This window comes from Pseudomonas sp. RT4P38, assembly GCF_054897765.1.
Genome location: NZ_CM142703.1, coordinates 5,882,857 through 5,940,527, shown reverse-complemented (window position 1 = coordinate 5,940,527; position 57,671 = coordinate 5,882,857). Strand labels below are relative to the sequence as shown.

At 58.0% G+C, this 57,671-nt stretch carries 40 protein-coding genes, 3 tRNA genes, 3 rRNA genes and 8 pseudogenes (2 of these 54 only partly in view); 38 read left to right on the top strand and 16 right to left on the bottom strand.

The features are described from left to right. The 8 genes from ACYZT7_RS27600 to ACYZT7_RS27565 all read left to right on the top strand — a co-directional run. Nucleotides 1–504: ribosomal RNA gene (locus tag ACYZT7_RS27600) — 16S ribosomal RNA — on the top strand; it begins 1,035 nt to the left of the window's first position. Between the two features lie 82 nt (nt 505–586). Continuing rightward, nucleotides 587–663: transfer RNA gene (locus tag ACYZT7_RS27595), tRNA-Ile, on the top strand. A gap of 30 nt (nt 664–693) precedes the next feature. After that, nucleotides 694–769 (top strand) — tRNA-Ala (locus ACYZT7_RS27590). A 249-nt stretch (nt 770–1,018) separates the two neighbouring features. After that, nucleotides 1,019–3,910 (top strand): 23S ribosomal RNA (locus tag ACYZT7_RS27585). A gap of 173 nt (nt 3,911–4,083) precedes the next feature. After that, a 5S ribosomal RNA gene (gene rrf, locus ACYZT7_RS27580) occupies nt 4,084–4,199 on the top strand. Together the 16S, 23S and 5S rRNA genes with 2 tRNA genes alongside form the textbook arrangement of a ribosomal RNA operon. Nucleotides 4,200–4,348: 149 nt before the next feature. After that, a complete protein-coding gene (locus tag ACYZT7_RS27575; RefSeq protein ID WP_462038982.1) occupies nt 4,349–5,008 on the top strand; it encodes a paraquat-inducible protein A in 660 nt (219 codons plus the stop codon). After that, complete coding sequence (locus tag ACYZT7_RS27570) at nt 4,995–5,618, top strand: paraquat-inducible protein A (protein ID WP_462038981.1); 624 nt, start codon at nt 4,995–4,997, stop codon at nt 5,616–5,618. The genes ACYZT7_RS27575 and ACYZT7_RS27570 overlap by 14 nt, the downstream gene beginning before the upstream one ends. After that, nucleotides 5,611–7,914, top strand: a complete 2,304-nt coding sequence (locus ACYZT7_RS27565; protein ID WP_462038980.1) for a PqiB family protein — start codon at nt 5,611–5,613, stop codon at nt 7,912–7,914. Before ACYZT7_RS27570 ends, ACYZT7_RS27565 begins: the two co-directional genes overlap by 8 nt. A 75-nt stretch (nt 7,915–7,989) precedes the next feature. Here the strand turns inward: ACYZT7_RS27565 and mksF are convergent, their stop codons facing one another. The 3 genes from mksF to mksB are packed head-to-tail and all read right to left on the bottom strand — an operon-like array spanning nt 7,990 to nt 12,795. Continuing rightward, on the bottom strand, nt 7,990–10,830 hold the full coding sequence (mksF, locus tag ACYZT7_RS27560) for an Mks condensin complex protein MksF (protein WP_462038979.1): 2,841 nt from the start codon (nt 10,828–10,830) through the stop codon (nt 7,990–7,992). Further along, the gene (gene mksE, locus ACYZT7_RS27555) at nt 10,827–11,528 is read right to left on the bottom strand and encodes an Mks condensin complex protein MksE (RefSeq protein WP_462038978.1); all 702 of its coding nucleotides are present in this window, start codon (nt 11,526–11,528) and stop codon (nt 10,827–10,829) included. Before mksE ends, mksF begins: the two co-directional genes overlap by 4 nt. Continuing rightward, nucleotides 11,518–12,795, bottom strand: coding sequence for an Mks condensin complex protein MksB (gene mksB, locus ACYZT7_RS27550; protein ID WP_462038977.1), 1,278 nt, complete (start codon nt 12,793–12,795; stop codon nt 11,518–11,520). Before mksB ends, mksE begins: the two co-directional genes overlap by 11 nt. A 206-nt stretch (nt 12,796–13,001) precedes the next feature. Between mksB and ACYZT7_RS27545 the strand changes: the two genes are divergently transcribed. After that, the gene (locus ACYZT7_RS27545) at nt 13,002–13,742 is read left to right on the top strand and encodes an energy transducer TonB (protein WP_462041874.1); all 741 of its coding nucleotides are present in this window, start codon (nt 13,002–13,004) and stop codon (nt 13,740–13,742) included. Continuing rightward, nucleotides 13,735–14,187 carry a ribosomal protein S18-alanine N-acetyltransferase gene (rimI, locus tag ACYZT7_RS27540; RefSeq protein ID WP_462038976.1) on the top strand — a complete coding sequence of 151 codons (453 nt, stop codon included), beginning with the start codon at nt 13,735–13,737 and terminating at the stop codon, nt 14,185–14,187. The genes ACYZT7_RS27545 and rimI overlap by 8 nt, the downstream gene beginning before the upstream one ends. 44 nt (nt 14,188–14,231) lie before the next feature. On the opposite strand, the gene ACYZT7_RS27535 is transcribed toward rimI, so the two are convergent. Continuing rightward, nucleotides 14,232–14,636, bottom strand: a complete 405-nt coding sequence (locus tag ACYZT7_RS27535) for a serine kinase/phosphatase (protein ID WP_462038975.1) — start codon at nt 14,634–14,636, stop codon at nt 14,232–14,234. A 154-nt stretch (nt 14,637–14,790) separates the two neighbouring features. On the opposite strand from ACYZT7_RS27535, the gene can reads away from it, so the two are divergent. Further along, nucleotides 14,791–15,435 (top strand): carbonate dehydratase, encoded by a 645-nt coding sequence (gene can, locus ACYZT7_RS27530; RefSeq protein ID WP_449643105.1) that lies wholly within the window; start codon nt 14,791–14,793, stop codon nt 15,433–15,435. A gap of 6 nt (nt 15,436–15,441) precedes the next feature. Here the strand turns inward: can and ACYZT7_RS27525 are convergent, their stop codons facing one another. From ACYZT7_RS27525 to ACYZT7_RS27515, 3 genes and pseudogenes are all read right to left on the bottom strand, one after another. Further along, complete coding sequence (locus ACYZT7_RS27525) at nt 15,442–15,966, bottom strand: SET domain-containing protein-lysine N-methyltransferase (RefSeq protein ID WP_462038974.1); 525 nt, start codon at nt 15,964–15,966, stop codon at nt 15,442–15,444. 145 nt (nt 15,967–16,111) lie between these two features. Further along, nucleotides 16,112–17,284, bottom strand: a complete 1,173-nt coding sequence (locus ACYZT7_RS27520; protein WP_462038973.1) for a hypothetical protein — start codon at nt 17,282–17,284, stop codon at nt 16,112–16,114. Nucleotides 17,285–17,420: 136 nt separating this feature from the next. Beyond that, nucleotides 17,421–17,617: pseudogene (locus ACYZT7_RS27515) on the bottom strand (channel protein TolC); the annotation flags it as partial. 196 nt (nt 17,618–17,813) lie between these two features. Between ACYZT7_RS27515 and ACYZT7_RS27510 the strand changes: the two are divergent. The 5 genes and pseudogenes from ACYZT7_RS27510 to ACYZT7_RS27490 form a co-directional block, all read left to right on the top strand. Next, nucleotides 17,814–19,886, top strand: a complete 2,073-nt coding sequence (locus tag ACYZT7_RS27510; protein ID WP_462038972.1) for a type VI secretion system Vgr family protein — start codon at nt 17,814–17,816, stop codon at nt 19,884–19,886. Beyond that, nucleotides 19,879–20,754 (top strand): DUF4123 domain-containing protein, encoded by an 876-nt coding sequence (locus ACYZT7_RS27505; RefSeq protein ID WP_462038971.1) that lies wholly within the window; start codon nt 19,879–19,881, stop codon nt 20,752–20,754. The genes ACYZT7_RS27510 and ACYZT7_RS27505 overlap by 8 nt, the downstream gene beginning before the upstream one ends. Further along, entirely contained in the window at nt 20,751–24,197 is a 3,447-nt protein-coding gene (locus ACYZT7_RS27500; protein ID WP_462038970.1) for a toxin VasX, read from the top strand. The genes ACYZT7_RS27505 and ACYZT7_RS27500 overlap by 4 nt, the downstream gene beginning before the upstream one ends. A gap of 97 nt (nt 24,198–24,294) precedes the next feature. Beyond that, nucleotides 24,295–25,377, top strand: coding sequence for a DUF6708 domain-containing protein (locus ACYZT7_RS27495; protein WP_462038969.1), 1,083 nt, complete (start codon nt 24,295–24,297; stop codon nt 25,375–25,377). Nucleotides 25,378–25,475: 98 nt separating this feature from the next. Next, nucleotides 25,476–26,201 (top strand): annotated as a pseudogene (locus ACYZT7_RS27490) (DUF6708 domain-containing protein); the annotation flags it as partial. Between the two features lie 229 nt (nt 26,202–26,430). On the opposite strand, the gene ACYZT7_RS27485 reads toward ACYZT7_RS27490, so the two are convergent. Next, nucleotides 26,431–27,983 (bottom strand): IS3 family transposase gene (locus ACYZT7_RS27485; protein ID WP_462038968.1). Its coding sequence is split into 2 segments (ribosomal slippage): nt 26,431–27,521 and nt 27,521–27,983, totalling 1,554 coding nucleotides; the frame shifts between segments, so codons are not numbered across the junction. Between the two features lie 140 nt (nt 27,984–28,123). Between ACYZT7_RS27485 and ACYZT7_RS27480 the strand changes: the two genes are divergently transcribed. The 4 genes and pseudogenes from ACYZT7_RS27480 (at nt 28,124) to ACYZT7_RS27465 (ending at nt 31,209) form a co-directional block, all read left to right on the top strand. Continuing rightward, complete coding sequence (locus tag ACYZT7_RS27480; protein WP_462038967.1) at nt 28,124–28,330, top strand: hypothetical protein; 207 nt, start codon at nt 28,124–28,126, stop codon at nt 28,328–28,330. A 98-nt stretch (nt 28,331–28,428) separates the two neighbouring features. After that, complete coding sequence (locus ACYZT7_RS27475; protein ID WP_462038966.1) at nt 28,429–29,610, top strand: hypothetical protein; 1,182 nt, start codon at nt 28,429–28,431, stop codon at nt 29,608–29,610. 11 nt (nt 29,611–29,621) lie between these two features. Beyond that, on the top strand, nt 29,622–30,578 hold the full coding sequence (locus tag ACYZT7_RS27470) for a transposase (RefSeq protein ID WP_462038965.1): 957 nt from the start codon (nt 29,622–29,624) through the stop codon (nt 30,576–30,578). Between the two features lie 338 nt (nt 30,579–30,916). After that, nucleotides 30,917–31,209: pseudogene (locus tag ACYZT7_RS27465) on the top strand (fructose-bisphosphate aldolase). A gap of 50 nt (nt 31,210–31,259) precedes the next feature. On the opposite strand, the pseudogene ACYZT7_RS27460 reads toward ACYZT7_RS27465, so the two are convergent. Then, nucleotides 31,260–31,862: pseudogene (locus tag ACYZT7_RS27460) on the bottom strand (TIGR00366 family protein); the annotation flags it as partial. 119 nt (nt 31,863–31,981) lie between these two features. Between ACYZT7_RS27460 and ACYZT7_RS27455 the strand changes: the two are divergent. Together ACYZT7_RS27455 and ACYZT7_RS27450 are read left to right on the top strand one after the other, a co-directional pair. Next, entirely contained in the window at nt 31,982–33,298 is a 1,317-nt protein-coding gene (locus tag ACYZT7_RS27455) for an MFS transporter (RefSeq protein ID WP_462038964.1), read from the top strand. 165 nt (nt 33,299–33,463) lie between these two features. Further along, complete coding sequence (locus ACYZT7_RS27450) at nt 33,464–33,838, top strand: toxin VasX (RefSeq protein WP_462038963.1); 375 nt, start codon at nt 33,464–33,466, stop codon at nt 33,836–33,838. Here ACYZT7_RS27450 and ACYZT7_RS27445 read toward each other — a convergent pair. Continuing rightward, a complete protein-coding gene (locus ACYZT7_RS27445) occupies nt 33,778–34,170 on the bottom strand; it encodes a DUF6124 family protein (RefSeq protein WP_462038962.1) in 393 nt (130 codons plus the stop codon). The genes ACYZT7_RS27450 and ACYZT7_RS27445 overlap by 61 nt on opposite strands. A gap of 505 nt (nt 34,171–34,675) precedes the next feature. Here ACYZT7_RS27445 and ACYZT7_RS27440 point away from each other — a divergent pair. From ACYZT7_RS27440 to ACYZT7_RS27415, 6 genes and pseudogenes are all read left to right on the top strand, one after another. Then, nucleotides 34,676–36,677, top strand: a pseudogene (locus tag ACYZT7_RS27440) (type VI secretion system Vgr family protein). Continuing rightward, a complete protein-coding gene (locus ACYZT7_RS27435; protein WP_462038961.1) occupies nt 36,674–37,540 on the top strand; it encodes a DUF4123 domain-containing protein in 867 nt (288 codons plus the stop codon). The pseudogene ACYZT7_RS27440 and the gene ACYZT7_RS27435 overlap by 4 nt, the downstream one beginning before the upstream one ends. Beyond that, complete coding sequence (locus ACYZT7_RS27430; protein WP_462038960.1) at nt 37,537–41,175, top strand: toxin VasX; 3,639 nt, start codon at nt 37,537–37,539, stop codon at nt 41,173–41,175. The genes ACYZT7_RS27435 and ACYZT7_RS27430 overlap by 4 nt, the downstream gene beginning before the upstream one ends. After that, nucleotides 41,159–42,289, top strand: coding sequence for a hypothetical protein (locus tag ACYZT7_RS27425; protein WP_462038959.1), 1,131 nt, complete (start codon nt 41,159–41,161; stop codon nt 42,287–42,289). Before ACYZT7_RS27430 ends, ACYZT7_RS27425 begins: the two co-directional genes overlap by 17 nt. A 201-nt stretch (nt 42,290–42,490) precedes the next feature. Continuing rightward, nucleotides 42,491–43,219, top strand: a pseudogene (locus ACYZT7_RS27420) (PAS domain-containing protein); the annotation flags it as partial. 24 nt (nt 43,220–43,243) lie between these two features. Continuing rightward, on the top strand, nt 43,244–43,807 hold the full coding sequence (locus tag ACYZT7_RS27415) for a methyl-accepting chemotaxis protein (protein ID WP_462041873.1): 564 nt from the start codon (nt 43,244–43,246) through the stop codon (nt 43,805–43,807). Between the two features lie 123 nt (nt 43,808–43,930). On the opposite strand, the gene ACYZT7_RS27410 is transcribed toward ACYZT7_RS27415, so the two are convergent. Then, a complete protein-coding gene (locus ACYZT7_RS27410) occupies nt 43,931–44,299 on the bottom strand; it encodes a cupin domain-containing protein (protein WP_462038958.1) in 369 nt (122 codons plus the stop codon). A gap of 77 nt (nt 44,300–44,376) precedes the next feature. After that, entirely contained in the window at nt 44,377–45,186 is an 810-nt protein-coding gene (locus tag ACYZT7_RS27405; protein WP_462038956.1) for an AraC family transcriptional regulator, read from the bottom strand. Between the two features lie 150 nt (nt 45,187–45,336). On the opposite strand from ACYZT7_RS27405, the gene ACYZT7_RS27400 reads away from it, so the two are divergent. From ACYZT7_RS27400 to ACYZT7_RS27380, 5 genes and pseudogenes are all read left to right on the top strand, one after another. Then, nucleotides 45,337–45,978: a LysE family translocator gene (locus ACYZT7_RS27400; protein WP_462038955.1), complete on the top strand. Its 642-nt coding sequence runs from the start codon at nt 45,337–45,339 to the stop codon at nt 45,976–45,978. A 10-nt stretch (nt 45,979–45,988) separates the two neighbouring features. Then, complete coding sequence (gene ddlA / locus ACYZT7_RS27395; RefSeq protein WP_462038954.1) at nt 45,989–47,083, top strand: D-alanine--D-alanine ligase; 1,095 nt, start codon at nt 45,989–45,991, stop codon at nt 47,081–47,083. A 182-nt stretch (nt 47,084–47,265) separates the two neighbouring features. After that, nucleotides 47,266–47,624: pseudogene (gene tnpB / locus ACYZT7_RS27390) on the top strand (IS66 family insertion sequence element accessory protein TnpB). A gap of 17 nt (nt 47,625–47,641) precedes the next feature. Further along, nucleotides 47,642–49,186, top strand: a complete 1,545-nt coding sequence (tnpC, locus tag ACYZT7_RS27385; RefSeq protein WP_462038953.1) for an IS66 family transposase — start codon at nt 47,642–47,644, stop codon at nt 49,184–49,186. 36 nt (nt 49,187–49,222) lie between these two features. After that, complete coding sequence (locus ACYZT7_RS27380; protein ID WP_462041872.1) at nt 49,223–49,606, top strand: TOBE domain-containing protein; 384 nt, start codon at nt 49,223–49,225, stop codon at nt 49,604–49,606. Between the two features lie 7 nt (nt 49,607–49,613). Here the strand turns inward: ACYZT7_RS27380 and ACYZT7_RS27375 are convergent, their stop codons facing one another. After that, complete coding sequence (locus tag ACYZT7_RS27375; protein WP_462038952.1) at nt 49,614–50,768, bottom strand: Fic family protein; 1,155 nt, start codon at nt 50,766–50,768, stop codon at nt 49,614–49,616. A gap of 305 nt (nt 50,769–51,073) precedes the next feature. On the opposite strand from ACYZT7_RS27375, the gene tnpA reads away from it, so the two are divergent. The 4 genes and pseudogenes from tnpA (at nt 51,074) to ACYZT7_RS27355 (ending at nt 53,917) form a co-directional block, all read left to right on the top strand. After that, nucleotides 51,074–51,451, top strand: coding sequence for an IS66-like element accessory protein TnpA (gene tnpA / locus ACYZT7_RS27370; protein WP_158243614.1), 378 nt, complete (start codon nt 51,074–51,076; stop codon nt 51,449–51,451). Further along, entirely contained in the window at nt 51,448–51,792 is a 345-nt protein-coding gene (gene tnpB, locus ACYZT7_RS27365; RefSeq protein ID WP_020723502.1) for an IS66 family insertion sequence element accessory protein TnpB, read from the top strand. The genes tnpA and tnpB (ACYZT7_RS27365) overlap by 4 nt, the downstream gene beginning before the upstream one ends. 37 nt (nt 51,793–51,829) lie before the next feature. After that, nucleotides 51,830–53,335: pseudogene (gene tnpC / locus ACYZT7_RS27360) on the top strand (IS66 family transposase). A 3-nt stretch (nt 53,336–53,338) separates the two neighbouring features. Beyond that, on the top strand, nt 53,339–53,917 hold the full coding sequence (locus tag ACYZT7_RS27355; RefSeq protein ID WP_034112255.1) for a plasmid pRiA4b ORF-3 family protein: 579 nt from the start codon (nt 53,339–53,341) through the stop codon (nt 53,915–53,917). Between the two features lie 76 nt (nt 53,918–53,993). Here the strand turns inward: ACYZT7_RS27355 and ggt are convergent, their stop codons facing one another. Then, nucleotides 53,994–55,826, bottom strand: coding sequence for a gamma-glutamyltransferase (gene ggt, locus ACYZT7_RS27350; RefSeq protein WP_462038951.1), 1,833 nt, complete (start codon nt 55,824–55,826; stop codon nt 53,994–53,996). A gap of 163 nt (nt 55,827–55,989) precedes the next feature. Here ggt and ACYZT7_RS27345 point away from each other — a divergent pair, with 163 nt between their 5' ends. Then, nucleotides 55,990–57,099, top strand: coding sequence for a DUF2817 domain-containing protein (locus ACYZT7_RS27345; RefSeq protein WP_462038950.1), 1,110 nt, complete (start codon nt 55,990–55,992; stop codon nt 57,097–57,099). Nucleotides 57,100–57,194: 95 nt separating this feature from the next. On the opposite strand, the gene ACYZT7_RS27340 is transcribed toward ACYZT7_RS27345, so the two are convergent. Next, nucleotides 57,195–57,271: transfer RNA gene (locus tag ACYZT7_RS27340), tRNA-Met, on the bottom strand. Between the two features lie 116 nt (nt 57,272–57,387). Further along, a protein-coding gene (locus tag ACYZT7_RS27335; protein ID WP_462038949.1) for a methyl-accepting chemotaxis protein crosses the window boundary here: on the bottom strand, nt 57,388–57,671 show its 3' portion. The gene runs 1,774 nt beyond the window's last position; the window shows 284 of its 2,058 coding nt (coding positions 1,775–2,058); its start codon lies beyond the right edge, outside the window — the gene reads right to left on this strand; it ends in the stop codon at nt 57,388–57,390.

Here is a 57,671-nt window from a genome sequence, read left to right as displayed (position 1 = left end):
TGAGACAGGTGCTGCATGGCTGTCGTCAGCTCGTGTCGTGAGATGTTGGGTTAAGTCCCGTAACGAGCGCAACCCTTGTCCTTAGTTACCAGCACGTAATGGTGGGCACTCTAAGGAGACTGCCGGTGACAAACCGGAGGAAGGTGGGGATGACGTCAAGTCATCATGGCCCTTACGGCCTGGGCTACACACGTGCTACAATGGTCGGTACAGAGGGTTGCCAAGCCGCGAGGTGGAGCTAATCCCAGAAAACCGATCGTAGTCCGGATCGCAGTCTGCAACTCGACTGCGTGAAGTCGGAATCGCTAGTAATCGCGAATCAGAATGTCGCGGTGAATACGTTCCCGGGCCTTGTACACACCGCCCGTCACACCATGGGAGTGGGTTGCACCAGAAGTAGCTAGTCTAACCTTCGGGAGGACGGTTACCACGGTGTGATTCATGACTGGGGTGAAGTCGTAACAAGGTAGCCGTAGGGGAACCTGCGGCTGGATCACCTCCTTAATCGACGACATCAGCTGCTCCATAAGTTCCCACACGAATTGCTTGATTCATTGAAGAAGACGATAAGAAGCAGCCCGAAATTGGGTCTGTAGCTCAGTTGGTTAGAGCGCACCCCTGATAAGGGTGAGGTCGGCAGTTCGAATCTGCCCAGACCCACCAATTTTGTGTGGGAAACGCCTGTAGAAATACGGGGCCATAGCTCAGCTGGGAGAGCGCCTGCCTTGCACGCAGGAGGTCAACGGTTCGATCCCGTTTGGCTCCACCACTAACTGCTTCTGTTGTTGAAAGCTTAGAAATGAGCATTCCATCGTGACGATGGTGAATGTTGATTTCTAGTCTTTGGCTAGATCGTTCTTTAAAAATTTGGGTATGTGATAGAAAGATAGACTGGACGTTACTTTCACTGGTAACGGATCAGGCTAAGGTAAAATTTGTGAGTTGCTCTTTATGAGCAAGAATCGAATTTTCGGCGAATGTCGTCTTCACAGTATAACCAGATTGCTTGGGGTTATATGGTCAAGTGAAGAAGCGCATACGGTGGATGCCTTGGCAGTCAGAGGCGATGAAAGACGTGGTAGCCTGCGAAAAGCTTCGGGGAGTCGGCAAACAGACTTTGATCCGGAGATGTCTGAATGGGGGAACCCAGCCATCATAAGATGGTTATCTTAAGCTGAATACATAGGCTTAAGAGGCGAACCAGGGGAACTGAAACATCTAAGTACCCTGAGGAAAAGAAATCAACCGAGATTCCCTTAGTAGTGGCGAGCGAACGGGGACTAGCCCTTAAGTGGCTTTGAGATTAGCGGAACGCTCTGGAAAGTGCGGCCATAGTGGGTGATAGCCCTGTACGCGAAAATCTCTTGGTCATGAAATCGAGTAGGACGGAGCACGAGAAACTTTGTCTGAATATGGGGGGACCATCCTCCAAGGCTAAATACTACTGACTGACCGATAGTGAACTAGTACCGTGAGGGAAAGGCGAAAAGAACCCCGGAGAGGGGAGTGAAATAGATCCTGAAACCGTATGCGTACAAGCAGTGGGAGCCCACTTTGTTGGGTGACTGCGTACCTTTTGTATAATGGGTCAGCGACTTATTTTCAGTGGCGAGCTTAACCGAATAGGGGAGGCGTAGCGAAAGCGAGTCTTAATAGGGCGTCTAGTCGCTGGGAATAGACCCGAAACCGGGCGATCTATCCATGGGCAGGTTGAAGGTTGGGTAACACTAACTGGAGGACCGAACCGACTACCGTTGAAAAGTTAGCGGATGACCTGTGGATCGGAGTGAAAGGCTAATCAAGCTCGGAGATAGCTGGTTCTCCTCGAAAGCTATTTAGGTAGCGCCTCATGTATCACTGTAGGGGGTAGAGCACTGTTTCGGCTAGGGGGTCATCCCGACTTACCAAACCGATGCAAACTCCGAATACCTACAAGTGCCGAGCATGGGAGACACACGGCGGGTGCTAACGTCCGTCGTGAAAAGGGAAACAACCCAGACCGTCAGCTAAGGTCCCAAAGTTATGGTTAAGTGGGAAACGATGTGGGAAGGCTTAGACAGCTAGGAGGTTGGCTTAGAAGCAGCCACCCTTTAAAGAAAGCGTAATAGCTCACTAGTCGAGTCGGCCTGCGCGGAAGATGTAACGGGGCTCAAACCATACACCGAAGCTACGGGTATCACTTAGGTGATGCGGTAGAGGAGCGTTCTGTAAGCCTGTGAAGGTGAGTTGAGAAGCTTGCTGGAGGTATCAGAAGTGCGAATGCTGACATGAGTAACGACAATGGGTGTGAAAAACACCCACGCCGAAAGACCAAGGTTTCCTGCGCAACGTTAATCGACGCAGGGTTAGTCGGTCCCTAAGGCGAGGCTGAAAAGCGTAGTCGATGGAAAACAGGTTAATATTCCTGTACTTCTGGTTATTGCGATGGAGGGACGGAGAAGGCTAGGCCAGCTTGGCGTTGGTTGTCCAAGTTTAAGGTGGTAGGCTGAGATCTTAGGTAAATCCGGGATCTTAAGGCCGAGAGCTGATGACGAGTTACCCTTTGGGTGACGAAGTGGTTGATGCCATGCTTCCAAGAAAAGCTTCTAAGCTTCAGGTAACCAGGAACCGTACCCCAAACCGACACAGGTGGTTGGGTAGAGAATACCAAGGCGCTTGAGAGAACTCGGGTGAAGGAACTAGGCAAAATGGCACCGTAACTTCGGGAGAAGGTGCGCCGGTGAGGGTGAAGCATTTACTGCGTAAGCCCATGCCGGTCGAAGATACCAGGCCGCTGCGACTGTTTATTAAAAACACAGCACTCTGCAAACACGAAAGTGGACGTATAGGGTGTGACGCCTGCCCGGTGCCGGAAGGTTAATTGATGGGGTTAGCTAACGCGAAGCTCTTGATCGAAGCCCCGGTAAACGGCGGCCGTAACTATAACGGTCCTAAGGTAGCGAAATTCCTTGTCGGGTAAGTTCCGACCTGCACGAATGGCGTAACGATGGCGGCGCTGTCTCCACCCGAGACTCAGTGAAATTGAAATCGCTGTGAAGATGCAGTGTATCCGCGGCTAGACGGAAAGACCCCGTGAACCTTTACTATAGCTTTGCACTGGACTTTGAATTTGCTTGTGTAGGATAGGTGGGAGGCTTTGAAGCGTGGACGCCAGTTCGCGTGGAGCCAACCTTGAAATACCACCCTGGCAACTTTGAGGTTCTAACTCAGGTCCGTTATCCGGATCGAGGACAGTGTATGGTGGGTAGTTTGACTGGGGCGGTCTCCTCCTAAAGAGTAACGGAGGAGTACGAAGGTGCGCTCAGACCGGTCGGAAATCGGTCGTAGAGTATAAAGGCAAAAGCGCGCTTGACTGCGAGACAGACACGTCGAGCAGGTACGAAAGTAGGTCTTAGTGATCCGGTGGTTCTGTATGGAAGGGCCATCGCTCAACGGATAAAAGGTACTCCGGGGATAACAGGCTGATACCGCCCAAGAGTTCATATCGACGGCGGTGTTTGGCACCTCGATGTCGGCTCATCACATCCTGGGGCTGAAGCCGGTCCCAAGGGTATGGCTGTTCGCCATTTAAAGTGGTACGCGAGCTGGGTTTAGAACGTCGTGAGACAGTTCGGTCCCTATCTGCCGTGGACGTTTGAGATTTGAGAGGGGCTGCTCCTAGTACGAGAGGACCGGAGTGGACGAACCTCTGGTGTTCCGGTTGTCACGCCAGTGGCATTGCCGGGTAGCTATGTTCGGAATAGATAACCGCTGAAAGCATCTAAGCGGGAAACTAGCCTCAAGATGAGATCTCACTGGGACCTTGAGTCCCCTGAAGGGCCGTCGAAGACTACGACGTTGATAGGTTGGGTGTGTAAGCGCTGTGAGGCGTTGAGCTAACCAATACTAATTGCCCGTGAGGCTTGACCATATAACACCCAAGCAATTTGCAGGCTTCGAGCTGAAAAGCGAAAGAGCACCAGATTGCGGTGTGTGAAGACGAACCGAACCGAAAGTTCGAGATACTCACAAAACACCAAACTATCGCATACCCATTCGCTGGAGCGTGAACCTGCAAAGGCCCACGACCTGGCTCCCGAATTTCTTGACGACCATAGAGCATTGGAACCACCTGATCCCATCCCGAACTCAGCAGTGAAACGATGCATCGCCGATGGTAGTGTGGGGTTTCCCCATGTGAGAGTAGGTCATCGTCAAGATTAAATTCCGAAACCCCTATCTGCGTATGCAGGTAGGGGTTTTGTTTTGTCTGCAAGAAAAGCACGATCGGGCTACAGCACAAATTTGCACAGTTATTTTCGCCCCATGACACTAGAATAGGTCCAACTTTTTCGGAGCCAGAGCCTTTATGCCAGATCCGGTTGACGCCCCTGGGCTGTCAGAATTACCGCTGGACGACTTGGTAGCGTGTCATGAGTGCGACTTGCTGATGCGCAAGCCCAAGCTCGCCCATGGCGAGAAAGCCCTCTGTCCGCGCTGCGGTTACGAGCTCTACGCCCATCGGCATAACGTCGTACAGCGTAGTCTCGCCTTGGTTCTCGCCGCTCTGTTGTTGTATATCCCGGCGAACTTTTTACCCATCATGCAGCTCCATCTACTCGGGCAGTCATCGCATGACACTGTCTGGACCGGCGTTGTTGGCCTGTTCGATACTGGAATGCAGGGCGTAGCAGTCGTGGTGTTTCTCTGCAGTATGGGAATCCCGCTGCTCAAGCTGCTTTGCCAATTAGTTGTACTGCTGAGTATTCGTTTTGATATCGGACGCAGTTACGGCCTGTTGCTCTACCGCATGTATCACCATTTACGCGATTGGGGGATGCTCGAGGTTTACCTCATGGGCGTACTGGTGGCGATCGTCAAACTGGCAGATATGGCAGCAATTACGGTCGGTCTTGGCCTGGCGTGCTTTATCGGTTTGTTATTAGTTCAGGTCTGGTTGGAGGTTGTGATGTCGCCTCATCAGATCTGGCAGGCTTTATCAGGAGAGGATGCCCATGCGGGCGATTGATGCAGGCATTCTTATTTGCACCGAATGCCATGAATTGAACAAGCAGGAAGCCGATACCAACGAGCAGGTTTGCACCCGTTGCGGTGCGCTGGTTCACGCCCGTCGTCCGAACAGTGTGACGCGCACCTGGGCGCTGCTGGTGACCGCCGCGGTTCTCTACATCCCGGCCAACCTGCTGCCGATCATGACCGTCAGTTCACTGGGGCAGGGCGATCCCAGCACCATCATGTCCGGTGTGATCCAACTGGTTCAGCACGGCATGATTCCCATCGCCGCCGTGGTTTTTATCGCCAGTATTTTGGTACCAACGTTCAAATTGGTGGGCATTGCACTGCTTCTGTTTTCCGTGCAGCGCCGCCAGCCACTGTCGGCTCGCCAACGCATTTGGATGTACCGCTTTATTGAGTTCATTGGCCGCTGGTCAATGCTCGATATCTTTGTGATCGCCATCCTGGTGGCGGTTGTGAATTTCGGACGGCTTGCCAGCGTCGAAGCCAATCTTGGCGCCATCGCTTTCGCCAGTGTGGTGATTCTGACGATGCTTGCCGCAGTAACTTTCGATCCCCGACTGATTTGGGATAACACGGAGTCGGACGACGACCATGACTGATTTGCCTACAGCAAAAACCCGACCGGCCTCGAACTGGTCAGCAATTTGGGTGTTGCCCCTGATCGCCCTGATCATCGGCGGCTGGCTCGGCTGGCGTGCCTACAACGAGACCGGCATCGAGATTCAGGTGCGTTTCGAAAGTGGTGAAGGCATTCAGGCCAACAAGACCGAAGTTGTCTATAAAGGCATGTCGGTGGGTAAGGTGAAGACCCTCAAACTTGATGACGAAGGCAGCTCTAAAGGCGTGATCGCCACCGTCGAAATGAACAAGGATGTGGAGCAATACCTGCGGACCAGCACCCGTTTCTGGCTGGTCAAGCCGAGCGTGACCCTGGCCGGCATCACTGGCCTGGAGACGCTGGTCTCGGGTAACTACGTCGCGATAAGCCCGGGCGAGGGTGAGCCGACTCGCAAGTTCAAAGCCCTGGCTGAAGAGCCGCCGCTGTCGGACGCCCAGCCCGGTTTGCACCTGACCATCAAGGCTGATCGCCTCGGCTCGTTGAACCGCGGCAGTCCGGTGTTCTACAAGCAGATCAAGGTTGGCCAGGTCAAAAGCTACTTGCTCTCCGAAGACCAGAGCACGGTTGAACTCAAAGTGTTCATCGAACCCACCTACGCCAAACTGGTGCGCAAACACACGCGTTTCTGGAACGCCAGCGGCATCAGCATCGACGCCAGCCTGTCGGGCGTGAAAGTGCGCAGCGAGTCCTTGGCCAGCATCGTCGCCGGCGGTATCGCGTTTGCCACGCCGGAGAACCGCAAGGACAGTCCGCCCACCGACCCAAGCCTGCCGTTCCGTCTCTACGAGGATTTCGATGCGGCCGCAGCCGGGATTCGGGTCAAGGTCAAACTCAGCGATTTCGAAGGCCTGCAGGCCGGTCGCACACCGGTGATGTACAAAGGTATCCAGGTCGGCAATCTGAAAGCGCTAAAGGTCGATCCGGATCTTTCCGGCGCAACCGCTGAGTTGACCCTCGATCCATTAGCCGAAGATTACCTGGTCGAAGGCACTCAGTTCTGGGTGGTCAAACCGTCGATCTCGCTGGCGGGGATCACCGGCCTGGAAGCCCTGGTCAAAGGTAACTACATCGCCGTGCGTCCTGGCGACAAAGGCGCAGCGCCGCAGCGCGAATTCGTGGCACGACCCAAGGCGCCGCCGCTGGATCTGCGTTCTCCGGGTTTGCACCTGGTGCTGTTCACCGAGAATCTGGGTTCCCTGGAAGTCGGCAGTCCGATTCTCTACAAACAGGTCAAGGTCGGTTCGGTCCAGAGCTATCAGTTCTCTCGCACCAAAAAACAGCTGGTGATCGGTGTACACATCGAGAAGGAATACGAAGGCTTGGTCAATGCCTCGACACGCTTCTGGAATGCCAGCGGCATTACGCTGACGGGTGGGCTGACCGGTGGAATCCAAGTCAAAAGTGAGTCGCTGCAAAGCCTGATGGCTGGCGGTATCGCCTTCGAAACCCCGCAAGCGAAAGCACCGTTGCAGAAGCGGATTCCGCGTTTCCGTCTGTTCGCCAACCACGACGAGGCCAATCAAAAAGGCACCGTGGTCACGATCAAGGTTGATCGCGCCGATGGCTTACGCAACGGCACACCTGTGAGATTCAAAGGCCTGGATGTTGGCAAGATTGAAGACGTCGACCTCAGTGATGACTTGCAATCGGTGATGCTCACCGCACGAATCACAGAAGTGCCGGAGCGTATCGCTCAGGTTGGCAGTCAGTTCTGGGTAGTCAAACCTGAACTGGGTCTGATCAAGACGTCCAACCTCGAAACGCTGGTCACAGGCCAATACATCGAAGTGCAGCCGGCCGCGAAAAACCTCGGCCCGCAGAAGAACTTCGTCGCCCTGGCCAATCCGCCGGAAACCGCTAAACAAGAAGCTGGTTTGAGTCTGGTGTTGAGTGCTGCTCGTCGTGGTTCGCTGAAAACCGGTGTGCCGGTCACTTATCGCGAAATCACCGTGGGCAAGGTGACAGGCTATGAACTCGGCCAGACGGCGGATCGTGTGTTGGTGCACATCCTGATCGAGCCGAAGTACGCGCCGTTGGTGCGCAGCGGCACGCGTTTCTGGAACTCCAGTGGTTTCGGCTTTGATTACGGCTTGTTCAAAGGCGCGACGATGCGAACCGAATCGCTGGAGACGCTGATTCAGGGCGGCATCGCTTTCGCCACGCCGGATGGTGAGCGTATGGGCAGTCCGGCGCGACCCGAACAGACGTTCCCGCTGTTTGACAAGTTCGAAGACGAATGGCTGACTTGGGCGCCGAAGATTTCGATCGGCAAGTAAGCCTAAACAGCAGACATGAAAAAGGCCGCGATCCATTAGATCGCGGCCTTTTTTATTGCCTTCGATTAACGCAAATCAGACGGCATCCAGCTCAGGCTCGTCCGCTTCAACATTAACGGCAGCCTTCACTTCATCGTGACGACGGATGTACTTCCAGTCCGCCTCGTCGATGTAGATCCCGTTCGGCCCGCTGCCACCTTCCAGGTCGATGGCGACACTGGCGCAGACCTGCGGCTTCACACTCGCCAGGATCGGCACGAAGCCCAACTGCAAGCTGGTTTCCAGCAGCGCTGCCTGGTTCTTCTCGTCAATGTCCGCCGCCTCGTCGAGGTAGTACGGCAGGCGCACGCGACCAGCCTGATCGCGGTCCATCAAGTGCAGCAACAAGTACATGTTGGTCAGCGCCTTGATGGTCATGGTCGTGCCGTTGGAGGCGGCGCCATCGATGTCGGTATGAATCACCGGCGATCCGTTGACCTTGGTGATCTCGAACGCCAGCTCGAACAAGTCCTTGAGGCCAAGCTGGTTGTGGTTCGCCGCCACCAGCCGCGCCAGGTATTCCTTGGCTTCTTCGTTCTTGTTGTCCTGATCAGCGCTTTGGCTCAGGTCGAAAACCGAAAGGGTTTCGCCTTCTTCGTACTGGCCGGCGCTGTGGATGATCTGGTCGATGTGCTTGAGCGCTTCCTTGTTCGGCGCCAATACGATGCGGAAACTCTGCAGGTTGGAGACCTGACGCTTGTTGATCTCGCGGTTGAACAGCGCCAGTTGATGCTCAAGGCTGTCGTAGTCGCTGCGGATGTTGCGCAGGGTCCGGGCGATGTCGGTCACCGCTGCACGGCGAGCCTTGCCCAACGTCAGCGCTTCGTCGGTGCGGTGCGCATACGCGTTGATCAGCAGTTGCAGGCGACGCTCCATATCGTCTTCGCTGTCGAACTTGGCCACGCCTTTGAGGCGGACCTGAGCGTACAGCGCCTCGATCTGGCCATCGCTGCGCTGCAAACCCTGCCAGCTGTCCTGATAGTCGTTGAGCAGTGGCAGCAGGTTGTCCATGGAATCGTCGATCGGGTCCATGAATGGCGTGCCGAACGGCATGTCAGCCGGCAGCAACTGGCGGCGGCGCAGGGCGTCGTCGAGGGTGCGTTGCTTGGCTTCCATGTCGCCGATCTGCCGGCCAACCAGTTGCAGCTTGGCCGACAGTTGCTGGACGCGCTCGGTGAAGGCGTCGCTGGAACGCTTCAATTCTTCCTGAGCCGCTTCCATCTGCGCCAATTGCTCAAGCTTGTCGTCTTCCTCGGCACTCAGGGTTTGCGCGCGACGGAAATCTTCCAGGGCTTTCTGCGCGTCCAGCACTTGCTGATACAGCGCTTCGGTCTGGGTCTTGCTCGCGGCGCGGTCGGCGACCACGGCCGCTTGGGTTTTCAGTTGCTTGAGTTCTTTGTCCAGACGTTCTTTCTGATCGCGCAATGCCGCACGATCCGCCAGGGCTTGCAGCGCTGGAGGCTCAATGTGCGAGATGTCGATGGACAGGCCCGGCACGTCGAAACGCTCACCTTTGAAGCCATCGAGGATCAGCTCCAAAGATTTGACCCACTTGCCGTCCTCGTCCAGCGTGATGCCATGCTCGCCCAGCGGCAGACTGAACAGCGCACTGTTGAACAGGCGCATCAGGCGCTCGACGTCTTGTTGCGAGAATTCCTCGCGCAGACGGGCGTAGCTGTTGTTGTCGGCGTGATCGAGTTGCTGCTTGACCGACTTCAGGCGTTTTTCCAGATCCCGCAGGCGCTCTTCCAAATCTTCGGCGCTGAACTGCCGCGACTGCGCCAGCGCACCGGCCAGTTCATCGTGCGCGTCCTTGGCCGCGAGCAGTTGCTGCTCAAGCACTTTGACGTCATCGACCAGCGCGAAGCGATGCTTGAGCACCGACAGCTCGCCGAGCCAGCGCTGGATGCCGGTGATTTCCCGCTCCAGACGCATCAGCTCCTGAGTGCCGCCGCGCTGATCGTTTTGCAGCGCGTCCTGTTCGTTGCGGTAGTGCTCGACCTGAATCGTCAGCTCTTCCTTGCGCGCACTGGCGTAGTCCGACCAAGTGCCGAGCAGGGAATCGAGCAGCGGCGAGATGCGGTGCAGTTTGCCGCGCAGGATATTGCGCTGGGTCACGCCTGCCGCGAGGGCTTCAACCAATGGACCGGCTGTGACCAGCGAGTTGTAGTCCTGCTCCATGCGTCGTACATCGCGGAACGCTTCTTCGCACGCGGCGATGTAATCGACGCTGCCGGAACGCAGGCTGTGTTCGAAGGCATCGAGAAACAGCTGCTTGAGCTTGGCCGCGGTGATTTCGCGCATGTGCAGCAGGTTGATGAACAGTGCGCGGAAGGTCTTCAGGCTCTGCTCGCTGGTGGAGCGCAGCGGGATCAGCGTCAGGTCCAGTGGGATCGAGGTGTGACCGCCGACCAGCAAGCGACGCAGTTCATCCGGTTTCAGTTCGTAGGCTTTCAGGCCTTCGCGCTCAAGGTTGGTGAACAGTTCTTTCTGGCGCAGGCAGGTGTCGTTCTTCTGGTAGTGAGCCAGGTCGAGCTTGCCGGCGTAGGCAAAGAACTGGTGACCGAAACCACCGCCCGGGCCGCGACCGACCACGCCAATCACATGAGGGCCGTGGGGCAGGGACACTTCGACCAGGATGTAACTGGTGTCCGAGGCGAAGTAGAAGCGCCGGGATTGTTCCAGGCTGTACTTGCCGAAACTCATGTCCGACATGCGCGCCAGAATCGGGAACTGCAAAGCGTTGATCGAGGCGGATTTGCCGAGGTTGTTCGCGCCGTAAACCGACAACGGTTCTTCCAGCGGGAACAGGCCGAGGCTGTAACCGGCGGTGTTCAAAAGGGCAAAGCGGCGAATGCCGTAGCGTTCCTTGCTCATGCATCGGCCTCCTGTTCTTCGGCAATGGCACGGGCCATGGCGTCTTCTTCGCTTTCTTCTTCGAAGTCGCTTAGATCCAACGGATCATCGGTTTCCAAAAGTTTTTCGTCGCTGTCGTCATCGATCAGCACGGGCACCGGCAATGGCAACACGCTGTGCAGGCTGGCCGCTAGATCGCGATCTTGCTGAACCGAGAGGCAGACATCGAGGAAACGGTGCATCGGCGGCAGGAAACGGTAGACGCCGTTTTCTTCGCCGGCGAAACCGAGCTGAGTCATGCGGCGCATGATTTTTTCTTCAAGTTCTTCGACGGTCTGCACTTCAGCCTGAATGAACAGGTCGCGGTATTTCTCCAGCAACGATGGCAATTCATCGCGACCGAGGCTGCCGCCGTCGAGCACGGCGACCGGGTCGCGGCCCTGATCGGCCAGATGTTCGACGAGGATGAAGGTAAACAGTGCAAGACGTTGTGCGGTCTTGTTCACCGCCGCAGCGGCGAGGTCCGGCACAAAGTAGTAGAAACCGCGGGTGTCGCACACCAGTTCAAAGCCCAGCGCCTTGAACAGCGTGCGGTACTGGTCCTGGAAGTTCGACAGTTGCGCGTACAGCTCCGGATCGCGGCGGCTGACGTGATAGCCCTTGAACAGCTCGCGAAAGATCGGCGCCAGCTGGGACAGTTCGGATAGATCAAGATGCATGTGGAGTGCTCGCAGAATTCTCGATGGCATCTGGGCCGGCCGAGAGCAGGGCGAAGGAGCGCAGGCTGACCTGGTGCTCATGAGTGTGATAATCGCGGCGTTCCAGACGCTCGCGTTTGAAGCGTTTTTCCCGCGACAGGCGCGAGAACCAATAAAGCAATTCGTCGGTAGCGCCGTCCGGCTCCTGCTCCAGCAACCAGGTCATCAGGTCCGGCATCGGCAAGGCGTCTTCGCAGCGTTCGAGCATTTCCCGAACCGTGCGTGGCGCGCGCGGTGCTTCGCCTTTCTGCGTCTTGTGGGCCTTGGGGAAGCGTGCCGGTTTCGGCTCGAAACGGGCCAGGGCGTACACGTAGGCTTCAACCTGACTGGCGCTGCCGAGGAAGGTGCTTTGCGGGCGGGTAAACATCGGCATCGCGGCTTGCGGCACCGCATCGATGCCTTTGCGACGGATGGCCGACAGCGCCAGCGCGGCACCGCGGGTCACGGCGTTGTGGCGGCGGGCTTCTTCACGCAGCGGCAGCAGCAGTTCTCGGGCATGACGCAGGGTCAACTGGGCGCTGGTCTGCATTTCGAGGATGCGCGCGTGGGTACGCAGCAGCATGTCGTCGTCGACCAGATGGCCGAGGCGCTGCTGCTCGGTGAGCATCTTCAGCAGGACGTTCTCGACCTTGCGCACGCCTTGTTCGAAGGCGCCGTCGGCGTTCACCAACTGAATCATCGGCTCGACGTATTCGTCCCAGGTTGCCAGCACTTCGGCGTAACGCTGACGCAGCGGGATCTGCCGGTCGCTGGTCTTGGCGCGTTCGGCGACGGCCACCAGTGCCTGTTCGTCGTTGGCGAGTTTCTTCAAAACGTCGCGCACGCGCATGTCGAGCAGGCGCAACTGGCGCGCCAGGTCGTGGCCGTCACGGATGTCGAAGGCGTCCTGGATGTAACCGGCCAGACGCTCGAGGTGGCGCAAATAGGCTTCGATCTCCAGGCACAGGCCCAGACGGTGCTCACGGCGCAGGTAGGCGAGGAAGTCGTGGATCTGCGCGTTGAGCTCGAAACGGTTCGGGCTTTTCGCCACGGGAACCAGAATGTCGAGGCGGATCCACACGTCCAGCAGGCTGGTGATGTCCTGCGGCGTACTGTCGAGTTGCTGGGCGGCCAACTGTGAACGCAGTTCGTTGAGGCTCAAGGTGCCTTGGTCGAAGTGCTCGCACAGTGGCTCCAGAAGTGCCCAGTGTTCAGCGAGGGCGCGCAAGACGCGCTTGGGTTCGATCATCGGAATGGCCGGCTGGTTGGCAATTAAAAGCCGCGATTGTACTGCATCGCAGGCGTGTCGATTCACTCTCGGGACGGACTGTCGGCTTTCTATCGATCAAGCGTGGGCGATCTTGAGCGAAGGGCGGTAGAATCACCGCACTTTAGTTATCCACAAGTGGCCGACCTTTGCTTATCGAGTCCCGTCGTCGCGCTTATTTGACCGCCATGCAGGTGGTCAACTGGCTGCCGCGCACCGAATTGCCCTTTGCTGCGCCCTCGCGCCCGGAACTGCTGGAGATGCCCGAGCCGGTGGTCGTCGCCCCGGTGACGCCGGCTCCTGTGGCTGAGGCGCTCGTGGAACCTGTGGCCACACCGGCTGAACGGGTGAAAATCGAGGTGCCACGGCCATCGTTGGCCAGCACGCGCACGAACGCCAAGGTGGAAGAAGAGGCGACTCCAGTCGCGGTCAAGGCTCCGGTCGTGCCGCCGCCGCGTTTCGCCCTGCAATTGCTGCGGGCGGGGCGCTGCCTGCTGTTGGTCGAGTTACCCACAGGCGAATCGTTCCAGACCCGCGACCCCGCCTATCTGTTGCTCAAGGACATGCTGCGTGCCGCCGGTCTGCCGGACAGCCCGCAAATCGTCGGTGAGCCGGTGCGCTGGCCTTTGCTGGTTCGGGGCACCATGGATCAAGGCCCGGAAGCGGCTCGCGACTTCGTTCAAGGTTTTCTATCGGCCCGGCTGGAAGACGCTCCGTGCGTCTGCGTGTGGCTGATTGGCCTGCCGGCGGTGCGTTTCGCCGGTGAAGCAAACGCCGAATCCTTCAACCGTGAACTCCAGGTCGATGGCCTGGGCTCGGTCTGGGCCCTGCCGGGTCTGGAATTATTAATGGAAGAGCCACAGCGTAAGGCTGATGTCTGGCAAGCCATGCGTCGGCTGATGGCGCGCTGGAAAGAATCGAATGAGTGACGCTGTATCGTTCCGCCCAATGATCGAGGCGGACATGGACGCTGTACTGAAAATCGAATACGCGGCCTATAGCCACCCGTGGACCCGCGGAATTTTTCTCGATGGCCTGGGCAAGTACCAGATCTGGCTGATGTTCGAAGGTCAGCAGCAGGTCGGTCATGGCGTGGTGCAGATCATTCTGGATGAAGCGCATCTGCTGAACATCACCGTCAAACCGGAAAACCATGGCCGTGGCCTGGGCTTGACGTTGCTGGAGCATTTAATGTCCCGGGCGTATGACGCCAAGGCGCGGGAGTGTTTTCTGGAAGTGCGAGACAGCAACCGTGGCGCGTTTAAGTTGTATGAGCGTTATGGGTTTAACGAGATCGGTCGGCGTCGGGATTACTATCCTGCCGTTGGTGGTCGCGAGGACGCCGTCGTCATGGCTTGCACTCTGGTCGACTGATGTATTGCTATTGTTGCAAGGGAGGCAAGCTCCCTCGCCACAGATCAACGATTACCGTCTATCGGATCTCGCTCAGCCATTTCCGCCTCATCCAGCCCATTACCACCGCCAATATCGTCTTCATCGACAATGCTCAAATCCCAATCGGCCTGTTCGCCTTCGCCGGCCTCGTGAGCATCGCGTGCACCGTCTTCACGGATCAGATTTTCCGGGCTCATGTCGTCGTCGGTGGATTCATGGTCCTCGGTCGAGGCCCCGGTCATGCCGGCTTCACGCACTCGATCCCGAGGCATCAGCCGCTCGCGCTCCGGTTCCGTTAGCTCGTCGCCGATTTTGCCGCTGGGTGTTTCCTCGTCGAAATCCAGCTCATGCATCGATCCCATGCGGTCTTCGTTGTCATCGATGGGCTCGGGCTGCACCGCATCGTACGGACGTCGTGATTCAGTCATGGCAATTCCTCATACTGTGGGCCTTACTAGGTGGACCCACTGGGCTGCTGGGAATTCCAACGACTCGCAATACCGGCAAAAATATGCATCTCGCGCGTGACCCCGATGGACGGTTGTCTGTCAAACCAGCGCATCATTATCGAGGCTTCACAGCATGAACGAATTACAAGATCTGATTGATAACAACGAACGCTGGGCTGAAGCGATCAAGCAGGAAGATCCGGACTTCTTCTCCAAGCTGGCCCGCCAACAGACACCGGAATACCTGTGGATTGGCTGTTCCGACGCCCGCGTGCCGGCCAACGAGATCGTCGGCATGCTGCCCGGCGACCTGTTCGTCCACCGCAACGTGGCCAACGTGGTGCTGCACACCGACCTAAACTGCCTGTCGGTGATTCAGTACGCAGTCGACGTCCTCAAGGTCAAACACATCCTCGTTACCGGCCACTATGGCTGCGGCGGCGTGCGCGCCTCGATGCAGGACCGTCAGTTGGGTCTGATCGACGGCTGGTTGCGCTCGATTCGCGATCTCTATTATGAAAAACGCGAAGAACTCGCCAAGTTGCCCACCGAAGAAGAGCAGGTCGATCGTCTCTGCGAACTCAACGTGATCCAGCAAGTGGCCAACGTCGGGCACACCAGCATCGTGCAAAACGCTTGGCACCGCGGACAGAACCTGTCGATTCACGGTTGCATCTATGGCATCAAGGACGGTCGCTGGAAAAGCCTGAACGCGACCATCAGTGGCTTCGAGCAACTGCCGCCGCAATACCGTTTGCGTCCGGTCGAGGCGTTGTAACGCCCTTCAGCAGAGCGTTCGCCGACGCCAGTGTTGCAAAAACAACTGGCCGTCGGCGTTCGGCGGTTCATCGTAGCCGGTGATCCAGCCACGACAGTCGAATGAGCCACACCGGCAGGCGAACTGACGCAGGAGTTTGTCTTCGGTGGTGGCGTAATTCATCGTCAGTCGGTCGCCTTTTTTGATGTCCTTCAGCGCCCATAACCACAGCTCGCTCATGTCGAGAAATACGTTTGGGTCGCAGGAGTGACGAAGCAGCCCGCAGAAGCGCGGATCGTAGACATGGATGCCACGGGCCAGTTGCCGGGTATGCCGGCATCGATAAGGCAGCAGGTGCCCCGAAGCCCGACAAATTCGGCTGATGCGTGGAAAGTCTCGAAGTGCTGCGACGGCTGCCGCCGATCCGTTGGCGTTGTCGATAATCTCGAAGTCGGCCCTGGAGGGAAATCCAAGGCGAACGGGTAACTCTGCAAATGGATAAATCCCATCGGGTGGTTGCGCAAGTGTCCCGTGCAGGGCGTGGGTTTTCATAACGATCCTTGTCCGGCTGGGTGCTGCGACCTCTATCAGCTGGCGATCCTGTCAGCTCTGCAACACTTGGGTGCGTCTCAAGCCTCTCGCAAATGAAACAGCCGGTCTACTGTCATAACTGACAGTAGACCGGCCGTTCATCGTTTTACAGATGCGGGGCAGGGCTCGCAGTCGCAGGCGCCGGGGTTTTCAGCTGTTTGAGCTGAGATTTGATCGGTGCCGTCGCGCACTTGGCCACGGCTTTTTCGGGCGTCAGGTCGCGGATCGAGGTATAGAACAGCTCGCAGGTTTTTTCTGACTGGGCCACTTGCCAGGTCTGGGTGCAACTTCTCAGTTCAATGTCTGGATTGCTGTCGAGGTCGCGGCCCATGGCGGCCTGCCAGCACGCGGCACTCAAGTCCTGGCCCATGACTTTCAGGCCCGCCGCGTCGGCCTGGGCCTGGGCATCTTTACCGGTGTAGCTGTCCGGGTTGGCGGCGTACCAGATGTAACTCGGGTGGTTGGAACCCAGCACTGGCACTTTCACCCCGTCGCTCGGACTGATGCTGACCAGGCCCAGTACGTTCACGGTCGGCCCGTATTGCTGCTTGATCCAGTTACGCACTGGCGCGCCGAAGGCGACCATCGGCAATGCCGCACCGCTGGCGTTCTGGCTGAGTTGCTTGACCATCGTGGTCTGGTAGTCCTTGAAGTAGTCGTAAACACCTTCCAGATCTTTGCCGGCGCTGGAGGGGGCGGCAATCGGCGCGATGTCGATGATGGTCTGGTAGCCCGGAGTCTGGTCGGCAGGGATTCCGTTGTCAGTCAGCAGTGTGGCCCAGCGATCGGTGGTGGCCGATTTCAGGTAATCCTGAGCCTGGGTCAACGAGTAATCCGGTGGGAAGTGCAGCAACTCGACGCTTTTGCGGTTTTCCAGGGCCATACCCAGTGGCAGGAACAGATACCAGCTATAAGCCCACTTGCCGTCGGCATTCAACTTGCTGGCGCCGGTGTAGGCCAGATCGCCGGCATCGAGCAACGCCGCCAACGGTTTTTCATAGCCCTTGGGTACGCCGATGATTTCGGCGTAGAGCTGATCGTTATCGGTTTTGACCAGCACTTTCGCCGCGCTGTAACCATCGCGCTGCACGCTTTGGGTCAGGTAATGCTCGACGGTCTGCTCCAGCGTCCAGTTGCGAAAGCAGATCACATTGCAATTGTTGGGGTAGGCGAACAGGCGGGTGACGCGTTCGGTGTTGCCCAGCTTCAAGTCGACATCGGCATGGGCGGCGGCACTCAGGGTGAGGGCCGCGAAGGTGAGTCCTGCGAATTTGAACATGCTCAGATCCTTTTCAGCGTGTGGGCGCTTAGCTTCGGGGTGCATACATACTGAAACAGACTAGACCGAACAAGAAGTAGGGGCCGATAGATATATCGGCCCTTTTTTGCTGTTGCAGCGCTGCGATCTTTTGCTTTTATTGAACGGGCCGGGCTTTGAGCTGATCCGCCGCAGCCTTCGCCAGGTCCTGCAAATCCCTGCGTTCAAGGTGCCGGCGGCCTGCTTCAAGCGCAGGTTGTCGAGGATGTAACGAGTGTTGTTGTAGTCGCGCACCGAGGTGTAGAGCTGACGCTGCGCATCCAGCACGTCGACGATGTTTCGCGTGCCTACTTGCTCCAGATCATTTTTACCGCCCCTCTCATTCATTGACGTAAGAGTTTGCAAAGCAGAAACGTCTGGCTGTATTCGAAGACCCTTCCTACATAAATCCCTTTTCCCCGTTGTTAACGTGCCCGCCAGTTTCGCGTGCACAGGCCATGGACGGTTTGGACGTCGCGCTTTTACATCCTATCTGCTTAAGGATAAGCGTATGTTCGGGTCGACCAATACGGCGCATTTTGCGCTGCACATCCCCGCTGTTCGTAACGATTTCAAAGTCCTCGTCTTTGACGGTGTTGAGGCCATCAGCGCCTTGTATGCGATCCAGATTGAACTGGTCAGCGAGCACCCTGATTTCGAGCTGGAGAGTCTGCTCAGCCAACCCTCGTTTCTTCAATTTGGCCTGAACGGCGAAGGCCTTCATGGCCGTATCGAAGACGTGTTCGTGGGTGAGGCCGGCAAGCGCCTGACTCGTTATCACCTGACCCTCGTACCGACGCTGCATTATTTGCAGCTCAGCCACAATCAGCGGATTTTCCAGAACCTGACGGTGCCGCAAATTATTGCTCAGGTGCTCAAAGGTCACGGCATTCAGGCCGATGCGTTTACCTTCCATGTCAGCACCAGCCCCGAGCGCGAATACTGCACCCAATATGGGGAAAATGACTTCGAGTTCGTCCAACGTTTATGCGCCGAGGACGGCATCGCCTGGCATCACCAGCATTCGCCAGACGGTCATTTGCTGGTGTTCACCGATGACCAGACCTACTTCCCCAAACTGGGCGAAACGCCTTATCAGCAAGACTCCGGCATGGTGGCAGAGCACCCGGTGGTCAGCCAGTTTTCCATGCGTTTCCGCACCCGTACCAGCACGGTCACGCGCCGGGACTATGACCTGAAACGACCGAGTCTGCTGCTGGAAAGTCGCTTTACTGCCGAGTTCAGCCCTGAGCTCGAAGACTATCGTTACCCCGCATTAATCGAGAACGAAAAACGCGGTAAACAACTCGCTCGTCAGGCTTTGGAGCGGCACCGCACCGATTACCAGTTAGCCGAGGGCAACAGCGATCAGCCGACGCTGCGCTGCGGTCACTTCTTCGACCTGACCGAGCACCCGCGCAAAACCTGCAACGATTTGTGGCTGTTGCTCAGCGTGACGCACGCTGGAAAGCAACCTCAGTCACTGGAAGAGGCCATTACCAGCGACGTCAAACCCGAAGACGGCTTTACCCAAGGCTATCGCAACCGCTTCAGCGCCATTCCCTGGGATGTGTTCTACCGTCCACCTTTGCGTCCACGCAAAACCGTACTGGTCAGCCAGACCGCCCGCGTCACCGGGCCGGTCGGCGAAGAGATTTATTGCGATGAATATGGCCGTGTCCGTGTCGAGCTGCCCTGGGATCGGGCCGAACTCAACAGCGAAAAAAGCAGTTGCTGGCTGCGGGTTTCATCCAATTGGGCTGGAGAAAAATTCGGTTCGGTGACCATCCCGCGCATCGGCATGGAAGTAGTGGTGACTTACCTGGAAGGCGACCCCGACCAACCGTTGATCACCGGGTGTGTGGCCAACAAGGTCACGTCCGTGCCGTACGCCTTACCTGCGAACAAAACCAAAACCGTATTGCGCAGCCACAGCTCCCCGCACACCGGTGGTTACAACGAACTGTCGCTTGAAGACCGCGCCGGGCAAGAGCAAATCTACCTGCGCGCGCAGCGCGATATCGAGCAACTGATCCTCAACGACAGCGACACCAAGATTGGCAACGACCGCCGCGAACAGATCACCCGCGACAGCCACAGCCTGATCAGCAACGACCGTTTCGAGCAGGTGGACCGCAACAGCACCAGCCTGATCAAGGGCGACGAGTTGCACACCACCCAAGGCGTGCGCAACACCGTGATCGGCGGCAACGAGTTGGTCTCGATCACCGGCAACAGCAGCACGACGGCAGGCGGCACGCTGGTGATTCAGGCCGGTTCACAGGCCCACGTCACCGCGGCCAACGTGGTGATCGATGCGGGGATGAGCCTGACGCTTAAGGCTGGCGGGCACCACATCGTGATCAACTCGGGCGGGGTTTTCAGCAGCTTGGCCATTGTCGAGGGTGGCGCGCCCATGGCGGGTCTCCCGCCACTCCTGGCGTTGTCGGCTGAACAGGCCGCGCCAGTCGCTCTTCAAGTGCCCTTGTTACCTGAGGCGCAGCGTTTGGCCTTGATGGCCAAAAAGCCGATCTGTGCGGTCTGCGAAGCCGCTCAACAACAGCGTGGTCAAGCCAATGTTTGAGATGCCGTCACTGCCGGACGATTTGCCTTGGGCGATGCCTGCCTACTTGCTCCTTGATGGTGTCAGCGCGTCAAACCTGGCGCAGCGTCTGCTCCGCTGGGATAACCCGGCGTATTGCCTGTACCAAGGCTCGCGCTGGCAGGCATTGTCGGATATTTCACCCTATTTGATCCCGCTCAAAAGCGCGCACGATCCACTGCTGGCGTACTACCAGGAAAACGCAGCCCTTGAATGGGGCTATCTGCTGTTCAGTGAGGTTGACGCGCTAATGCTCTGTCAGCATTGGCGTCGTCTGCTGACCGTCGAACACCCAAGTGGTATTGAGGTCATGCCGCGTATAGCCGACCCAGCGGTCATTCATCAATTGCTCGGTCTTGCACAGCAAGCACAGACCGCACGCTGGTTTGGCCCCATCGAACACGTGTGTTTGCCCGATGGCCTTCAAGCGATCTGGCACCAACACGGACGTCCCGATCACGCGGCGCCAGATACCCCCGACACCTATCGGCTGACAGACCAGGAACTCACGGCGCTGGGGGACGTTGAGTTTCGTCGTTCGGTGTTTGGCTTGAGTGATCACTTGCACACGTATTTCCCCGCGTTTATGGCGTCATATCCGGCGCAAGAACGCCTGCGTTATGCCCAACAAGTGGCTCAAGAGGCTTACCAGCAGGGCTTCACGTCGGAGCAGGAAATCACCCTCTACGCCAATGTTCTCGGTTATTTGGCCGGGCAGCCGTTGGCCGATCACGCGGACATTGTCGAGCTGCTGACGGTATCAACCGCGCAATCCCCTTTGAAGCGTTTGCAACGCGCTGCCGAACTGGCTCAAAGCCGTGCCGCAGACCCACAAGGAAGCCGACTGTGACCGCCCAACAACTGCCAAAAGTCAGTGCCAATACTGCCGCGATGACCAAGAGTGCCAAGGACGTCCGCTCCCCAGTGGGGCAATGCCCGTTGATGAACAAAAAAGTGCAGCTGCTGCCGCTGCGTTACGGGCTGGTTGAACACCTTGACCCATCGTCCGAAGTGTCCATGCCGTTCACACTGGACAGTCAACCCCTCGGCATCCGGTTGTTGCGCGACGGCTACCTGTACCTCATCGACACCGGCACGGGCCTGCTGCACGAATACACCATTGAAAAAGGCCAGATCACCAAACTGCTATGGAGCAGCGAGGAGGTCACTGGCGACACACGCACCGCTTCGGTCGGTGACCCGCATTTGGTCTTTGTCCGGCAACACATGTTGTACGCCAGCTATTCGGAAATTCAGTGGACGGCTTACAAGTGTTCGCAAGTGCTGAAGAACAGCGCCGAGCGTGAACGCTTGATGCAACGCATCGAGCTGGTCAGTGCTTGCCCGGTCAAGGGGGGCACTGACTTGCTGAGCAAGCAGCAGGCTGAAAAGTGGCTCGCGGAAGTGGCAGAGAACACCCCGAAAACCGATGCGAAGGGCGTGACGCTCCAAGCCCCGGTCAAGGCATTGCCCGAAGGCGCCAACCCGCAGGAGCGTCAGCCCTACGGCTGGGAAGATACGCCGCTGTTTCAAGAGACCGCGATTGAAGCGTTGACCAGCCAGGTGCTCGGTCCTTACCAGGACGACTATTTGTTCTTGCTGTTGCGCGATGACATTGGTGTCATGCGCGATTTGGCCAGCGCCCAACTGAAAGTGGCTGACTGGATTGAACAATGGAGTGCCGACGATGCGGGTCAGCGGCAGTACCTCACGGGCGCTTACATCCAGTCCTTGTACGATGTGAATTCGACGCGTCTGCAGGCTTTGAGCGCAACGGATCCTGAGATTGAAGCCCTGAAGGAGGACACCACGCCCGAGCAGCAGGCCGCGATTTATGAGCACCTGCAAAAAAGACGTGAGTCGGGAGGGCCGAGCCAATACGACGATATTGCGTTTTGGCGCAACTCCCCTAATCCGGGTGTCCAGGCCTGGTTCAGGATGTACGACGCCCTGGGTCAAGCCAAATGGCAAAAACACTTTAAAGCCATCGGCCAACTTGAGCGACAATCGAAGGACGCTCTGTATGGCGAAAGAATCGGCCAGCGCGGCATCGATGACCTGATCAACCGGGCCGACATGGAGGCCTTTGTCAGCCAGCAGCAACACCTGCTGAGTCATTGGCACAAGCGCCTTCAAACCGTTCGCGAAGATCGTTTGAACATGATTACGGGTGGCTATTTTCACCGTGCCGCCGGGTATTACGACTTCCAGCGCGATGGGCTAATCAAGCATCGCCTGGAAGCCGAATTCGTCTGCGTGGCCGCCTTGTGCTGGAATCGCGCCTCGACGGAAAAACTGGCCGCTTACCTGGAAAAAAATCTGCTCACTGTCGTTCCGGGGCTGGAAACCTTGACCCTGGCTGACCAGCTCGATGTGGGCAAGAAATTGGCTGACTTGAGTAGTTTTTCGATCAAGGCCGCCACGGCCCAGGACAGCCTGGCCAGCGTCAATCTGCTCGCCAACCAGTTCAACAGCCTGATGACCGAACGGCTGCCCAACTTTACGGATTTGAATACGCGGTTCAGGGGGCTGCAAAGTTTGCTCGAGAGCGCTTACATTCCAGCGCATCAGTTAATCGCTGCGGACCAGTTAGACCGAGCACACAACGAATTTAAACGACAACAACCCATCGATCCCAACAACTTCATACGTGACATCGGAGCGCCTGCCCGCCTGCAATTGCTGCGCGAGTTCTCCCGCAGTGGTTTGACGCTGCGAGCGGCGTCGGCTTCTGAAATCCAGGCGTTCAACCAGACCCGCGATGCGGCCCTCGACCTGCGTGGCCAGCTCAAGGAAACCTACAAATTGCGCCAGCGCGAGTTGTCACGGCTCACCAGCGGTCTTGTGGCGCCGGGCGGCGAGCAGATTTACAACCAGCGCATCAATCAACTCAAGGCCAGGCTGGCGCCGTTGGAAGACGGCCTCAGCCGTGCCTTGACCGTCGGAAGTGGCAGCCCGGGGCAAATCGGCACGGTGGTCGATGGTATGGCCCCGCCACTGCGTGACGAAATGCACCGTACCGTGCGTGACTTTCGGGCGACAGGGACCTTTGGCAAACCACTCAGTAGCGCGATGAAGTCCGGGGGGGATGGGATTGCGCTGTTGTTGTTTGTGTTTCAGGGGCAGAAGTTTGTTGAGGCGTTGAGTGCACTTGGTAAAAAGACTGATCGCTCTTTATCAGACTTAGGAACTCTCGTTGAGACATTCACTGGGATGTCAGCTGCCGGCTTTGCAGCAGTACAAGGCCTGTCGGTGACGATCTTGCAAGCGCATATCGAACAATTGGACAGTGCTGCTGGCAAGCTCAATACCATGAGTCGATTGGGACGTTGGGCCGGTATTGCAGGGGCTGGCGCTTTTGGATTTGGTGCTCTGGCCGCCGCAATCGATTCAGGTAAACATTCCCAGCAATGGGGTAGAGCGCTGGCCGAAGGCAATCACAAGGGATTGGCAGCCACAACCCTGCAAATCGCCGGTGACGGCATCCTGGTGGGCACCAACACCTGGGGCGCCAAACACACGACTTCGATCATTAGCGGCATCCTGAAAAACCCCACCGAACTGCGTGCGCTGGCTTGGGCCGAGGCTAGTCCCAAGCTGCTGAGCATCGGCGTCAAAGCCAACTTGGTGGGGTTGATCGGCACAGCCCTGCAACTGACAGGCGAAGGTTTTTATAACTACTTCAATCTGGACGCACTGCAAAAATGGCTGCAAACCAGCGCGTGGGGGACGCAAAACCTGCAACGCAGCCTGCCGGATGACTGGAGCGCGCTGGCAAGGGTGGTGCAACAACCGACCTGCGAATTGATCCGCGACGATAAGCGCACCTACCTGAAACTGGTGCTGCCCGGTGTCCGTACACGGGAAATGGACAGCCGCCAATTGCAACTACTGGCGTATCAGCAAACCCGTGATTTGAATATACCCCGTCCCTATAGCCCCCATTTACCGCCCGCGCGCTGGCAGGAATGCAGCGCGGCGTGGGCCGCTGTTTCTGTTGTCGCCAGCCAGGAAGAGGAGGCGCTGACCCTTCATCTGCCGATCGGCGATGCCCTGCAAACTTCAGATTTTGCCTTGGCCCTCAACATCGGTTACCAATTGGAAGCCGAGCGTGATTTGATTCACCGCACCTGTTTTGTGCTGCGTGACCTGCGCATCGCGACGGAGCGGGGAGTACGCCTGCCGGCCAAGGGCAGGTTCAAACTCGACCCGGTGGAGAGCTTGCCGAGCGGCACAGGCAAGGCTCCCTTCTGGTTGTTCACTCGAGAAGAAATGGCGACGGTCGATGTTTAGGAAACTGTTCAAACGCAAAACCAAAGCTGAAACCACCGAGCCCGCACTGGATATTCGCAGCCAGCGACCCAGTGCCGGGCAACTGCGGGTCAAGGGCTTGAATGAAACTTTGTTTCTCGCCCCCTTACCTGTCTACACCGGCCAAGCGCAAGTCTCTCGCCGTAGTTTTTCTCAGATGAACGAGGTTTATCTGGAGCTGGGGGGTAACAACTTCGGGATGGTTGAACAGGGAAAGAGACTGGCAGCGTTTATTTGGATGATCTTGTTTATGGCTTTTTTAGCTCCCAGTTTTGCAGTGCTGTATTGGGTGCTTTTTTATCCAGAAAACATTCGTGAGCCACTTAACGAGCTTATCAACGCTATCAAGGTGTTTTCCAGTTATGCACTTTTATCCATTATCCCGATTGGAGCCATGGTTTACGGAATGCTCTCCGGCGTCTTTGCCTCGGCAAAAAGCTACCCCATACGCTTCAATCGCCAACGCCGCGAAGTCTGCTACATCGACGACACCACCCACCGCGTCTTGATTGTCCCATGGGAAAGTGTGGTGGCCTGGGTCGCGAGCAGTCAGGGCGTCACCAGCTACGGCGCCATGCGCGATTACACCTTTGGCATGGGGCTGGAAGACGAAGAGCACGACACGGTGCAGTTTGTGTTGTCGTCCCAACCCAGCGATACCCATGCGCTGGGCATGTGGACCTCCATCCGCAACTACATGGAAGAGGGGGAGTTGGTGGATGCGCCCAACCCCATGCTCGTCATTTTGGGACTTACACCCACCGAAGACGAACTCAAACCCTATGAAGGCCTGCATACCTTTGAGATCGAACGCAAGGGCGCACGCTTCATGGGGTCTTTAGACGATGACGGCGCGCATCTAACCGCCGAACAGCGACACCGTTACGGTTACGGCAAGCGAACTCCGTGGCCCTTGCGTTTTTGGTACATCAGACGAGTGATAGTTTTCTGGAAAATGCCCTACCTGATCGCCGAATGGGCCCACCGCAAGGGTCGCCCGACCCTGCCCGAACACGTGAAGGCCTGGTCCCAGCCCCTGCCCCCCGAACAATGGGCCAAACCCAGCCCCGCGCTGCAAAAAGCCACCGCACGGGTCAAAACCGCCATGGACAAAAAAGGCGCGAACTTTGTCGATGCCTGCAAAGCGGCGGGGTTGCACTGAGATAAGTACGTTCAAACTCGATCCGGTGGAGACCTTGCCGAGCGGCACCGGCAAGGCCCCTTTCTGGTTGTTCACCCGAGAAGAAATGGCGACGGTCGATGTTTAAAAGTCTGTTCAAACGCAAAAACAAGGTCACCGCTGAACCCGCACTGGATATTCGCAGCCAGCGACCCAGTGCCGGGCAACTGCGCGTTAAGGGCTTGAATGAAACTTTGTTCCTTGCCCCCTTGCCTGTCTACACCGGCCAAGCGCAAGTCTCTCGCCGTAGTTTTTCTCAGATGAACGAGGTTTATCTGGAGCTGGGGGGTAACAACTTCGGGATGGTTGAACAGGGAAAGAGACTGGCAGCGTTTATTTGGATGATCTTGTTTATGGCTTTTTTAGCTCCCGGTTTTGCAGTGCTGTATTGGGTGCTTTTTTATCCAGAAAACATTCGTGAGCCACTTAACGAGCTTATCAACGCTATCAAGGTGTTTTCCAGTTATGCACTTTTATCCATTATCCCGATTGGAGCCATGGTTTACGGCATGCTCTCCGGCGTCTTCGCCTCGGCCAAAAGCTACCCCGTACGTTTCAACCGCCAACGCCGCGAAGTCTGCTACATCGACGACACCACCCACCGCGTCTTGATTGTCCCATGGGAAAGTGTAGTGGCCTGGGTCGCGAGCAGTCAGGGCGTCACCAGCTACGGCGCCATGCGCGATTACACCTTTGGCATGGGGCTGGAAGACGAAGAGCACGACACGGTGCAGTTTGTGTTGTCGTCCCAACCCAGCGATACCCATGCGCTGGGCATGTGGACTTCCATCCGCAACTACATGGAAGAGGGGGAGTTGGTGGATGCGCCCAACCCCATGCTCGCCGCGTTAGGCATCACCCTGAGCGAAGACGAACTCAAGCCCTATGAAGGACTGCATACGTTTGAGATTGAACGGCTTGACGCTAGAGCTCTCGGGCGTTTGGACGATGGCGGAGGCCATTTGACACCCGAACAGCGACAGCGCTGGGGATACTCCGGCGTTTTTCAAGGTAGTTGTCGCGTCAACCGTTCAACTATGCCGCTCTTTTCTCGTACTGCTGCTCCCGATCCGGATTCAGCATCACCGCTCCTATCGGCTCCCAGTTCCGCGTCTGGCCTGACCAACGTTCCGGGCTTTTCTTGCGCGCTCGCTGGTACAGTTCATGCCGCCGCGCCAGGATCTGCTGGTCCAGCCCTCGATGCCGCTCCGTCGGTGTCACGAAGCGGATCCGGCTATGCCGGTGCTCGTTGTTGTACCAACGCATAAAATCTCTCACCCACGCGCGTGCGGCGTCCAAGCTGGCAAAACCCTCCTGCGGCCATTGCGGGCAATATTTCAGCGTTCTAAACAGCGACTCCGAGTACGGATTGTCGTTGCTCACTCGCGGTCGGCCACGGGACGGCGTGATACCCAGGTCGTACATCTTGCTCAACAGCGTCAGCGATTTCATCGGCGCACCATTGTCCGAGTGCAGCACCAGCGGCTCGTGTAAACACTGCTCGCCGATCACGCTGCGTTGCAGCAGCGCAGCGGCTTTTTCGCCGCTTTCCTCTTCGTAAACTTCCCAGCCCACGGCCTTGCGGCTGTAAATATCTTCGATCAAATACAGGTAGTAGTACTTGCCGCGTATCGGCGACGGCAAATACGTGATGTCCCACGACCACACCTGATTGGGCGCTTTGGCGACATGCGTCGTCGGTGCCGCATGCCGTCTGGGTCGCTGGCTACGGCCCCGATGATGTTGCTGACCGGCTGCACGCAGGATGCGATAAAACGTCGCTTCCGACGCCAGATAACGCCCCTCGTCAGCCAGCCTCGGTACGATCTGACTCGGCGGCAAATGGGCATACGCAGGGCTGTTACACAGCGTCACGATCGCTTGTCGTTCGAGCTCGCTCAACGCATTACGCGGCGTGGGCCGCACGGTGGTTGTGCGGGCATCGGCTTGAAGATCCTCACTCTGCGTCCATCGCTGCAAGGTTCTGAGCGACAGCCCCACCTCTTGGCACGCTCTGATTTTTCGAGCACCGGCCTCGATGGCTTCGATCAACCAAGCCACCAACAACTGCCGTTCCGGCAAAGAGGTCAGGTGTCCTCGTTGTCGATCCCCCAGTAATCGTTGAGCTTTTTTCGCAGCACCAACAACGCGGCGGTTTCGGCCAGCGCCTTGTCTTTACGCAGCAGTTCGCGCTCAAGTTGCTGAATACGTTTCTTGTCCTTGCGAGATTGTTCGCGGTCGACCTTTTGTTGGTTCTGAACACTCTGCTGCCCCGTGATACAGGCTTGGCGCCAGGCGCTGACGTGTTCGGGGTACAGACCTTTTCGTCGGCAGTACTCACCCAGTTCGAGCTGCGACAGACCGGCGGTTTCAAGGACGACAGCGAACCGGGCTTCAGCAGACCAGTTCTCGGGGAGTGGCTTGTCTTCAGGCACTGCGCTTCCTTCAGAACTGACCTTCTTGCGCCAGTTGGACAAAGACATTTCGCTAACCCCTTCACGCCGGGAAACCTCGGCCATCGTCAGGTTCAGCGGGGGAAGCAGCATCTTGAGTAATGCGGCTTTGCGTTCAGGTGAATAGTACGGCACGACCAGTCTCTTTCCGCCCCCGATATGCTTTTTCAGGAAAATTCGGAGAGGCGACAACTATCCTGACACCGGGGGACTCCAAGCGATCTCGATGGCCCTTGCGGTTTTGGTACATCAGACGAGTGATAGTTTTCTGGAAAATGCCCTACCTGATCGCCGAATGGGCCCACCGCAAGGGTCGCCCGACCCTGCCCGAACACGTGAAGGCCTGGTCCCAGCCCCTGCCCCCCGAACAATGGGCCAAACCCAGCCCCGCGCTGCAAAAAGCCACCGCACGGGTCAAAACCGCCATGGACAAAAAAGGCGCGAACTTTGTCGATGCCTGCAAAGCGGCAGGGTTGCACTGAGATAAGTACGTTCAAACTCGATCCGGTGGAGACCTTGCCGAGCGGCACAGGCAAGGCCCCTTTCTGGTTGTTCACCCGAGAAGAAATGGCGACGGTCGATGTTTAAAAGTCTGTTCAAACGCAAAAACAAGGTCACCGCTGAACCCGCACTGGATATTCGCAGCCAGCGACCCAGTGCCGGGCAACTACGGGTCAAGGGCTTGAATGAAACTTTGTTCCTTGCCCCCTTGCCGGTGTACACCGGGCAGGCGCAAGCGTCTCGCCGTAACTTCTCGGAAATGAATGAAACCTATCTGGAGCTGGGGGGTAATAACTACGGGATGGTTGAGCTGGGAAAGAGATTGGCGGCTGTGATTTGGATGGTTTTTGGCACCGTTTTTGTTGTACCAGTTCTAATTTGTACTTGGCTTGTGGTTTTTAGTGAGTTCGATCGGAAATTTTTTGACCTTATTGGGAATGCTTTGCAGGCGTCTGCGGTCCTCTCTGTTGGGTTTGTTTTTCCAGTTGGAGGCTTTGTTTACGGCATGCTATCCAACGTTCGAACCTTGGCCAAAAGCTACCCGGTCCGCTTCAATCGCCAACGCCGCGAAGTCTGCTACATCGACGACACCACCCACCGCGTCTTGATTGTCCCGTGGGAAAGTGTGGTGGCCTGGGTCGCGAGCAGTCAGGGCATCACCAGCTACGGCGCCATGCGCGATTACACCTTTGGCATGGGGCTGGAAGACGAAGAGCACGACACGGTGCAGTTTGTGTTGTCGTCCCAACCCAGCGATACCCATGCGCTGGGCATGTGGACTTCCATCCGCAACTACATGGAAGAGGGGGAGTTGGTGGATGCGCCCAACCCCATGCTCGCCGCGTTAGGCATCACCCTGAGCGAAGACGAACTTAAGCCCTATGAAGGACTGCATACGTTTGAGATTGAACGGCTTGACGCTAGAGCTCTCGGGCGTTTGGACGATGGCGGAGGCCATTTGACACCCGAACAGCGACAGCGCTGGGGATACTCCAAGCGATCTCGATGGCCATTGCGGTTTTGGTACATCAGACGAGTGATAGTTTTCTGGAAAATGCCCTACCTGATCGCCGAATGGGCCCACCGCAAGGGTCGCCCGACCCTGCCCGAACGCGTGCAGGCCTGGTCCCAACCGCTGCCCCCCGAACACTGGGCCAAACCCAGCCCCGCGCTGCAAAAAGCCACCGCACGGGTCAAAACCACCATGGACAAAAAAGGCGCGAACTTTGTCGATGCCTGCAAAGCGGCGGGGTTGCATTGATTCACTTTGAGATGCCCCAACTTCCCTTACTACCAACCCCCGGACACGGTGATCTACCGGACTACGACGTATGCCTCCCGGCGAACCTGCGCCCCGACGCCGATCGTTTGATTCGCTATCTGCACGAATTGCCACATCGGCGAGTGAAGTACTGCCCCTGGTGTGGCCACACCAACTTGAACCTGCAAAATCATTTGGCCCTACAACGGCTCCCACGTTACTACTGCGGTTCCTGTCGCAAGAGCTGCAACAGTTTGAGCGATTCGCCCTTTGCACACATGCGCCGGATGGACCTGTGGTCAACGTTTGCCGTGTACCTGCTGGCCGGTTGGTCCAGCGTCCAGATCGCGCCGCGTTTGGGGGTGAACCACAAGGTCTACTTCAGCTGGGGGCAGGCGGTTCGGGAGGTGATGGCGGAGGAGTGTCCTGAGTTGCACCAGTGGTGGACGACACGCCATTACCGGGAAAACCTGCAACCGCCCGAACACATTGCAGCGCAACAGCAAGCGGTCATCACTTGGATTGAAACGATGCTGAACGCACAGCACGCGACGTGCCCAAGGTGTGGGGGAACGCGGACCTATCGAATTAAAGGCATTCGCCCGAAGTTCAAGTGCGATCCCTGCGTGACCTGCTTTTCCATTCTGTCCGGGACGCCGCTGGTCGGGATGATTCGACCTGAACTCTGGATCGATTTCGTGAAAGGGGTGATGGATGGCCAAAGTATCCCGGACCTTAAACGGCGCTCAGGGTTGGGCATGGGCGGCAGTACGCGCTGGCGTGAACAGTTTTTACTGCTTATCGATCAACTGGGGCACCCTGAACTGTTGCAATGGATCACCTGGATGCGCAGTCGTCGTAACAATGAAGCGGTCAGTTTTGTGCGTCAGGGTGGTCACCTGGACAAGGCAACGCGCTCTGTCTATCCGCAAGGGACGCGTAAGGGCAGGTTTGTTTCCAAAAAGTAGGCGCTGCGAAGGCTGAGATCTTTTGATTTTTTGCATGTCCGCAATACGTGTAGGACTGCTCCCCTTGTGGCGAGGGGGCGCTCCCGCGGGAATTCGAAGCCCCACCAATCCTGACGCCCCATTCCCACAAACACACCGTACCGTCCGACTTACGACGGCTGCGCCGCCGAACGGGAGCAAGCTCCCTCGCCACAGTGACGTGCTCGGTCCTACACCTCGGTTGCAGTCGCTAAAACCGCCGCTTATAGTTCGCTCCGTCGCTGACATCAGTCGGCGACAGGGTTTCGCAGCCCTACGGCACAAGTAGCTCTCCTTTTAGATACGAGGACGATTTACTTATGACAATGAACAACCCGCCACGCCGCTTCACCCCCATGTCCAATTCGCCACCGACTACCCCGTCCTGCTCATCGACAGCGACGCCCCGCTACGCGAACTCCACAACTGCGTCAGCGAACGCCTCAATGCCGTCCTCAAATACTTGCATCTGATGGCCTGCACCAGCCTGCCGGACTACGCCGAGAACGATATCAACACCGTCACAAACATTGCCCGGATCATGGTCCAGGATATAAGCGATGTATTTCGGGTGATTGAGCAGCGCGGATTTGAAACGCCCGAAAATCAGTAGCCAATTTTCAGCCATAAAAAAACCCGCATTTTTGCGGGTTTCTTAACGCGTTACGACATCACCGGCGCCGTATACGTCAGCGTCGTCCCCAGCGCCCACAGCGCCCACAGCGCCCACAGCGCCCACAGCAGAAACAGCACCAGCGGTGTGTGCACCAGCAGTTGCACGAACGAAAACCCGATCAAGTCCCGCGCCTTCAACCCGAGCACTCCCAGCAACGGCAGCATGTAGAACGGGTTGATCAGGTTCGGCAGGGCTTCGGCAGCGTTGTAGATCTGCACGGCCCAGCCCAGGTGGTAGTTCAGGTCGGTGGCCACTTGCATGACGTACGGCGCTTCGATGATCCACTTGCCCCCGCCGGACGGGATGAAGAAACCGAGGATCGCTGAGTACACGCCCATCAGCAGCGCGTAGGTGTCGTGGGACGCGATTTGTACGAAAAACGTCGAGATGTGGTGAGCCAGCGTCTGAGCGTCAGTGCCTTTGACGGTGGTCATCAGCGCGGCGATTGAGCCGTACAACGGGAACTGAATCAGTACGCCAGTGGTGGTCGGTACCGCGCGGGACACCGCGTCAAGGAAGCTGCGCGGGCGCCAGTGCAGCAGGGCGCCGAGCATGATGAACAGGAAGTTGTTGGTGTCCAGCCCGGAAATCGGTCCTTTTTTGTGACCAGGTTTTGCGAGGCTGAGACGTTGGTCTAACGGGTTGTCCGTTGGCGCGTTTGCGTAGACCATGGGCGCCTTGGTTTTTTGCCTATGCCAGAGTTCTTTTCATGACTGCCAATACCGATTCGCGCCCGGCGCCGTTCAACCGTTCGGACTACAAGACCCTGGGCCTTGCGGCGTTAGGTGGCGCGCTGGAAATCTACGATTTCATCATTTTCGTATTTTTCGCGCTGACCCTCAGCCAGCTGTTCTTCCCGCCGGAAATGCCGGAATGGCTGCGCCTGCTGCAAAGCTTCGGGATCTTCGCCACCGGTTATCTGGCGCGGCCGTTGGGCGGCATTCTCATGGCGCATTTCGCCGACCGATTGGGCCGCAAGAAGGTCTTCAGCCTGAGCATCCTGATGATGGCGCTGCCGTGCCTGTTGATCGGCATCATGCCGACCTACGCCCAGATCGGCTATTTCGCACCGCTGCTGCTGTTGGCCCTGCGAATCCTCCAGGGCGCGGCGGTGGGTGGTGAAGTACCGAGCGCCTGGGTGTTTGTCGCCGAGCATGCACCGGCCGGGCATCGCGGTTATGCCCTCGGTTTCCTGCAGGCCGGGTTGACCTTTGGTTACCTGATCGGCGCCCTGACGGCGACGTTTCTGGCTCAGGCCTTCACCCCGGCAGAAATCCTTGATTCCGCTTGGCGTTACCCGTTCCTGCTGGGCGGCGTGTTCGGCGTAATCGGCGTCTGGCTGCGCCGCTGGCTCAGCGAAACCCCGGTGTTTATGGCCATGCAGGCCCAACGCGATGCAGCCGTCGAGCTGCCGCTGCGCACGGTCTTGCGTGAGCATCGTCTGGCCATGTTGCCGGCGATGATCCTCACCTGCGTACTGACCTCGGCGGTGGTGGTGTTCGTGGTGATCACCCCGACCATGATGCAGAAAACCTTCGGCATGACCGCCAGCCACACCTTCGCCTTGAGTGCCTTGGGCATTGTTTTTCTGAACATTGGCTGCGTACTCGCCGGGCTGCTGGTCGACCGCATTGGCGCCTGGCGCACGGTGATGCTCTATAGCCTGCTGCTGCCACTGGGCATCGGCGTGCTCTATACCTGCCTGATCATCGGTGGCAACTGGATCGGCCTGGCGTACGCGGTGGCCGGTCTCAGTTGTGGGGTGGTCGGCGCGGTGCCGTCGGTGATGGTCAGCCTGTTCCCGGCGCGGATTCGTGTCTCGGGAATTTCCTTCACTTACAACATCGCTTACGCCGCCTGGGCGAGTATCACACCGTTGTTGCTGATCGGTCTGATGCCGTGGAGCCCATGGATCTGCGTGATCTTTTGCGCGGTGATGGGGGCTGTGGGGATCTGCAGCGCAGCGTATTTCGGCGCGCGCATGCCCAATGTCGGTAGCCGCCGCGTGGCTCCCTGCGCTCAGTGACAGTCAGCGTGTTTCGGTCACTTTTTCAAAAAAAAACGCGCCGTTCGGATAAGTACGCCCCCAAGTTTCGCTGAGTACAACAAGCGCCACTGGTTGAATTTTCATGCCTGTCGGCCGGGTCGTTAACCAGGCACCAGATCTGATTGGTCAGGGGCAATCGGTCGCATGCTGCGCGATGGCTGGTTGTACGTCATCGACAGCGTGACCGGTCACCTGCACGAATATCAGGTACTCAACGGACTGGTAAGCGCCTTGCTGCACAAGGGGGCCAAGGTCGACAGTGATCGGCGCACGCCCATCGAAGAGCGTCCGGCACTGGTGTTTTCAAGGCGCAGCACCCTGCACGTGACCTTCGCCGAAGTGCAATGGACAGCGGCCAAATGCGTGCAAGTGCTCGACAGCCGCGAGGAACGCGAACAGCGGGTAAAAAAATGGGCACGCCAACGAGGTTGGGTGCCCATTTTTTCATGCCTGACGAATCAGCTGACTCGATTTTGTTGCTTGGCGAAAATCGCCGCCATCTCGGGTTCATCCAGATGATCCAATGCTCGCTCCACTAACAAATGCACCCCGTCGGCCATGCGGCTGAGCGCCAGGGCTACGGAGCGGCGTGAGCCGTCCGCATCGTCGGCGAGTCTCGCGGCAATGGCGCTGATGGACAGCAAATCTTCCGAGGCATTGGCGAGAAGGGTTTCAGGGTGGATGCCCGAGCAGACGCTGAAGAGCTGGCCGTTGCGTTTTGGTGGTTTGGGGTCGGCTGGCGGGAAGTGATGGTCGAGGGCGCGCTCGGCGGCTTCGTTGAGTTTGTTTGAATCAGGTTCGTATGGGGAGACCGGATCGGTATCCGGTGGGTTTGGTGTGACCTTGAACATATTCAATTCTCCAACAACGTGGAGTCGTCACCGAATCGCTGCTAAACGCAGGGTGGCAGCTGTGCGCAGGTTAGCAGACCGGTGGAGACGAATCCGGCGCGCCCGAGGGCGCCCTGCGCACAGCTACCATAAAGTGCAGGCATGAAATGACCTGACTGTCTGGATGCAGATGCGCTTCGTCAAGACGGGCTGCTAAACCCGATCACTGATGGGCAGTGACAGGAACCAAGTTACCGACCGCCCCCAAGGCGCACAAGCCGGCGGATTCTGGCGTAGCCGTAGGCAACGGCGCAAGGTGTTGTAGCTTGCAGGAAGTAACCTTGGGGCGTTTTAAACAAGCGCTGTCGAGCGGTGTTTAACTATCGGAAATGTTGGCAAGTAACGATATTCGACAACCATTCGGCTTAACGGAAGCGTCCTACGCTAAATATCGATTCGTCTGACTGCGCGAATTGGTAGATCCACGCAAAGTCCCGTGCCTACAAATAGACACAGGGACATGTGGATGCTCAGCGATGCCAAGCAGGTCGATTTCAAACTCGACATTGAAGGTTTTCCCCACGACCTTCAGGTCCTCGAATTTCGCGCCAAGGAAAGGCTCAACCAACCTTACGAAGTCAAACTCGAACTGGTCAGCGAACGCCCCAACCTGGACCTCGAGTCTCTGCTGCATCGCCCGGCTTTTCTGCGCTTCGGTCCTGACAACTCCGGCCTTCACGGGCAGATCTATGGCGTCGCCCAAAGGCGATTCAGGCAAACGCCTGACCCGATATCAGATGACCCTGGTGCCCCAACTCGCCTACCTCACCCACTGCCATAACCAGCGTATTTTTCAACACCTGAGCGTGCCGCAAATCATTGCAAAAGTACTGAAAGACCAAGGCATGCAGTCCGATGCCTGGCGCTTCCAACTGAGCGCCGAGTACCGGCCACGGCTCTATTGCGTGCAGTACGAGGCTGATCTGCATTTCCTGCAAAGGTTGTGCGAGGAAGAAGGTCTGCACTTTCATTTTGAGCACAGCGCTGATGGGCATGTGCTGGTGTTCGGCGACGATCAAACCAGTTTCTCGCAACCCTCCCGGTCAACCGCGTACAGGCCAGGCAGTGGCATGGTCGCCGAAGCGCCGGTGATTGACCGTTTCAAGCTGCGACTGGAAACCCGCCCGACCCACGTCAGCCGTCGTGATTACGACTTCGAGAAACCGCGCCTGCAGCTCGACAGCGAGACTAAAAGTCCGCTGCTGCCCCACCTTGAGGACTATGCCTTCCCAGGGCAGTTCACCCATCGTGAACGCGGTAAACATCTGGCCAATCGGGCACTCGAACGCCACCGTGCCGATTACCAGCAAGCCGAAGGGCGCAGCGATCAGTGCGCCATGCGCTGCGGCCATTTCGTCGACATGTCCAAACACCCCCGCGCTGACTGGAATGGCCTGTGGCTTCTGACTGAAGTCGAACATGTTGGCCTGCAACCCCAAGTGCTTGAGGAGTCGATCACCGATGCCAGTCCGCAGGACGGTTTCAGTCAGGGCTACCGTAACCACTTCATCGCGACACCTTGGGACGTCCTATTCAGGCCGGCTCTTGAACACGCCAAGCCGCGAATAACGGGCAACCAGCATGCCATCGTCACAGGCCCGCACGGCGAAGAGATCTACTGCGACGAATACGGTCGGGTCAAGGTTCAACTGCCGTGGGACCGAGAGGGTCAGCACAACGAACAATCGAGCTGCTGGCTTCGGGTCGCTACCGGTTGGGCCCATGACCGCTATGGCGGCGTGCTGATCCCGCGGGTCGGCATGGAAGTGCTGGTGGGATTCACCGACGGCGACCCCGACAAACCCTTCGTCCTTGGCTGTATGCCCAACGCCTCAACCCCCGTGCCACTGGATCTGCCGGCTGAGCACACCCGCAGCATTTTCCGTAGCCAGAGCAGCCCCGGTGGTGGCGGCTACAACGAGTTGCGCATCGAGGACAGACAAGGCACCGAGGAAATTGCCCTGCGTGCCCAGCGCGATTTCGTCCAACTCGTGCTCAATGATGAACGCATTCAAGTCGATAACCAACGCACCGTGGTGGTCGGCGGTATCGCCAGCCATGACCTGCGTGGCGAAGAACAGCACCTGACCCACGGCAACCGCCTGACGGAACTCAAACAGGACGATCATCTGTTGGTTCACGGCGACCGCCACGTCCGAACCACCAATCACCTGCTCAATGCCACCCACCAAATTCACCTGGGCGCCGGGCAGCAAGTCGTCATCGATGGCGGAGCGCGCCTGTCAGTCCAGGCTGGCGGTCACTGGCTGACGCTGGGGCCGGAAGGCATTTTCAGCAGCGTACCGATTCTAGTGGGCGGCGCCCCGACCGTGGGTCTACCAGCCGAGCCTCTGATGCCGGGAGCCTTGCCCCTGCTGAAAGTGACGTTCGATGCGGTCCAGCAACGCCATGCGTTGATTTCAACCCGCGCCTCGCGCTGCCTGATTTGTGAGGCCGCCCAAGCATGAACCTCTCGACCTCTCTGCCTGAAAACCTGCCCTGGAGCGAGCAACAGGCTTTCCTGTTGCTGGACGGCGCGACCTTGAGCAATTTGCCGGAGCGCTTGAAACAACTGGACCCCGGTGCGAGCTCCGTTGCGCTGTATGACTGTGCGCCGTTCACTGCGCTGCGGGATATCTCACCGCTGCTGGTGGCGATCGAACAACCTGACGAACCGATTTTTCAGTTCTATCTGCAACAGGCGCACGAAGAGTGGGGCGTGATGCTGTTCAGCACCGCTCCTGCGCATGACGTCGCCCAACACTTACGCAAACTGCTGACCGTTGAATTGCCCGAAGGTCTGCCGGTGGTCCTGCGCCTGGCCGATGCGGCAGTGGCGCAGGCACTGTTTGGCAGCGGCGATCAGCGATTGTTTGGGCCTCTGTCCTGTGTGGTAACCGCCGACGGTGTCGAGGTTAATTGGCAACAGCACCAACCCCGGCTGGCCGAGTGCCCTGAATTGCTAACGCCCTATCGCCTGAGCGCAGAACAGAATTCGGCGCTGGACCATGCTGATCGGCGTCGCGTATTGCTCGAACTCGACGCTCATCTGCTCAGGCACTTCCCCGAACTCCTTCGCGGCGAAAGCGTGTCTGAACGTTGGCCAATGCTCGAACAACTGGAGGCCGAAGCCAGCGCCCTGGGCCTGGATGCCCCGTCCGGGCTGCTCTATTACGCCAATGTCATGGCCCGGCTGGACGGATCTCCCCTAGGCCAGCATCCCGAAATCAATCGATTGCTGCATAACCCCTCCCTGCAACCCATCGGCGAGCGCATCGTACTGGCCGCTGACCTGGCCCGCCAATGGGCAAATGAACGAGGTCGTCCATGAACAAGCCACACCCTGCCGACCTCGCGGCGGCCGCCGCGTCCAAATCTCCCATCGGCTCTCTGGGTGCCTGCCCCTTGCGCCAAACCCACGTGCAGTTGTTGCCCTTGTGTTATGGGCTGGTGGAAAAGCCCCTCGACCCGAGTGCCGAACTGAAGCTGCCGTATACCCTGACGACCCGCCCGCTGGGCATTCGCATGCTGCGCGATGGCTGGTTGTACGTCATCGACAGCGTGACCGGCCATCTGCACGAGTATCAAGTACTTAACGGACTGGTCAGCGCCTTGCTGCACAAGGGCGCCAAGGTTGCCGACGATCAGCGCACGCCCATCGAAGAGCGTCCTGCACTGGTGTTTTCAAGACGCAGCACCCTGCATGTGAGCTTCGCCGAAGTGCAGTGGACGGCGGTCAAATGCACGCAAGTGCTCGACAGCTCCAACGAACGCGAACACTTCATGCAGGCCGTCGACCTCGGCCCGGTGCATTGCCAAACCGGTGGCGCGAACTTGCTGACGGTCGCGCAAGGCAAGCAGTGGCTGGCGGAGATCGCTACGGTACCGGTCCAGCAGGCCCACGCCGCGCAAGACCGCGCTGAACAGGAAACCGAGTCGCCACCGGACGCCGTTCTATTGCCGCCGGTGCACGTCAGCGATGCCCCCGCGCACGAACGTGAACCGTATCTGTGGGAACAGCCTCGGCGCTTTCGCGAGGCGCACATTGGCGAGTTTCTCGGGCGGGTGCGCCCGGCTTATCAGGACGACACCCTGTTTCTCGTGGTCCACGACGACCTCGGCGTATTGCGTGATCTGGCCGAATATCAGGACACCGTGGTCGGCTGGGTCGACGACTGGAGCAATGCCGACCATAACGAACGCGATTACCTGTTGGCCTGTTTTATCGAGTCCCTGAGCCAGCTCAGTCCTGCGGATATCGGCAACCTGGCCGAGGCCAGCAACGATCCGTCGGTCCAGGTGCTTTTTGGCGATCTGGAACAGTTGCCCGAACCGGATCGGGAACACACCCGCAAAGCCTTGCTCGACTACCTGAACAAGGGCGGCAAGGTCGAGCCTACGGGCGTACCGGTGCCACCGGAACTGGAGCAGTTGCGCAAAGAAGCCCATGCCGAAGCGTTCAAATTCGCCAAGTACCAGGGCGCCGCACCCGACTTCACCGCCCACAGCCGCGCCAGTGACGAGGCAGACCGCCGTTACTACGCTCGCCAACATTTCAAGGTTGCCCCCGACGATTTCGTCGAACGTCACCTCGATACCTTGATAAAACTCGGCCAAGAGCAAAACAAACGCATCATCGATGTGCTCGAAGGTTCCAGCTTCAGTGGCAAACGCGGGGTCAACGATTTCATCGACCGCCCCGCCATGGACGCGGCGCTGTTTCAGCATCGCGACGACCTTGGCCGCTGGAACCGCTTGCTCGAACGCATCACCGCTGACCGTACGATGATGGTATGTGCCGGTCGCTACCATCGTTCGGCCTGGTACTACGACGCGCAGGATCAACAGCAACTCCACCAGGCCTTCACCGCCGAATACGCCTGCCTCAAGGACATCTGCCGCAGTGACCACGCCAGCGAAACCCTCCTCGGTTATCTGGAGAAACACCCCGAACTGACCCGGCCACTGTTCTACACCTTGCCCCTGCGTCTTCAGCCAGAACGGGCCGCGCAATACGCCACGTTGTTCAACGCCGGCATGGGGGTGTTCAACAACCTGCCGCACTGGTTGGGCGAGCTGCAGAAAATCGAACAAGCGCACCTGCCAGCCCTCGACGACCTGCCCGAGCATACCCGCGCTGTCGCGGACGCGGCCCAGCACAGCCTCAGCCCGGCGCTGAACCTGGGCCTGAGCCGGGCGCTGGAAGGGTTCGACCTGTCGGCAGAGAAAATCCCCGACCTAGACGAGCTGTTCAGTCGTCTGCCCAAAGCCTTGTCGGGGCGGATACTCGATGCGGCAAAAACCACCGGCGTGACCTTTACTGTCGCCAGCCCGGCGGAACATGCGGCGCTGCAAACCAACCTCAAGGAACTGCTCAGGGAGCGCGACTACCTGAAAACCCTGACCCGCGAACGCAACCAGCTCACCCACAACAAAAACCGCCAGGGGCACAAGACGCCACGGGCGGTGGAGTTGCAGGGCGAGATCGTGCGAGTACGCGGGCAGTTGACGCAACTTGAAGGCCGGTTGGCTGGGGCGCTGAGCCCGATTGCGGAGCTGCCGGATCAGTCGGCGCGCCTGTACGGCGCGACGCCGGCTCGGGCGGGGGTGACGGTGGTGTTTCCGCCGGCGCAGCAGTTGGAGGTGCGGAGTTTGTTGAAGGATATTCGGCTGGGGGTTCAGAGTGTGCCGAATGCGAAGTTGATTCGGAGCGAGGGGATGGGGTTGTTGGTGTTTTTGGTGCAGGGGGTGAATTTGGTTTCGGTGTATCGAGAGATGCAGAGCCAATCCGGTAACAAGCGAACATGGGCTCCCTTGGCCAATGCATTGGCGGCTACTGGTGCCGCCGGGTTTACTGCGGCGCAAAGTCTCGCCGATACAGCGCTGAAAGCTCGCAGCGCTGCACTCGTCGCGGGGCTTCAACACCATGCGTTGCTGAATGTACATGTGCAAATGGGCAAGCTGCATGTTGGACTGGGTTTCTTTACCTTCCTTTTTGGTTTTGCATCTTCAATGGTCAGCCTCGTCAACCACCACCAGAACTGGCAGCAGGCGACACGTAGTGGGAATGCTGCTGCGCAGAATAGTGCAGCGCTCGCGACAGCGGGGGGGGCCGGCATGACGACCGTCAATGCAAATGGCTTAGGTCGTACCTTACACGCGGGCTATACCGTAGCGATTGCTAGAAACGCTGCAGCAAGAACGGCTGCTTGGGCCGCTGCGGGGACAAGGCTATCCACCGTATTTTTCCGGTTCAATCTGGCCGGTGCCCTGTTCACCATTTTGGAGTTGGGCGGCACCTGGCTTTACAACCGCTACAACATCAGTGCCCATGATAAATGGCTGAAAACCACACCCTGGAGCTTGGACACAGATCATCGCGGAAACCATACCCTGGATGAGTATCAGCGCTATCTGGGCTATTTGCTGAACGCCCCGTACGCGCAACTTGGCCCGAATGAGCATGACTCGTGGCTGAAAAACTTGCTGCTAAAAGCCAAGCCCAGCGACATTCACTTGGTGTTGCCAAGGCTCAAGCTCAGCGATTTCCAGCCACCGTTGAGCGGTCAACCGGCTCATCGCCTTGGGATCGGCGCCCACCGCATTGCCGTTCCTCTCCACAGTCGTGGCGCACCCCGAGAACGCAAGGACATCATCAGTGAGGAAGTGGCGAACAGCCTGCGCATCGTACAAACAGGAGCAGATCGGTTGGTGCTGTGTCTGCAGTACCCGCTGGACCCTGACGCCGAATTTACCCCAGCATCCGAAACGCTGGAACTGGCCGTCTGCATACAGACCTTGAACGCCAAGGGGGTGTGGGAATCGTTGACTGACGTTATTCACCTCAACCCGCGCGGTAAGGGCCATTTCCCTGCGTTGCCCCGTCAATCCGTTACCGAGCATCCACCGTTGTTGCTGGTTGAAACCCATCTGCTGGAGCTGGCCGACCATGCCCACCAAGATTGATATGCCTCTGCCTTCCCCGCACCTTGAGCAATCCCGCAAAGCCGGCGATGTCGAGCCGTTTCCCAGTGGGAGAATCACCTATCTCGCGCCGTTGCCATTGCCGACAGCGCTGCCGCCGCATGGCCCGCATATCGGGGAACTAAATGAGGTGTACATGGACTTTGGGTTGGGATCGCCTCAAGTGTTTATGTGGCAGATAACACTGGGCGGGCCATTCAGCGGCGCGTTCATGATTGCATTTCTGTTCCCACTAGTTGGCGGCTTCCTTGGACTAGTACTTGGATATGGTTGGGAAGATATTTCGGACTCCATACAAGGGATCTTCCATGCGTCCTACCCGCTAGCCATGCAAACTGGCTTTTGGACCCTGCTCATCGGCCTCGGCGTCTGGCACCACAACCATAAAAAACGTCTCCAAATCATCCCCACCCGCTTCAACCGCCAACGCCGCGAAGTCTGCTTCATGCCCGAAGACGCCACCGACCCCGTCTTCGTTCCCTGGGAATCCCTCTCCGCCTGGGTCATCGAAGCCCAAGGCGCCACCCAATACGGCATCCACCGCCAATACGGCATGGGCATCGGTTTCCAGCACGGCGAGATCCTGACCAGCGTCGAATTCCCCTGCGCCGGCCTGCCCATTGCCATCAGCCACTGGGAAGCCATCCGCGGCTACATGGAATACGAAATCCACGACCTCAAATCCATCCAGGACCCGCAAGACCTGCAAGGCCCCGACGATCCACCCCACGAAGGCCTGCACACCTTCCGCAACGCCCGTGCGCGCATGCACCAACAAATCCGCGATGGTCAGCGCGGTCGGGTGTCCGGCTTTTTCTGGTACCTGTACCACGTGATGACGCTGTGGACGATTCCCAACCACCTGACCGAATGGGAAGTCCGCCGACTTCAGAAAATGGCCCCGCACGCCTTGCCCGAGGTCATGCGCCAATGGTCGGAACCGCTGCCGAAGGAACAATGGGCGAAGCCGAGCGAAGAACTGCTGCGCCTGAGCGATCAGGTCCGACAGCTGCATAAACGCCAACCTCGCCGACCGATTACCGAGATCTTTGCTGAAGTGCAGCGCTTGAATCCGACCGACAAACGTCGCGCATGAGCATTTCCCCCATGAGCTCAGGACGCAAATCAAGGCTATCCCGATTTCCGAGCGTGTTCAGGACTGGGCTGGCGACACGACGCGCATCAAGATGCCTAACTATTTTTGTAGAACAACCCTGAAATACTCTTCAGAAAGTATCCCCAAGGCCGATGGTTAGGCTGCATACCGCTTTCTATCCCTGTCCATCGGTGTATCCCCATGTTCAACAAACGCTTGAAGCAGGAGCTGTCGGCTCTTCGCGAAGAACTCTCCAGCCTCCAGCAAGTGAAGGAAAGTCTGGAAAGCGAGATGCTGGTCCTGACCCTCGATACCGACGGGCGGATTCAATCGGTCAACCAGAACTTCATCGGCGAGATGCTCTACAACAGCAACGACTTGATGGGTCGACACATCGAAGACATCGTCCCGGCCCATGTGAAGTCGGACGAATTCCACCACCGCTTCAACGCCGCGCTGACCCGTGGCGAGCACTTTGCCGGCACGGTGCGTTTGTTGCGCGGCAATGGTCAGGAAGCCTGGCTGCGCTCGATCGTGCAGCCGGTCCGGTCCGCGGACGGCCGGATCAAGCTCTTCTCGATTTACTCCAGTGACCTGACCCGCACCATCGAGGCGTCCCGTGAGCATGAGAACCTGATCGGCGCGCTCGTGCGCTCCACGGCGGTGATCGAGTTCGACCTGAATGGCAACGTGCTGGCAGCCAACGACCGGTTTCTCAGCGGCATGGGCTACAGCCTGGCGCAGATCAAGGGCAAACATCACCGTACCTTCTGCCAACCGGAGGATTACAACAGCGCCGCGTACCAGGACTTCTGGCGCCGTCTGAATGCAGGCGAGTTCGTCGCCGACCGTTTCAAACGCATCGACAGCCACGGCCGCGTGGTCTGGCTGGAGGCTTCCTACAACCCGGTGGTCGATGCCAACAATAAGCTCTACAAAGTGGTGAAGTTCGCCATGGTGATTACCGATCAAGTCAATCAGGAGCAAGCCGTCGCCGAAGCGGCGAACATTGCCTACAGCACCTCGCAGCAAACCGACAGCAGCGCGCAGAGGGGTAACGCCGTGGTGACTCAGGCGGTGAACGTGATGCGTGACCTTGCCAGGCACATGCAGACCGCCGGCGAAGGCATCGAAGCGCTGAACGAGCAATCGCTGGTGATTGGCACCATTGTCAAAACCATCAGCGGGATTGCCGAACAGACCAACCTGCTGGCGCTCAACGCGGCCATCGAAGCCGCTCGGGCCGGCGAGCAGGGTCGTGGTTTCGCGGTGGTGGCGGATGAAGTCCGGCAATTGGCTTCGCGCACCAGCCAGGCAACCGATGAAATCGTCAGCGTGGTGCGTCAGAACCAGGACATGGCGCGCAACGCCGTGGCGCTGATGACCGAAGGCAAACTCCAGGCGGAGCAGGGGCTTGCGCTGGCGGCAGAGGCGGGCACGGTGATTGTCGAGATTCAGGACGGTGCACAGAAAGTGGTGAACGCGGTCGGGCAGTTTGCCAATCAGCTGGCGACTTGATACCTGCCATCCCGGTGGAAATCGCTACGATCGGCGTTTTCCCCAGGAGCAGCCATCATGAGCGTTTCTCACCGCCGTCCGGTTCCCTTGGCCAAGGCTCTGCAGCCGTAAGCAGCCAGCCTTTCACACCCAAACGTCATTCTGCGCAGTGCGCTCGCCACCTTCGTTACCCGTGTTCAGCACACCCTTGGGTTCGATCAGCAGGAGTTTTACCTCCTGCCCGGCGAACGGTTTGTGCTCGACACCTTTTGACACCACATACATTTCACCGGTGTTCACCAGCACGTGGCCATCGCGAAAGTCGATGCGCAGTTGCCCTTCGAGCACGATGAAGGTTTCGTCGGTATCAGGGTGATCGTGCCAGATGAAATCTCCCAGCAGTTTCACCACCTTGAACTGGTAGTCGTTCATTTCGGCGATGACCCGAGGCGTCCAGTACGGACCGATCCTGGCGATTTTTTCAGCGAAGTTCAGGCTTTCGTAAGCTTTCATGAAGCAGCTCTCGTGGTTGATCGTAAAGCCACGATAGCCCGCGCTTCGAGCATGCTTCTTGAACGATTGTGCGTGGCTCAGCGGCGGTGCATTTTCATCCAGCGGGCCGGTGACAGGCCGTAGGTTTTGCTGAACTGCCGGGTCATGTGGCTCTGATCGGTGAAGCCGGCGATCAGCGCGGCGCTGACCAGTGGCTGGCCCTGGATCAGCAGCGAGCGGACCAGGTCGAGGCGGCGCATGGTCAGGTATCGATAAGGGCTGGTGCCGAACAACAGGCGAAAATCCCGTGACAGGCTCCAGCGATCGCGGCCGCTGTGTTGCGCCAGTTCTTCCAGCGTCACGGTGCGATCCAGCGCGCTGTGGATGAATTCCCGCGCGCGTTCGGCTGCCACGTAGTCGAAGCTCTGGCGGGTGGCAGGCACGCCGGAAACGCTGTTCAAGGCTTGGGCCAGATCGAACAGCGCATCCTGCTCTTCCAGAGGCTCGAGGGGACAATCGAGGCTTCGCAGCAGCACGGCGGTGGCGGCGAACAAACATGGATCGGTCGACAGGCCAGTCTTGATAAATGGCAACGGCTGGCCGCCGAGCATCTGCTGGATCAGCGCCGGCTCGATGTACATCATTCGGTACTGGAACCCGGTCTCGGTGCCGGCTTCGCCATCGTGAACTTCGTCCGGGTGCAGCACCATGGTCCCGCCCGGCAGACTGTGGCGCCAGCCACCGCGGTACTGAAAACTCTGCACACCGGCCAGTGTGTGGCCGATGGCATAGGTGTCGTGGCGGTGAAGGTCGTAGCCGTGGCCTGCAAAAAACGCCTCGAAACGCTGAAGCCCGCCGACGTCGGGCGCGAGGTGGAACCAGTCGATGGTAGGCGTGTGCTTGGCCATGGTGTTGGTGCCTTGAGCTCGATGCGCAATACGTTACCCCACTGACCAGCCGACTGTCTGCTGCCGATCGAATCTCCCGGCGGGTAGAAAATCCCGGACTAATGTTGCAAGGTGTTGCATATTTCTTAAGCCACGAAGGCGCCCCACATCATGGAATTATCCCACCTGAGCTACGCCGCTCCGTTGTTGTCGTTGGCGCTGTTATGGACGGTTGCGGTGGTGACGCCGGGGCCGAACTTCTTCAACACTGCACAACTGGCTGCCAGTTGCTCCCGGCGCCACGGGGTCGTCGCCGCACTTGGCGTGGCCACGGGCACGGTGCTTTGGGGGTTGGCGGGTGGTCTGGGCATCAAGTCGCTGTTCAGCGCTGCGCCGGCGCTTTATCTGAGTTTCAAGATTGCCGGCGGTTGTTACCTGATCTATCTGGGATTGAAGCAGTTCAAGCGCAAACCACCGAGTGTGCCGGGCGATAGCGGCTCGCTGAATGGCGCAGGCCGCACGCTGCTATCGGCTTATGGCCGAGGCTTTGTGGGCAACATGACCAATCCCAAGGCCGCGCTATTTGTCGCAACGATTTTCGCCACTGCCATGCCGGCTTCACCGCCACCGATGTTGCTGGCGCTGGCCGTGCTGACCATGGCGACCTTGTCATTCAGTTGGTATTGCAGCGTGGCTCTGCTGTTCGCCAGCCGTCGGGTCGCGGGTGCTTATGATCGTTCGCGTAAATGGCTGGATCGCTTCGCCGGCAGTTGCTATCTGCTGTTCGGCGCGCATCTGGTGGCCAATCGTTGAGGAGTTCTGAATGAGCAAACTGCGGGTAGGCATTATTTTTGGTGGCCGTTCGGCTGAACATGAAGTGTCGTTGCAATCGGCGAAAAACATCGTCGATGCGCTGGATCGTTCGCGCTTTGAGCCGGTACTGATCGGCATCGATAAACAAGGCCACTGGCATCTGAACGACCCTTCTAACTTCCTGCTCAATCAGGAAAACCCGGCGCTGATTGCCCTTAACCAGTCCAACCGCGAACTGGCCGTTGTACCGGGCAAGGTCAGTCAGCAATTGGTGGAAACCTCCGGTCAGGAACTGCTGGGTCACGTCGATGTGATCTTCCCGATCGTCCACGGCACCCTGGGCGAAGACGGTTGCCTGCAAGGGCTGCTGCGTATGGCCGATCTGCCGTTTGTCGGCTCCGACGTGCTCGGTTCGGCCGTCTGCATGGACAAGGACATCAGCAAACGCCTGTTGCGTGACGCCGGGTTGGCGGTCACGCCGTTCATTACCCTGACCCGCGCCACTGCGGCGCGCACAGGGTTCGCCGAGGTGCAAGGCAAACTCGGTCTGCCGCTGTTCGTCAAACCGGCGAACCAGGGCTCTTCCGTGGGCGTGAGCAAGGTGAATGACGAAGCCGAGTACGCGGCAGCGGTAGAACTGGCGCTGAATTTCGATGAGAAAGTCTTGATCGAGTCCGCCGTCAGCGGCCGCGAGATTGAATGCGCGGTGCTCGGCAACGAAGACGCCATCGCCAGCGGTTGTGGCGAGATTGTGGTGCGCAGCGGGTTCTATTCCTACGACAGCAAATACATCGACGCTCAAGCGGCGAAAGTTGTGGTGCCGGCTGACATCAGCATCGAGTCCAGCGAACGCATTCGTGCCCTGGCCGTCGAGGCGTTCCAGGTGTTGGGCTGTTCGGGGTTGGCTCGGGTCGACGTGTTCCTGACCAACAGCGGCGAAGTGCTGATCAATGAGATCAACTCGTTGCCCGGCTTCACCCGCATCAGCATGTACCCCAAGCTATGGCAGGCCACCGGTATGACTTACAGCGAGCTGGTCAGCCGTTTGATCGAACTGGCGCTGGAGAAGCATCAGGCGCGGCAGGCGCTGAAGATCTCTCGCTAGGCTGAATACAACAATAATTATTCGAGGCGACACGTCATGAAAGTCAGCGCACGTAACGTCTTCAAAGGCACCATCAGTCAATTGCAGGCCGGTGCGGTGTATCCGCTCCATGAACTCCACATTCCAAGCGGATAGCTGACGGCTGATGCTGTGCTCCCGATTTCCATCAGGAGCCCATCACCATGATGCGTCCCAATGCCAACGTTGAAAAAGTGTACCTCTACCCGAAGCCTGTAGATTTTCGAAAGTCCATCGACGGCCTGGCTGCATTGGTCGAACTGGACATCAAAGTTGCGGTGTTCGACCCCGTGCTTTTCGTCTTTCTAATCGCCACCGCAACCGCGTCAAAGTGTTGTACTGGGAGCGCAACGGCTTCTGCCTTTGGCTCAAGCACCTGGAGTCTGAACGTTTCAAACTTTCCCCTGATGAGGTCGACGAGGCGATCGTGCTGACTGTCCAGGAATTGAACTGGTTACTGGATGGCTTTGATCTCTGGCGCAATCGTCCTCATAAGGTTTTAACGCCAAGATTCGTCGCCTGACGGGTATAATCCCCGGCATGAATTTGATACCCGAAGACCTTCCCGATGATCCTGTTTTGCTCAAGCAAATGTTGCTTGAGGCACTCAGTCGTCAGCAAGTAACGGCTGAGGCATACCAGACTCATATCGTCGATTTGAAAGAACAGATCAAGCTGCTGCGCGACCGTTTGTTCGGTCGAAAATCCGAGCAGACGATCGAGCCCAACACGCCGCAACTGGCGTTGTTCAATGAGCCCGAAAGCGAGCCGATGCTTCCAGTCGGCGACGCTGACGAAGAAGTTGTTGCTTCGACGCCACGTCGCGGCAAACGCAAGCCACTGTCGGCTGATCTACCACGCTTCGAAGTGACCCACGAACTGCCCGAGCACGAACTGACCTGCGCTTGCGGCTGCCGCAAACACGTCATCGGTGAAGAAACCAGCGAACAGCTGGAGATCGTGCCGATGCAGATTCGCGTACTCAAACACATACGCAAAGTTTACGGTTGCCGCGGTTGTGAAACCGCGCCGGTCACCGCAGACAAACCCGCTCAGATGATCGAAAAGAGCATGGCCAGCCCCAGCGTATTGGCCATGCTCTTAACCACCAAGTACGTCGATGGCCTGCCGTTGCATCGTTTCGAAACCGTGCTGAGTCGCCACGGTGTGGTTATTCCAAGGCAAACACTGGCGCGCTGGGTCATCCAGTGCAGCGAACACTTCCAGCCCTTGCTGAATTTAATGCGCGACCGATTACTGGAAAGTCCGGTCATCCACTGCGATGAAACAAGAGTCCAAGTATTGAAAGAGCCGGATCGAGACCCAACCAGCCAATCGTGGATGTGGGTGCAGGCCAGCGGGCCGCCGGATCGAAAAGTTGTGCTGTTTGACTACACCTCCAGCCGTGCGCAGGAAGTGCCTCTACGCCTGCTGGAAAGTTATCGCGGCTACGTGATGACCGACGACTACGCGGGTTACAACGCGTTGGCGTTGCAGCCAGGTGTTGAGCGGTTGGCGTGCATGGCGCATGCACGACGTAAGTTTGTCGACGCGCAGAAAGTGCAGCCCAAGGGCAAGAGCGGACGTGCCGATATCGCGCTGACGATGATCAACAAGCTGTATGGCATCGAGCGTGAACTCAAGGACGTCAGCGATGAACAGCGATTTATCGGTAGACAAGAAATGAGCCTGCCGATCTTGGCCCAGCTGAAAAGCTGGCTGGATAAAACACAGTCACAGGTGACGCCACAAAGTGTGTTGGGTAAGGCCGTGAATTATCTGGCGAACAACTGGAGTCGGCTGGAGCGCTACGTGGAGGCTGGGTTTTTACCAATCGACAACAACGCCGCCGAAAGAGCGATAAAGCCTTTTGTTATCGGGCGCAAGGCATGGCTGTTTAGTGACACGCCCAAAGGCGCGGCGGCCAGTGCACAGATCTACAGCTTGGTCGAGACCGCCAAGGTCAACGGCCAGGAACCCTATACGTGGCTGCGCCACGTACTGGAGCGGCTGCCGCAAGCGCAGTCGTTGGAAGACTATGAAGCGCTGTTGCCGTGGAACTGCTCGCCAGAGATGCCACGGTAAACGACTGCCTCATCTTGAGGTAGGTGTAGTTCGTGGATCGGTTACGGTGCGGTGAACGCCGAAGTCTCACTGAAACTGTCGGGCGGCAATGAACTGGTGGCCGTGGTGACTATGGAGAGCGTGAAGAACCTCGGTCTGGCGGTCGGCAAGGAAGCGATCGCGCTGGTGAAGGCACCGTGGGTCATGTTGATGACCGAATCCAGCGACATTCGCCTGTCGGCGCGCAACTGCCTGGAAGGCAAGGTCACCAGCGTCATCGATGGCGCCGTGAACTCCGAAGTCGTCATCCAGCTCGACGGCGGCACCGAAGTCTATTCGATCGTGACACGCCAGGCTGTGGCAGAACTGGGCCTGGCACCGGGTGTGAGTGCGACGGCGGTGATCAAGGCGTCGCATATCATTTTGGGTGTGCCGGCCTGATACGCCTTCAAGGATTTTCCAGCGGCTCGGGGATAAAACCTTGCTCTCTAAGCCCCTTGATGACACCTCGGATCAGGTAGTTATTAGAAAATCCAATGGTGTACTGCCTTGCTCCTTCGTTGATTGGAAGGAGCATTCCTTGGCTCACCAGTTTTTTGATCAAGTAGGTGCGTTGGCTAGCTGATAGGTCTGGTAGTGCATGGGCGAGATCTGCAGACTTAACAACGCCTTCATTGATCGCTATATCCAGCACAGCTTCTTCTGTTTTGGTAATCCACTCGCGCTGACGAGCGAATGTAACGGCAGGCATGAGAATTGAGTGTTTGAGGTAGGCGTAGTCGGTAAGTCGATCAACCTTGGCAATCTCATCCTTCACACCTTCCAGCACATAGATACACCACGCTTCGAGACTTGCTTTCGTGCCGGTGTCAGCCACACCTAGCATTGCGTAATAGCGCTCGCGATCGTTACAGAAAACGGCTGTGGGATTCAGCACTCTCCCGCCTGTGTTTACGTTGAACCCATATTTCATCAAGAGTGCGTAAGTGAGTAGTCTCACTACGCGGCCGTTACCGTTTCCAAAAGGATGAATCCATCCGAATCGATGGTGCGCCAAGGCGACTTTCATCAGGTCGTATTTTGGCAGGTCATCATGGTTCACGAAGGCAACCAGCTCTTGCATGTACCCCGGTATCTGAACTGCTTCTGGCGGAAGATGCTCCGACTGTGCGATACGTACTGGCGTTTGACGATAGGCGCCCGGAGTTCGGTCGCCTTCACGCTCAAGTTGCTGGACGGTCATCGCATGTATTTCGCGAATGGTCCGTTCGGTCAAAGGTTCACCTGGCTGCATGATTTCTTCGATATAGCTCATGGCCTTTTCGATGTTGGCAACTTCACGCAGTTGGTCGCTATCCGTTGCCTTACCCTCGATTTTGTTGTCCAGGTAGTCGGCCAAGGTTGTGTGGTTACCCTCAATCCGTGCTGACCCCAGGCTTTCCAATGTGTGGAAAATTGCCTTGAGCTGAAAAAATACCGGGGCTGGCGTATCGCCTTCAAATCGGAGCCGTCGTAGGTGTTCCAGCTCACTCAACACGTCCACCAACGGGGAGTCGAAAGTTGGATTCAGGAGCTGAAGTTCATGATGGGCAAATTCGGGCATATGGAATTTATCTCTGGCGTTGAGGGGAGTTATCTCTAATGAGGCCCTCAACAGGCCCTACTTATAGGACCATTTTTGATTCGGGTGTAAAAATTATCTCTAATCGCTCTCTATGTGAAGTCGAAAGCTGTAACGAGATAAGTGAAAAGGGCGTGCTTGGAAAAGCGGTTGGTGGCCTCACGTTCTTTGCTCAATCAATAGTAAACACACATAAAAAAGGGCCGTAACCGTCCGGCCAGCACCCTCTCCTGACAGCCCTCCAAATTGGCCAAGATAGTGGACACCATTTTTTAGTGGACACTATCTTGGATACAGTTGCCCCCGCTCGTCGAACCGGCCGCCGCCCCAACTTCCCGTTGGACTTCAAACGCCAGGTCGTTGAGGCCACGTTTCAGCCTGGCGCCTCCGTGTCGTTGATCGCTCGTGAGCATGACGTCAATGCCAACCTGGTGTTTCGCTGGCGGCACCAGTATCAGGAAGGAGCCTTCGGCCCGGTTAACCAGAGTGCAACATTTTTGCCTGTCCAGGTGATCGAGGCGTCGCCGGATGTCTCGCAAGCCGCCCGGCCTCAATTCGAGTTTCATTCCGAGCTGGTTGTTGAAGTGGGTAAAGCCACGCTACGCATCACTGGCACGCCAGAACCGCAGACCTTGCAACTCATCTTGCAGCAGTTACTGCGATGATTGCTCCTCCTGCTGGAACCCGCATCTGGATCGCCGCCGGCGTCACGGACATGCGCCGTGGCTTCGACGGTTTAGCCGCGCTGGTGCAGACTCAGCTTGAAGCCGATCCTTTCTCGGGTCAGATCTTTGCTTTTCGCGGACGGCGCGGTGACCGGATCAAACTGCTATGGTGGGACGGCGACGGGTTGTGCCTGTTTTGCAAACGGCTGGAACAAGGGCGCTTCGTCTGGCCGCAAGCAACCAGCGGCAGCGTGTCGCTGACGGCTGCGCAGTTGTCGATGCTGTTGGAAGGCATTGATTGGCGCAGGCCAATTCGTACAGCGCCCGTCCTCGCGGTCTGACTTGCCACGCTGAAAAAATCCCAAGTAACATTCGGTCATGACTCTCGCGACCGACTCCCTGCCTAACGATCTTCAAGCCTTGAAGGCTCTGGTCTCTGCCCAGCGGGCAGAGATTGAGCGTTTGAAAATGATGATCGCCAAGCTGCGTCGTATGCAGTTCGGTCGCAGCTCCGAGCAACTGGACGCGATGATCGATCAGCTCCAACTGAGTCTTGAAGAGTTGCAAGTCAGCCAGACTGAACTGACACCGCCAACCGAACCGCCATCTCGCCCTGTCTCTCGGCGCAAGCCATTACCTTAACACTTGCCTCGCGAAATTCACGTCCATCAGCCTGAATCAAAATGTTCTGGCTGCGGTGGGAAACTTCGCCATTTGGGCGAGGATGTGTCGGAGGTGCTGGAGTACGTCCCGGCGCGTTTCAAAGTGATCCGCCATGTTCGCCCGAAGCTGGTTTGCCGCTGCTGCGAGCACATCGCTCAGGTGCCGGCACCGAGTCGCCCGATAGCCCGAGGCCTTGCAGGCCCTGGGCTACTGGCCCACGTGCTGGTCTCCAAGTTTGTTGACCATTTGCCGCTGTATCGGCAATCCGAGATTTACGCCCGTGAGGGCGTGGAGCTGGAGCGCTCAACCCTGGCCGACTGGGTCGGCCAGAGCAGTCAATTACTCAGGCCGCTGATCAGCGCCCTTGAACGCCATGTCCTGAGCGGCCATAAAGTCCATGCCGACGACACGCCGATTGGTGTACTTGCGCCGGGCAACGGCAAAACCAAAACGGCTCGCCTGTGGACGTACGTGCGGGACGACCGACCTGCGGGCGACTCAACACCGGCAGCGGTATGGTTTGCCTACTCGCCGGATCGCAAGGGGCAACATCCCCGCGCTCATCTCAAGAGTTTCAGCGGGATCTTGCAGGCTGACGGCTACGCCGGTTTTGCTCAGCTTTATGCTAAAGGCACCATTCAGGAAGCCGCCTGCTGGGCTCACGCCCGCCGCAAGTTTTACGATGTCTACAAAGATCAGGCTTCACCACTTGCCAGCGAGGCGCTGCAACGGATTGCGGCCCTGTATGCCATCGAGAGCGAGATCCGAGGACAGCCGCCAGATCAGAGAAAAGCGGTTCGACAAAGCCGGGCCAGTCCGCTGCTGGAACAACTACACGCATGGCTTAACCAGACGCTGACTCAACTGTCGAAAAAATCGGCATTGGGCGGTGCGATCCTCTATGCCCTCAACCGGTGGCAGGCGCTGACGCGTTACTGCAATGACGGCCGAATCGAAATCGACAACAATGCCGCCGAACGCGCGTTACGCGCCGTCGCATTGGGTCGAAAAAATTACCTGTTTGCCGGTTCCGATGCAGGCGGAGAACGAGCGGATGCGATTTACAGCCTGGTGGGCACTGCCAAGTTAAACGGGTTAAATCCACAGGCCTATCTGACCTACGTGCTTGAGCGCATTGCCGAACACTCGATCAATCGGGTGAGCGAGTTGCTGCCCTGGAACATTTCTTTGAACCACACTGAACACTGCGAGGCCGCCTGATCCATGGTTAAAACTGTCCGTTTACCCAAACCCGCCTCCGACTTGTTGCTGCTGCACATTGAGCTGAAGTGGATCACTCCGACGATCTGGCGTCGGTTCGCGGTGCCTGAAAATATTACCTTGGGCAAACTGCACCATGTCATCCAGGTCGTGATGGGCTGGAGTGATAGCCATCTGCATGAGTTTGAAATTGCCGGTGAGAATTACGGTATTCCCGATCCTGATGGCTGGGGGCCGACGGTGAACCCGGAAGCCCGTAAAACGCTGATCAAGGCGCTGAACGGAAAGCGGACATTTAATTATCTTTACGACTTTGGTGACAGTTGGCATCACCGTATCAAGGTCGAAAAAATGCTACCTGCTATTGCCTGTCCTCAGGTTCCGTATTGCATCGACGGCGCCAATGCTTGCCCACCGGAAGACGTAGGAGGCGGGCCTGGCTATGAGGAGTTTCTAGAAGCGATGGCCAACCCCGATCATCCAGAGCATGACGCGATGGTTGAATGGTATGGAGATGTTTTTGATCCAGCGGCATTTGAGTGCGAGCGCGTGAACCAGTGGTTTAAACGGATTAAGATTTGAGTTGCAAGACGGTGTAGCTCGGACGCTTACAAAGGGCCTACCTCCCGGTAAGCCCTTGCTCTTTCCCACGTAGGACTCAATCCCCCAACGCTGCCCCCTCACGCCGCGGATCCGCCCCTCCCGCCAGCGACGTTTTCCCCTGTGCATCCTTGACCCGAACAATCGCCTGGGTCCCGCTGGTCATGTCGATCTCGTTCACGCTGTGCCCTTTATCTTTCAGCGCCTGAATCAGTGTCGGGCTGAACTGCCCTTGTTCCAGTTCTGTCGGACCGTTGCGGCTGCCGAAGTTGGGCAGGCTGATGGCGGTTTGCGGATCAAGGTTCCAGTCGAGCAGGCCGATGGTGGATTTGGCGACGTATTCGATGATCTGCGAGCCGCCGGGGGAGCCGATGGTGGCGAGGAATTCGCCGCTCTGGCGGTCGAAAATCAGGGTCGGTGCCATGGACGAGCGTGGGCGTTTGCCGGGTTCGACGCGGTTGGCAACCTTCTGGCCATTCTCTTCGGGGATGAACGAGAAGTCGGTCATCTGGTTGTTCAGCAGGAAACCCTGAACCATCAGGTGCGAGCCGAACGCGGATTCCACGGTGGTGGTCATGGACACGGCGCCGCCTTCGTCATCGACCGCCACCACTTGCGAGGTGGAGATGCGCAGCGGTGAGCGGTCCGGCGCATAGGCGACCTGAATGCCCTGCGGGGTGCCGGGTTTGGCTGTGCCCATGCTGCGATCCCCGATCAGCGCGGCGCGGCTGGCCAGGTAAGTCGGGTCCACCAGACCTTTGACGGGGACGGGCACGAAGTCTGCGTCGGCCACGTACAGCGCGCGGTCGGCGTAGGCCAGGCGCTCGGCCTCGGAGATCAGGTGCACGGCTTCAGGCGTCGGTTCAATGCCCGCAGTTTTGTTTGTCTTGACCGGCTTGAGCGATGCCAGGGCAAAACGCGGGTCACGAGCTTCCAGGGCCTGCAAGGTGCCGAGGATCTGCGCCACGGCGATCCCGCCCGAAGACGGTGGCGGCATGCCGCAGACCTGCCAGCGTTTGTAGTCGGTGCACAGCGGCGCGCGCTCCTTGGCGCTGTAGCCGTTGAGGTCGTTCAGCGACAGGCTGCCGGGGTTGGCGTGGCCCTGAACCTTGGCGACGATCTCTTGTGCGATGGGGCCTTTGTACAACGCATCCGGTCCTTCTTTGGCGATGCGTTTGAACACAGCGGCCAGTGCCGGGTTTTTCAGCGCCGTGCCAACGGCTTTCGGGCTGCCATCTACATTCAGGAAGTAGGCCGCCATGTCCGGTGAGCTTCGCACGGACGAGTCCGAGGCGATCAACTGGTGAAGGCGTGGCGAGATGGCGAAGCCTTGCTCCGCGAGTTTGATAGCCGGTTCGAACAGCTGCGCCCACGGCAGGCGACCGTGTTTCTGATGGGCCAACTCAAGTGCCCGCAACACGCCCGGTGTCCCCACCGAACGACCACCAATCTGCGCCTGGGTGAATGGCATCGGTTTGCCATCGGCTTGCAGGAAAAGTTTCTCGGTGGCGCCGGCCGGGGCGGTTTCGCGACCGTCAAAAGTGCGCACGGCCTTGCCATCCCACAGCACGATCAACGCGCCACCGCCAATGCCCGAGGATTGCGGCTCGACCAGCGTCAGCACGGCCTGCATCGCAATCGCGGCATCAATTGCCGAACCGCCCTGACGCAACATCTCCCGTCCGGCCTCGGCGGCCAGCGGATTGGCCGCGGCCGCCATGTGTTTTGCGGCGTGTTGGGTCTGCAGATCGGCGCGATAACCCGAAGCGATTTCCGGCGCAATAGGCAACGTCGAAGAGGTCGGGGCACTACAGGCTGCGAGGGTTAAAGCCGTGGCAATCAGCGAAAAGCCTGACAGGCGATAGAGGCTCAAGTGGAAGGCTGAGAACACGTGGGGGCACTCCGTCCGTGGGAAAGATCAGGGGACTTTATCGGCCGACAGGGAGTGACGCAAACCAAGGCCTACAGCAAAGACACTTTTGTCCTTCATGAAGTAGTGGATTCTCTGTAGGGTCGAGGCAACAGACTGACCAGAAGATCAACAAGAGGCAGGCATGCAGACCGAGTTCCCCACCCAGCCGAGTTACCGCACTCAGCGTGATCAATTCCTGGCCGCTGCGACCGCGGCCGGTGCGACGCTGACCAAATACCCGCATCCACTCAACGGGCCATTTGGTGAGTCACTGAGCACCGATGTGGCGGTGCTCGGCGATCCGGGCGCTAAGCGTTTGCTGATTGCGCTGAGCGGCACTCACGGCGTTGAAGGCTTCTATGGTTCGGGATGTCAGATCAAGTGGATGCAAGAGTTGGGCAAGCGTTCGCTGCCGGCCGATGTTGCGGTGGTGATGATCCACTTGATCAATCCCTGGGGCACTGCGTGGCTGCGTCGGGTCAACGAAGACAACATCGATCTGAACCGCAATCACCTGAACTTCGACCACGCAATGCCGGATAATCAGGCCTATGCAGCGCTGCATGAAATCTACGCCTGCACGGAGTTGCGAGGCCCTGAGCGTGATCGCGCCGATACCTTGCTCAATGCGCAGATCGGCGAACACGGCTGGCCAGCGGTGATGTCGATTGTCGAGGGCGGTCAGCACCGTCATCCCGATGGTTTGTTTTACGGCGGACGGGCACCGAGCTGGTCGAACCGTACGTTGCATCAGATCATTCAAACGCATGTCTCCCATGCCGAAGTGGCCATGTGTTTCGACTTGCACACCGGCGCCGGGGAGTATGGTCATCCGATGTTGCTGACTATTACCGAGGCAGCCTATCCAGCGCTTGCGGATGCGCAGGCCATTTACGGCCCGTGGCTCTACACGCTGCTGACCGGCGCCGACACGCTGAGCGAAACCGGCGTTGCGGCCACCGCCACCGGTTACACCTCGCAGGCGTTGATCAATGCGCTACCGCACGTGCGATTGATGCCGTTTGTGATTGAGTGCGGGACGTATCCCGGCGCCGAGGTTCATCGTCATCTGCGCGACGATCACTGGCTGCACCTGCACGGCAATCCAAGTGATGGCGTGGGGCGCGCGATAAAACTGAATCTGCTTGAGCAGTTCTATCCCGCTGACAGCGACTGGCAGGCGATGGTCTGGCTGCGCACCTGGCAAATATGGGAGCGGGCGTTGTCGGCGTTGCCGGCGATTCGTTCCTGACGCGGCTTCTTGGGTGGCTCGGCGCTGTTTATTCGGCGCACTTTTCTCGAGGCATAAAAAAACGGCCTACCTTTCGGTAAGCCGTTTTTAGTACTTGGTGGCTACACAGGGACTTGAACCCCGGACCCCAGCATTATGAATGCTATGCTCTAACCAACTGAGCTATGTAGCCAAGTGGCGCGCATTATTGGCTCGTAACAGAGATGTGTCAAGCGTAAATCTAAAATATTTCTCTACGCTTTCAACCGCTTATCCGCCTGACCCGAAAAAACGCGCCAGGGGAGGGTGTCAACTGAGCTGAAATCTCCCGGTATTGGCGCTCAAGGCCTTGCTGCCTTGGCTCAAGGTGTCCGCTGCCAGGTTCACCGCCCGCGCACCTTCGAGCAAGCGTACCGCCGCCTGATCAACTTGCTGGATGTTGCCGCTGACCTCGTCGGCGGTGGTCGCTTGCTCGTCGACCGCTGTGGCGATCTGCGCCAGGGTGTCGGTAACGCTTTGCACGGCATCGGCAATTTCCCCCAACCGTTCGCCCAGGCCAGTGACGGCTTGGGCGTCAGACTGAGCCTGACCGC

Coding starts and splice junctions, on each gene's coding strand:
- ACYZT7_RS27575 (WP_462038982.1), top strand. CDS start 4,349: ATGCCAGATCCGGTTGACGCCCCTGGGCTGTCAGAATTACCGCTGGAC.
- ACYZT7_RS27570 (WP_462038981.1), top strand. CDS start 4,995: ATGCGGGCGATTGATGCAGGCATTCTTATTTGCACCGAATGCCATGAA.
- ACYZT7_RS27565 (WP_462038980.1), top strand. CDS start 5,611: ATGACTGATTTGCCTACAGCAAAAACCCGACCGGCCTCGAACTGGTCA.
- mksF (WP_462038979.1), bottom strand. CDS start 10,830: ATGAGCAAGGAACGCTACGGCATTCGCCGCTTTGCCCTTTTGAACACC.
- mksE (WP_462038978.1), bottom strand. CDS start 11,528: ATGCATCTTGATCTATCCGAACTGTCCCAGCTGGCGCCGATCTTTCGC.
- mksB (WP_462038977.1), bottom strand. CDS start 12,795: ATGATCGAACCCAAGCGCGTCTTGCGCGCCCTCGCTGAACACTGGGCA.
- ACYZT7_RS27545 (WP_462041874.1), top strand. CDS start 13,002: ATGCAGGTGGTCAACTGGCTGCCGCGCACCGAATTGCCCTTTGCTGCG.
- rimI (WP_462038976.1), top strand. CDS start 13,735: ATGAGTGACGCTGTATCGTTCCGCCCAATGATCGAGGCGGACATGGAC.
- ACYZT7_RS27535 (WP_462038975.1), bottom strand. CDS start 14,636: ATGACTGAATCACGACGTCCGTACGATGCGGTGCAGCCCGAGCCCATC.
- can (WP_449643105.1), top strand. CDS start 14,791: ATGAACGAATTACAAGATCTGATTGATAACAACGAACGCTGGGCTGAA.
- ACYZT7_RS27525 (WP_462038974.1), bottom strand. CDS start 15,966: ATGAAAACCCACGCCCTGCACGGGACACTTGCGCAACCACCCGATGGG.
- ACYZT7_RS27520 (WP_462038973.1), bottom strand. CDS start 17,284: ATGTTCAAATTCGCAGGACTCACCTTCGCGGCCCTCACCCTGAGTGCC.
- ACYZT7_RS27510 (WP_462038972.1), top strand. CDS start 17,814: ATGTTCGGGTCGACCAATACGGCGCATTTTGCGCTGCACATCCCCGCT.
- ACYZT7_RS27505 (WP_462038971.1), top strand. CDS start 19,879: ATGTTTGAGATGCCGTCACTGCCGGACGATTTGCCTTGGGCGATGCCT.
- ACYZT7_RS27480 (WP_462038967.1), top strand. CDS start 28,124: ATGCCCTACCTGATCGCCGAATGGGCCCACCGCAAGGGTCGCCCGACC.
- ACYZT7_RS27475 (WP_462038966.1), top strand. CDS start 28,429: ATGTTTAAAAGTCTGTTCAAACGCAAAAACAAGGTCACCGCTGAACCC.
- ACYZT7_RS27470 (WP_462038965.1), top strand. CDS start 29,622: ATGCCCCAACTTCCCTTACTACCAACCCCCGGACACGGTGATCTACCG.
- ACYZT7_RS27455 (WP_462038964.1), top strand. CDS start 31,982: ATGACTGCCAATACCGATTCGCGCCCGGCGCCGTTCAACCGTTCGGAC.
- ACYZT7_RS27450 (WP_462038963.1), top strand. CDS start 33,464: ATGCTGCGCGATGGCTGGTTGTACGTCATCGACAGCGTGACCGGTCAC.
- ACYZT7_RS27445 (WP_462038962.1), bottom strand. CDS start 34,170: ATGTTCAAGGTCACACCAAACCCACCGGATACCGATCCGGTCTCCCCA.
- ACYZT7_RS27435 (WP_462038961.1), top strand. CDS start 36,674: ATGAACCTCTCGACCTCTCTGCCTGAAAACCTGCCCTGGAGCGAGCAA.
- ACYZT7_RS27430 (WP_462038960.1), top strand. CDS start 37,537: ATGAACAAGCCACACCCTGCCGACCTCGCGGCGGCCGCCGCGTCCAAA.
- ACYZT7_RS27425 (WP_462038959.1), top strand. CDS start 41,159: ATGCCCACCAAGATTGATATGCCTCTGCCTTCCCCGCACCTTGAGCAA.
- ACYZT7_RS27415 (WP_462041873.1), top strand. CDS start 43,244: ATGGTGATTACCGATCAAGTCAATCAGGAGCAAGCCGTCGCCGAAGCG.
- ACYZT7_RS27410 (WP_462038958.1), bottom strand. CDS start 44,299: ATGAAAGCTTACGAAAGCCTGAACTTCGCTGAAAAAATCGCCAGGATC.
- ACYZT7_RS27405 (WP_462038956.1), bottom strand. CDS start 45,186: ATGGCCAAGCACACGCCTACCATCGACTGGTTCCACCTCGCGCCCGAC.
- ACYZT7_RS27400 (WP_462038955.1), top strand. CDS start 45,337: ATGGAATTATCCCACCTGAGCTACGCCGCTCCGTTGTTGTCGTTGGCG.
- ddlA (WP_462038954.1), top strand. CDS start 45,989: ATGAGCAAACTGCGGGTAGGCATTATTTTTGGTGGCCGTTCGGCTGAA.
- tnpC (WP_462038953.1), top strand. CDS start 47,642: ATGAATTTGATACCCGAAGACCTTCCCGATGATCCTGTTTTGCTCAAG.
- ACYZT7_RS27375 (WP_462038952.1), bottom strand. CDS start 50,768: ATGCCCGAATTTGCCCATCATGAACTTCAGCTCCTGAATCCAACTTTC.
- tnpB (WP_020723502.1), top strand. CDS start 51,448: ATGATTGCTCCTCCTGCTGGAACCCGCATCTGGATCGCCGCCGGCGTC.
- ACYZT7_RS27355 (WP_034112255.1), top strand. CDS start 53,339: ATGGTTAAAACTGTCCGTTTACCCAAACCCGCCTCCGACTTGTTGCTG.
- ACYZT7_RS27345 (WP_462038950.1), top strand. CDS start 55,990: ATGCAGACCGAGTTCCCCACCCAGCCGAGTTACCGCACTCAGCGTGAT.